This is a genomic window from Pedobacter sp., assembly GCF_040513095.1.
In the GTDB taxonomy this organism is placed as follows: domain Bacteria; phylum Bacteroidota; class Bacteroidia; order Sphingobacteriales; family Sphingobacteriaceae; genus Pedobacter.
This window is the reverse complement of sequence record NZ_JBEVDX010000066.1, coordinates 1-45566: the sequence shown is the minus strand read 5'-3', so window position 1 is coordinate 45566 and position 45566 is coordinate 1. Positions and strand designations below refer to the sequence as shown.

Genomic DNA, 45566 nt, shown 5'->3' with positions numbered 1-45566 from the left:
ACTATGCGGCCGACTGGGGCGAGAAACATAAATGGGGACTGCGTGGGGGAGTAAGCACGCGTAATGGTGATAACCAGGCTTGCGGACAAACCTATATCGATCTGTACAATCTTGATAAACAGCCTGAGCGTATTAAAGATATCAAAGAATCAATGGATCTGATGATGAAATCTGGTAAGATTGACGACTGGACATGGATCGATGCCCTGCAAATGGGAATGCCTGTATTCGCTAAACTCGGCACTTTATATAATGATAACGCCTACTATGAGTACATGTATCAAATGTATATGCATACCAAAACTGCCGAAGGTGGTGGTTTGTACAATGCCAAAGATAAATTATGGTGGCGCGATAAATCTTTCGTACCGCCGTACAAAGAACCAAACGGTGAAGACTGCTACTGGTCCCGCGGGAATGGCTGGGTAATCGCAGCCCTGGTAAGGGTTCTGGATATCATGCCTGAAAATGCCCCTCACCGTGATGAATACTTAAAGACATACAAAGAGATGTTGACTGCATTGCTCCCTGTTCAACGTCCTGATGGATTCTGGAATGCAAGTTTACATGACGCGAACAACTATGGCGGAAAGGAAACTTCCGGAACTGCATTATTCGTGTATGGAATGGCATGGGGCATAAATAATGGCTTTATTGATGCCAAAGTATATAAACCGGTATTGGTAAAAGCCTGGAACGCCATGATCAAAGATGCGGTGAGCAAAGATGGTTCATTGGGTTATGTTCAGGGAACAGGTAAAGAACCAAAGGACGGTCAGCCTGTAACTTTTACGAGCAGACCGGATTTCGAAGATTACGGACTGGGCTGTTTCCTGCTGGCAGGATCTGAAGTTTATAAACTGAAGAAATAAGATGAAAGCAGCTTTCAAAATGAAACTCAGGCCGGGATTTGCGGCAGAATATAAGAAACGGCATGATGAAATCTGGCCGGAAATAGCGGCCCTGCTGAGGGAGAACGGGATCAGTGATTATACGATCTTTCTGGATGAAGAAACGAATACGCTTTTTGCCGTGCAGCAGGTAAGCGGGCAAGGCTCACAGGCACTGGGAGAAAAAGAGATCGTTCAGAAATGGTGGGCTTATATGGCAGACATTATGGAAACAAATCCCGATCATTCGCCTGTTTCGGTGACTTTGAAGGAAGTTTTCCATATGGATTGATAAGAGTAGAATTGATCATCTTAACAGGTGACTATGTTAATCATATATAATGAAGAAATCCCTTTTGATTTTGTCCCTGGTAGCTGGAATGTTCAGTGCAGAAGGGCAAGTAGTAAAACATGCAAACATTCCCTGGCCTCAGGTTAAACAGCAAATGCGCCCATGGACACGCTGGTGGTGGATGGGGAATGCCGTAGATGAAAAAAACCTTGCTACAGCGCTTTCTGCTTACGCAGCAGCCGGGATAGGTGGGGTAGAGATTACTCCGATTTACGGGACAAAAGGTTTTGAAGACCGGTATATCGACTTTCTATCCCCGAAATGGATGGGTATGCTTGATTTCACCGTAAAGAGAGCCGCTGCCCTGGGCATGGGTGTGGACATGAATACAGGTACCGGCTGGCCATTCGGTGGTCCGCAGGTAACCTCTGAATTTGCGGCAGCTAAACTTGTAGTACAGCGTTATGCTATTCCTAAAGGGGAGACACTGAAAGAAGCGATAGTTATTAAGGATGAAAAACAACAGAAAGCCGGTGCTGTGTTACAGGCAGTAACCGCATATGGATCAGACGGTAAGGTTTATAACCTCTTCGATAAAGTGGATGCAAATGGACAATTGAAATGGACTGCAGCGACGTCCGATGCAGAGATTTATGCTTTATTTTCCGGTAGAACGCTGCAGCAGGTAAAAAGAGCAGCGCCCTCAGGAGCCGGGTATACGCTGGACCACCTGGACAAACCTTCAGTTGATGCTTATCTGAAGAGATTTGATCAGGCTTTTGCCGGGCATTCCCCCGGAGTAAGGTCTTTTTTTAATGATAGCTATGAGGTTTATGGAGCCAACTGGACCCCTACATTTCTTACAGAATTTAAGCGGCTGAAGGGATATGACCTGAGCAGCCATATAAAAGAGCTGACCGGGAAGGATTCTACCAGCATGGAAATCGGGAGGTTAAAATCAGACTACAGGGAAACAATGAGCCAGCTCTTGCTGGAAAACTTTACGCAAAACTGGACAAACTGGGCGCACCGGTATAAAAGCATGACTAAAAACCAGTCGCACGGTTCGCCGGGAAACCTGCTTGATCTCTATGCAACGGTAGATATTCCTGAAACGGAGACCTTTGGTTCCAGCCATTTTGATATTCCGGGTGTAAGGCGCGACAAAGCAGATATCCGCAATGTAGACCCTGATCCGATGATGAGCAAATTTGCGAGCTCTGCAGCGCATACTACGGGTAAAACACTTGTGTCTTCAGAAACCTTTACCTGGTTGACAGAACACTTTAAAACCTCGTTTTCACAGGCCAAACCCGAAGCTGAACAGCTGTTCCTGTCGGGCATAAATCATATATTTTACCATGGAACTACCTATTCGCCCGCGGATATACCCTTTCCGGGATGGCTGTTTTATGCTTCCACGAATATGGTACCCTCAAATAGTCTCTGGCAGCATCTGAAAGGAATGGACGATTATTTCAGCCGCTGCCAATCGCTCCTGCAAGCAGGTAAGCCGGATAATGAACTGCTGATTTACTGGCCTGTGTACGATGCATGGGCAAATCCTAAAGGAATGGATATGCCGATGAAGGTGCACGATGTGGATGAATGGTTGTATCCAACTGAATTTTACAAACAGAGCCTGAAACTGGCCAGCCTGGGCTATTCATTTGATTTTGCATCAGACAATATGCTTGCCCATGCAAAAGCCAGCAAAGGACAGTTACTTACATCGCCTTTGGCCAGTCCTTACCAGACACTGATCGTTCCGGCAGCTAAGTTCATGCCTTTGAAAACGCTAAAGGATATTTTTGCACTGGCAAATAGCGGTGCTACCATTATCTTTCAGCAACTACCTGAGGATGTGCCGGGTTTAAGCAACCTTGAGAGAAACAGGACTGAATTTAAGCGCCTCCTTACCGGGCTTGACCTGAAATCTTTGGGCAGTGGAGTAAAAGGTTCTGCCTATGGTTCCGGCCAGATCCTTGTGGCGCAGGATATTCAGAAAGCATTGTCATTCAAACTGATTGAAGGGGAAAAGCTGAGCCAAAGCGGTTTGAAATTTATCCGCCGGAAACTTAATTCCGGTAAATACTATTATTTGGTGAATCATTCTGCTAAAACCATAGACGAATGGATACCGCTGAATGCCAGAGGCACAGCAGTTACGCTGCTGGATCCGCAGAGCGGGGATTACGGACAGGCTCAAACACAAAGCAAAGAGGGGAAAACCTGGGTTAAAGTATATCTGCAACCTGGAGAAACGTTATTCCTGCAAACCGGCAGCCAGAAAGTGGGCAAAATGTGGACTTACCTTGATAAACCCGGAAAAGCTTTGGCTTTAAATGAAGACTGGGACCTGCATTTTACAACAGGCGGTCCTGTTTTGCCTGCAGATAAACATCTGGACAAACTCGTATCATGGACTGCCCTGAACGATTCCTTAACAGTAGCATTCTCCGGAACCGGAGCTTATACACATACTTTTACGATGCCACAGAAAATGCAGGGGGAGTATGTTCTGGATTTAGGTAAGGTTGATGAAAGTGCCCATGTATGGATCAATGGCAAAGATGCCGGGATCATCTGGAGTATTCCCTTTCAGGCAAGAATTGGAAAGTACCTTCATCCGGGTAAAAATACTATCAAAATAGAGGTAGCGAACCTGATGGCGAACCGCATCAGGTACATGGATCAAAAACATATAAGCTGGAGAAACTACCATGAGATCAATTTCGTTAACATTAACTATAAGACTTTTGACGCGTCAGGATGGGAACCAATGCCTTCAGGACTAATAGGCCCCGTTCAAATTTTTGGATATAACTAGGCGAATTAGTTGCTTTACGCAAACGTTTGCGTACTTTGTACAAAGTTTAGGTAAACTGTTTTAGCTAAACTTTGTACTTTGATCCGGCAATTTTAGTTTTATGAAGCTCAATGATTTTTTTACGTATATCCATGTTGACGAATACTCTGCAATACCAAAATACTTACAACTAACAAAATCTGTTTTAGCGGCCATTGAAGAAGGCAAACTAAAAAAGAACGATACGCTTCCTTCCATTAATGAGGTAAGCTATGAACTGGAGATCTCGCGCGATACTGCAGAAAAAGGATACAAACACCTTAAAAACCTGGGTATCCTGGGTTCTATTCCGGGCAAGGGATATTATATTCTGAATGAAGATTACAATCAGCGGTTAAAGATCTGCCTGATGTTTAACAAGCTGAGTAACCACAAAAAAATCATCTATGATGCCTTTGTAGATGCTATTGGTGAAAATGTAGCCATTGATTTTTACATCTATAACAACGACTTTTCTTTGTTCAAGGAACTGCTGACAGCTAAAAATGAGCAGTATTCGCATTATGTGATCATTCCCCATTTTATTGAAGCAAGTGTGGATGAATATGAAATCTTAAATACCATTCCCAAAAGCAAGCTGATCCTGATGGATAAAATGATCCCCGGTATAGAAGGGGAATTTGGCTCTGCCTATGAAAATTTTGAGAAAGATATCTTTCAGGCGCTGGAAAAGGCACTTGAACCGCTAAAAAAATACCATACCATCAAACTCATTTTTCCTGAGCAGAGTTATTTTCCTGAAGAAATTAAGAAAGGTTTCTCCAAATTCTGTGAACAGTATGGATTTGTACAAAAGGTAGTGAACGATGTGCTCAATGAGCCGATCAGCGAAGGCGAGGTTTTTATCAACCTGATGGAAAATGACCTGGTTACTTTGATCGAAAGGATAAAAATGCTGAATTTTAAGATCGGCACACAGGTAGGCCTGATCTCTTACAATGAAACCCCATGGAAAAAGATCATTCTCAACGGGATAACTACCATATCTACAGATTTTCAGCAAATGGGGCGTATTGCAGCTGATCTGATCCTGAGAAATTCGAAGGAACAGGTAGAAGTACCGTTTTATTTAACGCTGCGCGACTCGCTCTGATCTTGTCTTAAACTGCTACCTTTGCAGAAATGGAATATTTCAAAAAGCTTCTTGATCTGTTAAAAACGGAGAAAGAAGAAGACCAGAACGCATACCTGAAACTTACTGAATCCGCAACTGTAGCAGAACGCAGGGCAAATGGTTTAACCTGGTATCCGGTTGCGATCCGGGGCTCTGAAATGAGCAGGGGCGACTATCTTACCGTAGAACTGGAACGTACCTCGCATCAGGATATCAATCATCAGCTCCGCTTTGGTGCAGCTGCCGTTTTATTCTCTAACCATGATTCCAAAACCGACCGTCTTGAAGGTGTAATCTCACACTCTAGTGGCAACAAATTAAAAATAACCCTGCGTACAGATGAGCTGCCCGACTGGTCGCGCGACGGAAAACTGGGTGTAGATGTACTTTTTGATAACAACAGTTATGATGAAATGCAGAACGCCCTCAAAACTGCTGCCGCCCGTCTGGAGCAAAAAGAAGAGGGCCGCCTGGTCAGAATTTTAACCGGCGCATCTTCAGCATCTTTTAATGCTGAGACTTTTACCTATGTGATGCCCGGGCTGAATACGATGCAGCAGCAGGCCGTTGATCAGATCATGTCTGCCAGTGACCTTGCAATTGTTCATGGCCCGCCGGGTACCGGCAAAACAACAACCCTGGTACAGGCCATTAAAGCTTTGATCAAAAGGGATCAGCAGCAGATTCTGGTGGTTGCACCAAGTAATACGGCGGTTGACCTGCTCAGTGAGAAACTTGCTGACGAGGGACTGAACGTGTTACGTGTAGGAAATCCCGCAAGGGTTTCTGAGCGCCTGATGTCGCTCACGCTGGACAGTAAAATGGCCGGTCATCACAGTATGAAGGAGCTGAAGAACCTGAAGAAGCAGGCAAATGAGTACAAAAAGATGGCCCATAAGTACAAGCGTAATTTTGGTAAAGCCGAGCAGGAACAGCGTAAAGCCCTGTTTAATGAAGCTTACAAAATCATGAAGGAAGTGGGCAATACCGAACAATATATCATTGATGATCTGGTAAACAAGGCGCAGGTAATTACTGCAACGCTGGTAGGATCTAATCATTATACAGTGCGGGGCCGTGAATTCCATACTGTAGTGATTGATGAAGCGGGACAGGCATTGGAACCTGCCTGCTGGATACCTCTGCTCAAAGCAAAAAAGGTGGTCTTTGCCGGAGATCACTGCCAGTTATCGCCCACCATAAAATCCACTGTGGCAGCAAGAAACGGCCTGAGCACAACATTACTTGAAAAATGTGTGTCTGCTCATCCGGAGGCTGTAACCCTGCTGGAGGAGCAATACAGGATGAATGAAAAAATCATGGGATACCCCTCAAAGGTTTTTTATGAAGACAAACTGATCGCGCATCCGTCAGTGGCAGAGCGTGTGTTGTTCGCCGGGGATTCGCCACTGGCTTTTATTGATACGGCAGGCTGTGGTTTTGATGAAAAAAACGAAGGTACCAGCAGTACAAATCCCGAAGAGGCGGCCTTCTTGCTGAAACACCTTACACAGCTTGTGCAGCAGCTTGCAGCCCATTATCAGTCAGATGGTTTTCCCAGCATTGCTGTAATTTCGCCCTACAAACAACAGGTTTATATCCTGAAGGATTTACTGCTGAATGCTCCTGACCTGCAGGTTTACGCAGACAAAATCACGGTGAATACTATTGACAGTTTCCAGGGCCAGGAGCGTGACATCGTCTATATCAGTCTGACAAGAAGTAATTCCGAAGGTACAATTGGTTTCCTTTCTGATACCAGGAGAATGAATGTGGCTATGACCCGGGCCAAAAAGAAACTCGTAGTGATAGGCGACAGTGCAACACTTTCCAGATCGCAATTCTATTCGGATTTTATCACCTATGCAGAACAAAGTAATGCCTGGAGCAGCGCATGGGAGTATATTGAAGTCTAACGATAAATTTACTGGTATGCGGTAAAAAGCTTTCCCTTGTTTTGCAGAATTGCCTATATTAGTATTGATGATTTCGAATAAGAGTTTTATAGATAATCTTGTCAGGGTGCTGGCTGCAAATCCTGCAATCGAAAAAGCATACTTCGGTTTGCTTTACAATGATCAGCTGGACAAGGACGACCTTTTTCTTGGTGTAGAGCATGAAGGCGGGGCAGAGGTAATACAAAACATGACAGAAATTGTAAGGCAGACCTTTCTTCCCAACCGGGAGATCTATTTTGCCTCTACCGGAGTGCAGCCTGATTTGTTTGAATTTATAGAAAGTACCAACTTTCCGTTTTATATCAAAAACCGGTCGCTGCCACTCAACATGGCAATTATGAACCAGTGGTTTGACCCTGAGGCCTACAGAACTAATTTTATGTACCAGGTAAGGACTGCAAAAGTGACTTCGCTTTTCAAAGATTTCGATCCCATGAGCAATGTTCTCAATGTTCAGACCTTTGTACGGGACGGCAAAGAGTTTATTCCTTTGTTTTCGGAAAGAGAAATGATCTTTAAAAGCGGCATGACACAAGTGCCTTCTGATCTGACGCCGCTGGAGTTTGACCTGGCCAGGATAGATGAAGCCGGAGACAGAAAGAAGTCGCAGCATTTCTATGTGCTCAACCCCGGTACATCATTTGAGGTCGAATTTAACGCATAAGTGCAAGGCTATTCCTTGACAAAGTGATTACATCCATTCTTTTGAACAAAAAAATAGATCTGTATCTTTAAAAAATCTTAACAGGCCATTTAAAGGGCCATTTTGAATGATAAAGATGAATAAATTCCAACCCTACGCAGATAAATTTACTGTTCAGATTTTAGACCGTCTACCAAACTTCCTTCTGTCTGTATTTTTGCTCCTGGCAGGTATCTGGATCATCAAACGTTTTGTGAGGTTCCTCCGCCGCCACTTTCACAGGAACAGTATAGATATTTCGCTGAGCGAATTTCTGATCAGTATTATCAACGTAGTTTTATATATAGTGCTGATTATCTCCTGCGCATCCATGATTGGGATTCAAACCAGTTCTTTTGTGGCCGTTCTTGGTGCTGCGGGTCTGGCTGTAGGCCTGGCCCTTCAGGGAAGCCTGTCAAACTTTGCCGGTGGTGTACTGATCCTTTTATTTAAGCCTTTCAGGGTGGGCCACAATATCAGCTCCAGTAACAATGTATCCGGACTGGTGCTGAAAATCGATATTTTATATACAACCTTAAAGGCAGGTAACGGCACAACCATTTACGCGCCAAACGGACCATTGGCAAATGCAGTGATCAATAATGTGTCTGATAATGAAACAAGACAGGCAGAGTATAAGTTAAATGTTGCCTATGATACAAATATTGACCACGCCCGTAAAGCTATTTTAGCTATATTGGAGAATGATGAACTGGTATTGAAAGATCCCAAACCAGCCGTACTGGTGGGCTCCCTGGGGGAGACCGGTATTGTACTGATCGTCAGGGCCTGGATTGACAACAGCAACTTCTGGGCAGTGTATTATTCCAATTATCAGAAACTTATTGAGGTACTTGACAGCAGTAACATTAAATTACCCAATACATCACCTCAAATTACTCTGGTTAACCAGCCAGCACTTACAGCACAAAAATGAACGAAGAATTTTACCGCCATATCTTTACCAAACAAAACCAGCTTGAGCAGATTCCTTCCAACAAAGTGATAGCCGACTGGGCGGTGAACCTTTTGAATTTAGTTTACCCTGAGCGCCAGACATGTCCTGAGTTCAGCCTGTTGGAGATTGAGGAAATGTTCAGTGCATCACAGCAGGAGCTGCTGAATATTCTCAATACGACCAAAGCATGCAAGGACTGCAGCAACGAACAGGTTGCAGCTATTTTCTACAAAGAACTTCCGGAATTGTACAGGAAGATGAATACGGATATCACTGCAACATTAAATGGTGATCCTGCAGCACAAAGTGAATTTGAGATTATCAGAAGTTATCCGGGATTTTTAGCTGTATCATTTTACAGGCTGGCCCATCACCTGCTGAAGCTGGGTATTCCCCTGATTCCAAGGATCCTGACTGAATATGCACACTCAGTAACTGGTATAGACATCCATCCCGGGGCGGTAATCGGAGAATTCCTGTTTATTGATCATGGAACTGGCATTGTCATTGGTGAAACAACAGTGATCGGGGATCACGTAAAATTATACCAGGGAGTTACTCTGGGAGCACTGAGTGTAGATAAGTTTATGGCCAATACAAAAAGACATCCGACGATAGGCGATCATGTGATCATTTACTCTGGCGCAACAATTCTGGGCGGCGATACCTTCATCGGGGAAAACAGTGTGATTGGCGGTAACGTATGGCTTACAAAAAGTGTTCTGCCAGATTCAACAGTCTATCACCAGTCGGCCATGAAAGTAATAGAAACTAAAAACAAGAATTAAAATGGGAAACATCATAGACTGCATCGGCAATACCCCATTGGTGGAGATACAGAAGTTAAATCCAAATCCTGAGGTAAAGATTTTCGCAAAGCTGGAAGGAAACAACCCCGGCGGCAGCGTTAAGGACAGGGCTGCATTGAATATGATCCGCAGTGCAATGGAGCGTGGTGAAATCGAGAAAGGATCAAAACTCATCGAAGCTACCAGTGGCAATACAGGAATTGCCCTCGCCATGATTGCTGGTATATACGGACTGGATATTGAACTGGTGATGCCTTCAAATTCTACCAGGGAACGTACCCTGACGATGGAAGCCTATGGAGCAAAAGTAACCCTGCTGGAATCCATCGAAGTCTGCAGGGATTATGCTGAAGACAAAGGAGCACAGCCAGGCTATTTCCTGCTGGACCAGTTTGCCAACAAAGACAACTACCTGGCACACTATAAAACTACAGGCCCCGAAATCTGGAGGGATACCGAACACCGTATTACACATTTTGTAAGCTCTATGGGAACCACCGGAAGCATCATGGGGAATTCCATGTACCTGAAAGAACAGAATCCTGATATTCAGATCGTGGGTTGCCAACCGACTGAAGAATCCTCAATTCCGGGCATAAGGAGATGGCCTGTTGCCTATCTGCCTAAGATATTTGATGCAAAAAGAGTGGACAGAACAATGGATGTTTCCCAGCAGGAGGCCTCGCACTATGCCAGGGAAATGGCCCGGTCCGAAGGGATCTTCGCCGGTATGAGCAGCGGGGGAGCACTGGCATGTTCACTGAAACTTGCCTCTGAGCTATCTTCTGGTCTCATCGTATTTATCGCCTGTGACAGGGGAGACAGGTACCTGAGCAGCGACTTGTTTATCGGATAACATATAATAAAAAGATCCCTGCTGCAGGGATCTTTTTATTATATGTATTACTTCTTGTTCGCAGTAGCAGCGCTGTATAACTGCGCATCAACCACAGCAATGGTAACCATATTCACAATCTCGCGAACCGAGCTGTCCATCTGCAAGACATGCACAGGTTTATCCAGACCAATCAGGATAGGCCCAACCGCTTCTACATTTCCTAACTCCTGCAGAAGTTTATAAGCAATATTACCAGATTCCAGATTTGGGAAGATCAGCGTATTTGCCGGACTGCCCTTCAGTGAAGAAAAGGGGTAGTTTCCCTGTAGCAAATCGGAGTTCATGGCAAAGTTCGCCTGCATCTCGCCATCCACAATCATGTTCGGATATTTTGCTTTCAGCATTGCAGTTGCAATCCTGGTTTTTTCAGGGATAGTCCCGTTATTGGAGCCAAAGTTAGAGTACGATAAAAGCGCAACTCTTGGTGTAACGTTAAAACCTTTAACAGTTTCATGGATCATTGCAGTAATATCGACCATATCCTGTGCTGTAGGATCAGGGTTTACGGTAGTATCACCTAAAAATACAGGGCCTTTTTTGGTCAGCATTAAATACATACCTGCAATTTTCTTTACGCCCGGCTTGGTACCGATCACTTGCAGTGCAGGTTTTAAAGTAGACTTGTAGTTTTTGGTCAGACCAGAAATCAGGGCATCTGCAGAACCAAATTCGATCATGCTTGCTCCGTAGTAGTTGCGGTCGCGCACCAGCTTTCTCGCCTCGTATAACGTGATACCACGTCTCTGGCGGCGCTGGTAAAGATGTTCTGCAAATTTTTCGGAATCATCTGTTCCCTGCCATGGGTCGATAATCTCAATATCGCCCAGTTCAATACCATGTTCAATGATAATCTGCTGGATACGTGTCACACTTCCCAGCAGGATAGGAGTAGCGATACCTTCGTCCTTAACAATCTGGGCGGCTTTTAAAATCTTATAATTATCAGCTTCGGCAAATACAATGCGTTTGGGTGCTGATTTTGCTTTATTGGCAAGGTTTCTCAGGATCTTATCATCAGCACCTAATCTTACGCGCAGTTCTTCCTCATAGGCAGGCCAGTCGGTAATCGTTTTGCGCGCTACACCAGAGTCGATCGCTGCTTTTGCAACAGCAGAAGAAACAATGCTGATCAGTCTGGAGTCAATTGGTTTTGGAATGATATAATCTTTACCGAATTTCAGGTTTTTGGCTTTGTAGGCCAGGTTCACTATTTCGGGTACTGGTAATTTCGTGAGATCGGCAATTGCCTTAACCGCTGCAATCTTCATTTCCTCATTAATAGAAGTAGCACGTACGTCAAGTGCACCGCGGAAGATGTAAGGGAAACCCAGCACGTTATTCACCTGGTTGGGGAAGTCAGAGCGGCCCGTAGCCATAATGATATCCTTACGGCAATTGATTGCAATATCGTAGGCGATTTCAGGATCAGGATTGGCAAGTGCAAAAACAATAGGGTTTTTGGCCATAGACTGCACCATTTCTGCTGAAACTACGTTTGCTGCAGATAAACCGAGGAAAACATCAGCGCCTTTCATAGCCTGTGCGAGCGTTGTCACGTCCTTTCTCGGGGTGGCAAAATCCATGCGGATAGGATCAAGGTCAGTACGGTCAGTATTTACAATACCGTCTTTATCAAAGACCAGCATGTTTTCTTTTTTGACCCCTAATTTCAGATATAATTTGATGCAGGAAACAGCAGCAGCACCCGCGCCGCTAACGACCAGCTTTATTTTTTCAAGTTTTTTGTTCTGCAGTTCGCAGGCGTTCATCAAAGCAGCACTGGTAATGATGGCTGTTCCATGCTGATCATCATGCATTACAGGAATATTCATTTCCTCTTTCAGGCGCCTTTCGATTTCAAAACACATCGGGGCAGCAATATCTTCAAGGTTTACTCCGCCGAATGTTGGCTCCAGTGCTTTCACAACCGTGATGAATTCATCCACACTTGCGGCATTAACTTCAAGGTCAAACACATCGATATCAGCAAATATTTTGAAGAGAAGGCCTTTACCTTCCATGACAGGCTTGCTGGCTGCAGGGCCGATATTTCCTAAACCAAGAACCGCAGTACCATTACTAATTACAGCCACAAGATTTCCCTTAGCAGTGTATTTATATACATCTTCGGGATTTCTGAAGATTTCCATACAGGGTTCTGCAACTCCAGGCGAATAGGCAAGGGCTAAATCTCTTTGTGAATTGGTAGGTTTGGAAGGCACGACCTCGATTTTACCTGGCCTGCCATTCGAGTGATAATCTAATGCGTCCCGCTTGCGGTTTGTTGTGTTACTCATCTTGTATATGGATTCGTGATTTTTGCCCGGAGACCTCTGTCTGAGCAAATTCAAATAAAAGGTCGAAAGTAGGCATATGTTTAAAATAATACTAACATTAAAACCCGATTTTCCGAAATAACATTATATGTATGCAGATTTAATCCAAATTCTAGTAGAAATACGAAAAATACACCGTACTTTACACACTTAAATAATTGCATTTTTATGACATTCCTAAATGTGGTGTTAGATCCTCCTGCCTATGGTTGGTCAGACACAAATGGTAATCTCTCTAAACCCACTCCAAAACAGATCTTTACAGAGTTTTTTAGCAGACTCAATATCTTCAAAAGCAGGAAAAACTGGCTGCCCTTCTACAGCTGGTCTAAGGTCCTTATATCAGTTCCTTTTTTGATGCTTTTCATCTTCCAGTACTTCAGCTGGGGCTTGCTCGCTGTAGCGTTTGTTTACAGTATGATCATTATGGGTACACACGGAACCATCTGGCACCACCGTTACTGTACACATAATTCGTATACGTTCAGAAATAAGTTCTGGCGTTTTTTTACGCAGAATCTTACCATTTCTATGATTCCTGAGGAGATCTATGTGGTATCTCACCACGTGCATCACGAAAAATCTGACATGCCGGGTGATCCGTACAATGCTTCGGGAGGTTTCCTTTACTGTTTCCTTGCCGATGTCAATCATCAGCCAATAGCAAAAGATTTGACTGAGGCTGATTATCAGCGTGCAGTGAAACTGATGGTAAATACGGGTATTACGCCAAATACGTATACCCAGTATTTAAAATGGGGTTCTATTGCCAATCCATACAGAACGATGTTGTCCTGGGTGCTGAACTGGGGCTTCTGGGGAATAGTATTTTTCCTTACAGGAGGTTTCGGATTGGTTTGTGCTGTATTTGGTGCGGCCGGAGTTTGGGCTGTAGGCGTAAGGACTTTTAATTATGAAGGACACGGAAAAGGAAAAGATATGCGCAGGGATAACTATGACTTCAGCCGCGAAGATATGTCCATCAACCAGTTATGGCCTGGATATGTAGCAGGAGAGTGGCATAACAACCACCATTTATATCCTGTAAGTGCAAGAACAGGTTTCCTTCCTCATCAGTTTGACCTGGCCTGGTGTTATATTCGTTTAATGTATGCTTTAGGCCCGGTAAAGAGTTTCAAAGATTCGAAAGTTGAATTTCTGGAAAAGCACTACAACAAAAAATAAGCTGCTATGTATTCTAAGGAACAGGCTTCTAAACTAAAGGAGGCATTCTGGACGAAGTTTGGACAATATATCGCTCCTCATCCATCCGCTGAAGGGTTAAAAATTAACTGGATAAACTACAAGACCGGAATCAGGCACCTGCATTTTAAAATGCAGGCTGATCACCGTTCGGCCTCCATTGCGATAGAACTTTCACATCCGGACCATGGCATTCAGGAACTGATCTTCGAACAGTTTAAATCGTTTGCCAAAATCCTTTCCTCGTATCTGAATGAAGAGTGGGACTGGCAGCTGCACAGCACAGATGAAAATTATAGAACTGTGACCAGGATCGTTAAAACCCTGGAAGGGGTCAGTATTTTTAAGGAAAGCGACTGGCCGGAGATGATCTCCTTCTTTAAGCCCCGGATAATTGCACTTGATGAATTCTGGACTGATGCCAGTCAGAGTTTCGACCTCTTCAGATAAAACTTGTGATAAAGCAGCTATTATCTACCTTTGCAATTCGGCAGCACCTTCAGCTGCTCAATTATAACCAAGGATAGATGTACGATATTTGCTGCATAGGACATATTACATTAGACAGAATAGTGACGAGCACAGCTGAAAAACATATGGCTGGCGGTACTTCATTTTACTTTTCAAACGCACTTCGCCAGATGGACATAGATTATGGTCTGGTTACTCTTATTGCGGATAGTGAAATGCCTTTTGTAACCGAATTACGTAACAACGGTACGGAAGTTATTGTATTCCCGAGTGCCAGAACAGTGTATTTCGAAAATATTTATTCTGCAAACCTTGATCACCGTACACAGCGTGTATTACAGGAATCTGATCCATTTACCATTGAACAGCTGCGTGATATTGATGCTGAGATATTTCACTTGGGTCCTTTACTGGCCAATGATATCCCTGTTGAACTGATCATGGATCTTTCAAAGCGCGGTAAAGTTTCCCTGGACGTGCAGGGATATTTACGTGAAGTAAGCGGGCAGCGTGTTTGCGCGGTTGACTGGACGGAGAAAAGGGAAGCCCTTCAATATGTACATACTGTAAAAGCAGATGATGCTGAACTGGAAGTCCTCACTGGTATCAAAGGAATTGAAGAAGGAGCACGGGAACTTGCAAGCTGGGGCGTTAAGGAAGTTGTGGTTACGCTTGCCAGCCTGGGATCGATCATTTATGCTGATGGCATCTTTTATGATATTCCTGCCTACCAGCCTGCCGTAGAAACTGATGCTACAGGTTGCGGAGATACCTATATAGCCGGCTATCTTTATCAGCGTGTTAAAGGAACAGGCATTCAGGAAGCCGGAGAGTTCGGAGCGGCAATGGCGAGCTTAAAGATAGAATCTTCCGGTCCTTTTGATGGAACTGAAGCGGATGTGAAAAAAAAATTATTGGTGAATAAAGAATAAAATACCGCGATTGTGCTTCATTTAGGCGTGTTTTTCTATTTTTTGATTGCTTTAATTCGTCATGGAAATGTTTTTTTGAAAAAAAATCTATAGTGTAGTTTGTACACTATTAAATAGTTTGTATATTTGTATCAACAACAAAGAGATAAACACTTTCAATCTGTTGCTAAAACATTTTAGTAACATTGAAATTTAAGAGAAAACCCGTTCATACAGGTTTATATTTGGTTAGAATAGGGATGAGTCTGGATGGATCAACCCTTTCTTTTTTTATACCAATCCCATTGTTCTCTTTTCCACACTAATCTTCCTTATTTCTTCCTGTATTTTTAATAATCCCGTTACAACAATTTTATCTGATTGAATTAATACTAACTTTGGTTATACGCTATAAAATTTAGCTGTAATCAATATGAAGAAAACTACGATACTACTATTTTTGCTGTTCGTTTCTACAGCATCATTCTCACAGGGAATGTTAAATCTGTTCGGCCGTGCCAATGACTTTTTTGACCTGATGAGTCAGCAGAAATTTGCAGAAGCCGATTCTCTTTTTGATACCAACCTAAGAACTAAAGTACCTGCAGCAGAGTTGCAGAAACTTTGGACTGAACTGAACAGCCGGTATGGTAAGTTTGAGTCTGCAGCGGCGGTACAGGGAAAGGCCCAGGGCGAATACTTTACTGTAATCGTTGATGCTAAATTTGCAAATGATACCCAGTCGTTTATCATGGGCTTCGATAAATCTGAAAAAGTAGCCGGCTTCTTCCTGAGACCACGATCCACAGCAGCAGCATATCTGAACCCTGCATATGCAGATACAACCCTATACAGTTCCAGGGAGATTTATGTCAAAACTCCGGGACATAACCTGGTTGGTTTACTGACCACGCCCAAGAATGTTGCGAATTACCCTCTTGTAGTGCTTGTACATGGTTCAGGTCCAAGTGATATGGACGAAACAGTAGGGCCGAACAAGCCTTTCAAAGACCTTGCTGCTGGTTTAGCTGCAAAGGGAATAGCCAGCATCCGTTATGTCAAAAGAACGATGATTTACTCAGCTGAGTTTGGCGGCGCTTTTACAGTAAAGGAAGAAACTATTGATGACGCCCTGGCCGCAATTGCCCTTGCCGGTACGCTTCCGGGAGTGGATAAGAAAGAGATTTACCTGTTTGGACATAGCCTGGGCGGTATGCTTGCCCCGAAAATCGCTACCCTGGCCCCTTCATTGAAAGGGCTGATTCTTGCAGAAGCACCTGCCAGAAAATTTACTGATCTGCTGGAGGAGCAAAATAAGTACATGTATGCAATGTCTAAGGACACAACGCAGGCCGGAAGAAAACAGCTGGCAGATGTTCTGAAAGAACTTGACAGAACCAGGATAACCCAGGCAGGAACAATGAAACCGGATTCAAGCCTTCTGGGACTACCTGTATCCTACTGGGTAGACCTGAATAATTACAATCAGGTTGAAACAGCCAGAAAAATAAATAAACGCATCCTGATCTTTCAGGGAGAAAACGACTTCCAGGTTTCTCAGGCGGATTTCGATAGCTGGAACGCTGCTTTGGGCAAAAAAAGTAATGTGACCATGAAATCATATCCGGATCTGAATCACCTTTTGAGCTCACAGCTCGAAAAAGGTTCTGTTGCACAATACCAGCAGCCCGCAAGTGTATCTGAAACATTAATTAATGATATTGTTGCCTGGATTAAACAGAAGTAACAGGCTCAGCTGGTCAGGATTGCTAAAGTTGCCCGCCTGAATCAGCATGGTGTAAAAATCACACGACAAATGAGGGGCAACCCTCATTTTTTTTTACTTTGCAGCGATGACAAAATTTAAAGCACTACTCTTCGATCTTGACGGTACCCTTGTAGATTCAGAACACTTTCATTTCAACACCTGGAACGAGCTCCTGGCAGAATCCAGCATTCAGCTGGAATACTCAGACTTTCTAAAGAATTATGCTGGTATACCCTTACCGGGAAATGCGGCGAGATTAAAGGAGCTTTATGAGATTGAATCGCCACTTGAACTACTTATCTCCAGAAAGGAAGAACTAACGGTAGAGCGCCTGAAAACAAGTGTGATTGATCTGATGCCTCATGTACAGGAAACACTGGACTTTTTCAAAAGTAAGGGGCTGACTATGGCGCTGGTTACTGCAAGTAAAAGACCGGATGTAGATGAAATGTTTAAAAAGAACGGACTGGATAAGTATTTCAGCCTGATGATCACCAGAAGTGATGTGACGAACAGTAAACCAGATCCTGAATCTTACAACCTCGCTGTAGAAAGACTGGGATTGCAGAAAGCAGAGTGCCTGGTGTTTGAAGATACCTTAAATGGCCTGCGTGCTGCTAAAGCAGCCGGTTTAACGTGTTTTGCTATACAGGCCAATACTGATGACCACCTGAAATTATCTGCTGCAGATAAAATATTCCTGGACTTCCAGATTGTAAAAGAGTTTTTAATAACAAACGAACTGATCTGAACGGATCTCCGGCCCGGCAGGAGCTGATTCCGTCAGGAGGGCAAAAAGAAACGGGGATAAGCTTTGACACCTATCCCCGTCATCTAAATTAACGCTCTCCATATAAAGACGCTGATTTGATCAGTTTATTATTCTTCCTGCTTATTATTTTTTAAGTTTTCCAGATAAACTGTAAGTATACTTTTCAGATACAGTTCCGGTTTAGGCATATTGATCACTGTACCAGGCTCTTTGTCCTGCGACTGTTTGATGTAGTTTGCCTTGATTTTTCCCCAGTCCTTAGAATACAGTTCGATAAAGGTCTCTACAAACTGTTTATCGGTATAATCTTTTGGAAGCTTACTGAGCACAACTGCTATCTTCTCTTCTTTTTTATGCAATACTGCCATAATGATTCTTTAATGCTGTAAAGTTACACTAATTTGTTTACCTAAACTTTTATCGGGGCCGATTGTTTATACCACATAGTTTATTGAATTGTTCATTAAGTTCATAATTATGGCGGGTTATCTGAAAGAGGGGGGATTATTCAAATTCTTCGCGGAATGTTTACAGGATTTGTATAATGCAGAGAAGAAATTTGTGAAGTGTGCAGCCGCTTTGTCAATTGCAGCATATACTGAGGAGCTTCAGAATGCGCTGGTGTCTCAGTCTCAGGTATCGGAAACCCATGTAGTCAGGCTGGAACAGGTATTTAAACTGATTGATATCCATCCGGGTGAGGGGAAATGCAAAATTGTAGAGCTCTTAAGTGATAAATCTGCAGATATAGTAAAGACAGTAGAAACAGGAACCGCATTGCGGGATGCAGAAATAATTTATGCGGTACAGCTGATTGCCCATTATAAAATTGCCTGTTATGGAAGCCTGATCTCCCTGCTTGAAGAAATTGAAGAAGACAGTGCAGAGGTACTGCTGGAAAGATGCCTGGCAGAAGAAAAACATGCAGATACCTACCTTACCAGGCTTGCCATTACTGTGATCAATCCCGCGGCTAAAAGGGAATCAGCATAATTAATTTCCCTTTTGCTGTTGCATGCACTGATGATACAGCTCTAACATATGAAAATATTTTTCTTTCCAGTAATCCTTTTCCTCAGCCAGCTCCTCATAGCTGGGTTGCACTGAGCTGGGTTTTTTCTGGTCGGTAATCATTTCAGGAAAGTCTTCTGCAAAATCATGATTGAGAATTTTGCCATATTTTAAGAGGATGCCAAATGACAGATTGGGTTGTTTAATGTGGTTGTAAAAAGTTGACCTGTCAAACCCGGCAGCCTGTGTCAATACTTTAATCTTGATCCCCTTTTTGCGGACCAGCCCGTTCAGAAATTCACCCTTGTGTATCTTAAAATCCTTGTTTTTCACCATAAACAAGGTAAATGTTTAATTTTTGAAAATATTCTACATTAATTTTTATTAATCTACATAAATGTTGATATTTGTGTATAATGTGTAATATTATGTAGATTATTATAATTTAAAACTCTACAGTATTTAAGGAAACTAACCAAATATATGATGCAATAAGATAATGATCCAATCAAAAATTTATATTGTAGCTTCTTCATATTGAGTGATTAAGCTTGACGAACCTCGTAACAGAAATCTGGTAAATTTCAATACCCTACGAGATAAGTCAGGCAGCTGGATCCTATACATAGGGTCGGTTGCTTGCTTATGTTTATTGTAGGGCCATATTTTGAAAAAAATATGAAGGTTTACCAGAACCTCTGTTACATTAAACCCGCAAGTGGCCGGCCCTATATACCCCAATGAATAAATATCAAATTATCGGACGTTTGTATACCATTGCCCAGTCACGTACAGGTATAGAAACAATCAGGAGGATCTGGGTAAACGGCATCGAAATTCTTCCTGAAATGGGCTGCGGCCTCCGGCCCTTTTATGAATGCGGCTTCAGCTGGGGGAAGACCGGAGGTAATCTGTCCTACACTACTGCACTGACTATCTGTTTGTCTATATTCCGCGAAGAAAGGCTCGCAGAAAATTTATTCGTCTGTTTTAAGGAAGACTTTGTGCAGTATTTTCCTGAGGGAAACTTTGATCTGAGTATTGATCTCAGCGCATTCCTTATCAAATACCAGCTGAGGTTACAGCCCGATCTTTACAGCTTCTTCTGCTTTTCCTGCCTTATTAATTCCAGAGAGATCCTGGTCTATAAAAACCCTCTTTCGGGCCAGGTCACAGCAGATCTTTCAGAGAATTATGCGATGCATATCCTGATGATTACTGACGAGAAGACCCGAAAGCTCAATGAGCGCAGGCACCGATTGATATTCAGGTTTTTAAGCAGGGAAAGTTATATAGTCAAAGGTGATGATGTGGATACGGTGCTGCAGAAAGTAGAAAGCATTATGTCTACATTTTTCTGGAAATCCCTGGAAAGGGTACTTCGGGCAAAATATACAGGACGCTGACGGTAACTGTTTGAGGGAATGTACTGTTTTAAAATGTACGACTAAATCAGTAGTCTTTGATTTATTATTTTATATTTGCTGACAGGATATATAGAATAAAGATGCAGGATAATAAAAGCGCAACTCCGGATAAGCTCATAAACGAAGTAAAAGAAAATGATGCCCTCAATCAGCCTGTGAAGGATGAAAAATATTGGCGTGTGATTGCCGGCAGATGTTTATTTGCGCTTGCTTTTATGATTATCGGACACCTTATCGCTTCCTTTTATCCGATGACCAACCTGATCAATGCCTTTAAAGTATTTGGTGATACTTTGGGTTTGGAATCTGCATTTGGCTGGATGTTACTGGCCGGTTTTATCGCTCAGCTGGTGGATGGGGCATTGGGTATGGGTTATGGTGTAATTTCCACTACTGTACTGCTTTCTACCGGATTAAATCCTGCTGCGATAAGTGGTAGTATTCACACTGCCGAAATGTTTTCCAGCGGTGCATCCGGATTTAGTCATTACCGGTTTGGCAATATCAACAGGAAACTTTTCAAAACATTGCTTTTACCAGGCGTACTGGGAGCAATCACAGGTGCCGTACTGCTATGTTATCTGGGCGAAGCTTACGGAAGCTGGCTGAGACCGGTACTATCTGTTTATACTTTATTACTTGGTGCCAGAATCCTGTTAAACGCTTTTAAAAAGAAAAATGAATCCCGAAAGGTAAAACATGCCGGATGGCTTGCAGGTGCCGGAGGTTTTCTGGATTCATTTGGTGGAGGAGGATGGGGGCCGCTGGTAACCAGTACCCTGATTGCCAAAGGTAAAACTCCCCGTTATATCATCGGTACCGTCAGCCTGACTGAATTCTTCGTCACCCTCGGCAGTGCACTAACCTTCTTTATCATCTTAGGCACCAGCCATATTCAGACCATCGCAGGCCTGATCATTGGTGGCGTAATTGCAGCACCAATCGCTGCAAGGCTTGCAGGTAAACTCAATACAAAAACAATTTTGATTGCCGTAGGTACACTGGTGATCGTCTCGAGTGCGCGAACCTTAATCAAAACAGCGGGTTTAATTTAAACATTTTTATAAAGTCTACTAAATATGTAGAACTTATTGTATATTTGACACGAACCAACACATAATGATATGGAAACTGCAACTCGTACAGATCAGGAGCTGCTCGGATTGCTAAGAGAGGATGATAAAGATGCCTTTGATGAACTTTACCATCAGTATGCAAAACGTCTTTACATACAGGCCTTCAAAATGCTGAAAGATGACGTTCAGAGTAAGGACGTTGTTCAGGAGGTTTTCCTGCAGCTCTGGAACAAGCGGGCCAGTCAGCAAATTGAGTCTTTGAATGCCTATCTGTATGCCATCACAAGATTTCAGGTTTTTAAGGTACTACGTTCAGGGAAAAGCCACGCAGACGTTTTTGAGGTGGAACACGAATTGCCTTTATGCAGAAATACAGAGTATGCACTTGCTGAAAGAGAAGTCTCTACAGCTTTTTTTTCAGGCTTGTCGGATTTGCCTGAAAAGTGCAGGACGATATTTACCTTAAGCCGGGTAGAATGTCTTTCCAACCGCGAGATCAGTCTCCGGTTATCCCTTTCTCCAAAAACAGTTGAAAATCAGATTACCATTGCTATCCGCAAACTGCGTATTGGCCTGAGTGATTTTTTGCCTGTACTTTTCCTTATTTTTCTCTGTTGTTGCAAATAAGCTGATGAATTAACATCAGCCCTTTGGGGGCAACGTTCTCATTTCTACACTTACTACCAATGACTAGGCAACAATTTAATAAATTGATGGATAAGCACCTTAATGGATCAGCCAGCCCGGAAGAAGAACAGGAGCTCTTCGAATGGTATGATCGCTTTCAGGAGAAAACCGGTGCCGGGAAAACGCTGAGTTCCGCTGAAAGTGATGCACTGCTTCAGAAAACTAAAGCGCGGATCAGTTCCCGCAGTAGAAACCATTTCATTTGGCCAGGTATAGCGGCATCGCTTGTTTTAATCCTGTTCAGCACATGGCTTATCCGGAAAACAGACAGGCCTGCCAGTCTGGTAAACATTGTTACACAAAAAGATAAAAAACACCATGTTATCCTGCCGGACGGTACCCTGGTTTGGCTGAATGGAAACAGCAGACTGAAATATCCTGTTCAATTCAGCAAACAACGCAGGGAACTTTGGTTAAGCGGTGAAGGTTATTTCGAAGTAAAACACAATTCCAAATGGCCATTTATTGTACACACCCACAATCTGGATGTAAAGGTACTGGGCACAATTTTTAACCTGAAGGCTTATCCTGATGCGAAAACAGAAGCTTCTCTGCTTAGGGGTTCTGTAGAGGTAAAAGTAAATCATGGAGCAGCACAAAAAATAGTCCTCAAGCCTTACCAGAAACTAATCGCTGCAGACCTGGTTAAGGGACGGACAAAAATACAAAGCATCAAAGTTGAAGTTATAGCACATGACGTGGACCAGGCTTTTATCGCCGAAACGGCATGGACACAAAAGGCTTTCAGTTTTACAAATGAAACATTGGGTGCGATCACCGCTAAGCTTGAAAAAGTTTACGGACTGAAAATTATCATACAGCATCCAGCATATAAGGAAGAAAGATTTACAGGCACTTTTGATAATGCCAGCCTAAGCACAGTACTAAATGCACTTCAGTTCAGTAATGAATTTAAGTACAGAAAGGAGGGGGAAGAAACAATAATCATTTACTAACCCTCAAAAAAAAAGGGAAATACCTTACAGTATTCCCCTGATTTCGATCATATATCCGGAGATCAATTGGCGTTGCACCCGGACTAATAATTCACTTAATCTTATTAAATTTATGAAAAAAACCGGAAAGTCCGGTAAGGACCACCATGGCCTGATGCTATCAAAAACTTTTCTCCTGCTCAGGTTAACCACAATATTTACACTTACCTCATTGGTACAGGTTTCAGCAAATGTAACCGCACAGGTGAATAAAATTACCATTGCGCTGAAGAATGCAAGTCCTGATTTTGCACTGAAAGCCATTGAGAAAAAATCAAATTACAGATTTGTGTACAGTAACAATCTTTTTCCTTCAACTGAAAAAATCAGTATTAATATCAAAGATGCTTCTTTAGAAGATGTGCTGAATACAATTCTGCAGCCGCACAGCTTTACGTTCAAAGTAATGGATGGCAATCTGGTGGCCATTTCAAAAACTGCGGCCATTCGTGATATAGCTATCAAAGGAAAAGTTACTGATGAAAAAAATCTTCCTTTACCGGGTGTGAGTATCCGTATCAAAGGCGCCAAACAAGTAGTTTCTACCAATAGTGATGGTGACTTCCAGATCGTTTCGGCCGAAGATAAACCCACACTGGTGTTTACTTACATCGGTTACAAGACTAAAGAAGTAATTTATAACGGGCAGCCCTTAGCCATTACCCTGTCTCCGGATCAAAGTGATCTGAATGAAGTGGTGGTAGTAGGTTATGGTACGCAAAAGAAAGGAAACGTCCTTGGCGCTGTCGCGTCTTTTGATGCTAAAAATGTAGAGGAAAAACCAATAGCCAGGGTAGAACAGGCACTTATTGGCCAGATGGCCGGTGTGCAGGTAAGACAGCAAAGTGGAATGCCCGGAGCAGGATTAAGTATCCAGGTGCGTGGAACAGGTTCGATCACCGCTGGGAACGAACCCCTGTATGTACTGGACGGGTTTCCGCTGGATGTTGCCAGTCAGTCTTCTTCAGGTGCAATCTCCAACAGTCCGCTGGATAACCTAAACCCAAATGATATCGAAAGTGTACAGGTACTCAAAGATGCTGCTGCGGGTGCTATTTACGGATCACGCGCTGCGAATGGCGTAGTATTGATCACCACGAAACGGGGTGTTGCCGGCAAGGCCAAGATCAGTTTTAACGCTAATACGGGTGTGGCCGAAGTTTCCAGAAAAGTAGATTTACTGAGTGCTGATGAGTGGGTTGCGCAAGCTACGGAGCTGGCGAACAATGCCTGGGTAGCTTCTGGTACCGGAAGAACCGCAACGCAAACCAATGCTGAGCGTGCAGCGATCTTAGGAACTCCCGGTGTAATCAATACAACATATATGACAGACCCGAGGTGGGCCGTTCCAGGTCATCCCGGTCTGGATTACGTAGACTGGCAGGATGAAGTTTACCGTGCAGCAGTATATCAGAACTACGAAATGTCTGCCAGTGGCGGTTCGGAAAATGTGCGGTACTTTATCTCCGGAAATTATCTCAACCAAAATGGTACACTTATCAATTCCAATTATAAAAACTACGGCTTAAGGGCCAATATTGAAGCCAATGCCAGCAAAAAGCTGAAGTTTGGAATTAACCTTGCGCCATCGTATTCCATCAACAATTCACCTCCCGCGGAAGGTAAAGACAATCAGCTCCAAAATCTTACACAAATGGTTCCGGTAGTAGAAAGTTCTGCAGGAATCAATACTGGTGCCTACGGTAATCCTACCTATACCTGGTCAAGCCCAAGATTGATTAGTCCTTATGCCTATTTGGAAACAGCAATCAATAAGATTAAAACTTCCAGATTGCTCACTTCTGTATATGCGGACTATGAGATTGCAAAAGGTCTTTCCCTCAAATCAACAGTCAACTATGACAACGTCGACAGGAATACAAAACGTTTCACCTCCGATCAGGTAACAGTAGGTGCTGCAACAGCTATTTTTACCAATCCGGGTCTGTATTCTACCGGGGCGTACCTTGTCAATAAAAAACAGAATTTCCTGAATGAAAATACTTTAAATTACAGCACTACGATTGCCAAAGACCATACCATCTCAGTGGTTGGAGGGGTGTCCTATAACATTGTGCATACCGAGGGCGTAAGTTTAGCTACTGCAGGAGGTTTTGCAAATAACCTGGTAACCACACTGAATAATGCAATTGCAAATGCTGCAGGGGTAACCACAACAGGTACATCTACAGAGACCAACAATACCTTGTTCTCCTATTACAGCAGGGTGCAGTATGCCTTCAAAGACAAATACCTTTTGTCGGGAACTGTAAGACGGGATGCTTCCTCAAAATTTGGCTCAGATAACCGCTGGGGAACATTTCCCTCAGTTTCGGCAGGATGGAAAATATCCCAGGAATCCTTCATGAAGGATATCAAACAGATCAGCGACTTAAAATTGAGACTGAGCTGGGGTAAATCCGGTAACAATAACATCGGGGACTATAACTCTATCCCAACTTTAAGCAGCAACGGATACGTTTTTGGTGGGAATACACCAGTTACTGCGAGCGGACAGGTAGTCTCCGGCTTAGCTAACAGTGCCTTAAAATGGGAAACCTCAAGTACATATGATGCCGGTCTGGACCTGAGTTTATTCGCAAACCGGATCAATTTTACTTTCGACGCTTATCATAAGAAAAACTCAGACCTTTTGTTAAACCTGCCTGTGCTTGCCGCAAGTGGATTTACTACCAGTCTGCAGAATATAGGTGCTGTTGTAAATAAGGGCCTGGAATTCAGTGTGAATACTGTCAATGTAAGAACACCCGATTTCCAATGGTCAATGAACGCTAATATCGCATTCAACAAAAACAACGTGACTGATCTTGGTCCTACGCATGCTGATATTGAGATTGCTTCAGCATACAGTGGCAGTAATGCTCCTTATTTGTTAAGAGAAGGCTTGCCTGCATTTAGTTATTACATTACTAAAGTCAGCGGGATTTTGACGGCAGCAGATATAGCTAATCCGGCAGTGGCCAAACTAGCCAATCAAACTGTGGGTGATGCCAAATACCTGGATGCCAATGGTGACGGTAAAATTACCGCCGCAGACAGGGTGATAGGTGGACAGCCAACGCCGAAATATACCTGGGGCTGGACAAATACTTTCAAATACAAAGACTTTGATCTGGGCGTTCAGTTATATGGTCAGCACGGAGGTTCAATACTTTCTTATTTGGGCAGGGCGATAGATTTTTCAGGAAGTACCACTGCAAATGTGCTGGGTGTATGGAGAGATCGCTGGAGCACGGCGAATCCCGATGCGGATGCCCCAAGGGGGAAATTAGGTGCAACCTATACTTATCCACAGGTAACTTCGGACTGGGTTTACTCTACTGATTTCTTCCGGGTACAAAACATCACACTGGGCTACAACCTGAAGAAATTATTTAAAACCCCATCCATAGGATCTGCGAGAGTGTATATTTCCCTGGAAAACTATTTTTCACATGATAAATACAAGGGTGGTGCCAATCCCGAAGCACAGAATACTAACGTAAGCGGAAATACCAGTTATGCTGTTTCCGGAGATTATGGTTCTATGCCTTTGAGCAAGACAGCTTCTATTGGTGTAAACTTTGGCTTCTAATTTTAATTTTATGAAAACGAATACATACTTATTACTTATCCCTCTGCTTCTCCTTTTGGGTAGCTGCGAGAAACAACTGGATCAAACCCCGGTGTCAAGTGTTGCCACTGAAAACTTCTATACCAATAACAATGACTTTTTGCAGGCTGTAAACGGAGCCTATTCACAACTGAGTACCTATCCAAGTCAGGCCCTCTGGCTGGGCGAAATGAGAAGCGACAATATCAATGCTACATCTGATGGTAACAGAGATTGGGACGGCATCAACAATTTTACGCCGAACATCACCACAGTTGGCTTTGTCACGAATGCCTGGAGGAATAACTTCAATGGTATCTTCAATGCCAATAATGTATTACAGGCCCTGGAAACCAAAGGCAGCGTCATCGGCAATGCTGCTTTGGTGACGAGGTATACTGCAGAATGCAGATTCCTTCGTGCGTTTTATTATTTCCAGCTTGTGCGTTTATATGGAAAGGTGCCATTGATTACTACACCTAAAACTGCTGCTGAAGTGAATAGTATTCCACAAAGCACTGTTCCGGAATTATATGCTGCTATAGAGGGTGACCTTACTTATGCTGCTGCAAATCTGCCTGCCAGTTTTACCGGAGCCGATCTTGGGAGGGCAACTTCCTATTCTGCCAAAGGTATGCTGGGACTCGTTTATCTGACTAAATCAGGACCGACTTATGGTGTGGATGGACCTGGATTAAACAGCAATGAATACAGTAAAGCGGCGGCGCTGTTTGACGAGATTATCACAGGCAGTCCCTACAGTTTTGGTGCCAGTTACAGCTCAATTTTCTCTTATTCCAATGAGAACAACAGCGAAGTCGTGTTTGATGTACAGTTTGCCAGCAGTCTGAACGGGGCAAGTTTCCCTTCGCACCTGGTGCCTGTGGCCTACTGGACAGGGCAGGGTATATCCAATAGTTACGGTAACGGATACGGCGCAAGTACCTTTCCGGTAACTACCAGCCTAAAAAATTCATACACTACCAATACTGTTAGCGGTACGGATGCACGTTATACGTTTAATGTTGCCACTACCTACACAGTGGGACCATTTATCAAAAAATACATTGACATCAGTAAAAAGGGAACTGCCGGTACGGACTGGCCGATCAATTTCATTGTACTCCGCTATACAGATGTGCTGATGATGAAGGCTGAATGTATTCTTCACGGAGCTCCGGGAACTCAGGCAGATGTTGATGCTATTGTAAATAAAGTGCGTACAAGGGCAGGTATAGGATCATTATCCAACGTTACGCTGGCTACACTAATGGCAGAACGCCAGCGTGAATTCCTCGGAGAAGGTCTTCGCTGGAATGACCTGGTTAGGGAAGGACTGGCTGTTACGCAAATGAATGCCTGGCGTACAGCTGATGCAATCACTAAAATCAATGAGATTGTACCTAACTACGTGATCTATCCTGTACCAGCAACCGAATTACAGACAACTCCTGGGTTGTATATCCAGAATCCTGGTTATCAGTAGAACCGAACATCCAATTTCTAAGAACCCCTGAATTTCCAATATGACGATCAGGGGTTTCTTTCTTTCTTTCTGGAAAGACGGACAAATATTGTACATTCGCAGCTGATTATTGGAGCATACGCTCAAATAATCTCAGTTCTTTACTAAAATTTTATCAACCGGTAAGGGTATACATAGCTGTATACTAAAGGGAACCATGTGAAAATCATGGGCTGTCGCGCAACTGTAAATAACTGTAAAGTTATAAGTCAGATACCTGCCCTTACTGAATTGGCAATGCTTTCGCGGTATGAAGCTCAGGTCAGGTTTAACAATTATTATGCGGTCCTCTTGGAAGACTGCGTTCTCTTTTTATATACCTTTCATTTTTCCGACGTTTGCATTTAAAATTGAAGCAGAGCGCTTTTTTTTAATGGTTTTGCTATACAAAAGCACTACGCAAAGCCAAACATACGCGAGAAAAAATACATGAAGAAACACCTACTTATTTTATTCCTGTTCTTACCTTTTACACCACTCTTTGCGCAGCAAAAAGACCTCTCGGGCAAAGTCACCGACAGTGCCTCTCATCTCCCGGTCAATGGCGTAACTGTAGTTCTCTCACCTTCAAATCAGACTGATATTACAGATGAAAACGGAAGGTTCCTTTTTAAAAAGATACCATCTTCGGCAAAAATGATAACTATATCCGGCATAGGTTATCAAAAGATAGTATTACCGCTGCGTACTTTTTTCAATGGACAGGTCTTAACCCTTGTGCCAAAGCAAACCCAGCTTTCTGATGTAGTGATCACCGCCAATTCGACTAATCCTTATAAAATGATAAGTGAATCTGATATCAAAATGAGGAACATCTCAAATTCGCAGGAGGTACTGCGCATTGTGCCCGGATTATTTATCGGCCAGCATCAGGGTGGAGGGAAGGCCGAACAGATATTTCTGCGTGGCTTTGATAATGATCACGGTACTGACATCAGTTTAAATGTGGACGGGATGCCAATTAACCTGGTTTCACATGCCCATGGGCAGGGTTATGCCGACAGCCATTTTATCATTCCGGAAACGATCTCTGGGACCACTTATAAAAAAGGGCCTTATGATGCAGAAAAAGGTGATTTCGCCACGACAGGTTTTGTGGATTTCCACACTTCCAATGCCATAAGTAATAATACCTTCAAAGTTGAAGGAGGGCAGTTTAATACTTACCGGATAATGGGGATGATGAATTTGCTGACGGAGAAAGCAAAAACAAAAGGGCATTCCTGGTATGCTGCATCAGAATACCGCTACAGTGACAGTTATTTTGTAGATCCGCAACATTTCAAGCGCTTCAACTTTTTTACCAAATATCACGGCCAGCTGTCTAAAAATACCTGGCTAACTGCATCTGCTTCTACAATGTACAGTAAATGGGATGCATCAGGACAAATTCCTGAAAGTGCTGTTGATGCCGGTGTAGTACCTTACTATGGAGCTTTAGATCCGAATGAGGGAGGAGTAACATCGCGTACAAATGTGAATGCCCAGTTGTTAACTACACTTGCCAATCATGACATTATAAAAAATCAGTTATACTATTCAAAGTACAAATTCGACCTGCACACCAACTTTACTTTTTTCCTGGTTGATACGCTGAATGGTGATGAAATCAGACAGCGGGAGTCGCGCAATTTATATGGCTACAAGGGCAGCTATCAGCATGAAAGTTACCTGGGAAATATCAAAGTTTCTACAGATTTTGGAATCAACGCCCGTCTTGACCTAACTACTGGTTCAGAACTGTCCCATACCATCAATCGTTATACCTTGCTGAACCCCGTTAAACTGGGAGATGTGAGGGAATTCAGCGCAGGTGCCTATCTCAGCGAAACTTTAAGGTTCAGTGAAAAGTTTACTATAAATGCAGGCCTGCGGTTTGATCAGTTTTATTATCAGTACAATAACAAATTAGAGGGCGACAGCACATTGAATGGAGCAGGAATCTATAAAGCGAATAATAATACCGTAAGTCCGAAGATCAACTTCTACTACCAGGCTTCTGCTAAAACCCAGTTTTATGCGTCGCTGGGCAAGGGTTTCCATTCAAATGATGCTCGTGTAGTGGTAGCAGAAACAGGTTATAAAAAGCTGCCTGCCCTGTATGGCGCTGATCTGGGAACAGTATTTAAGCCGGTGAAAAATCTGATCATCAATGCAGCTGTATGGTACAGTTACCTGCAGAAAGAATATGTGTATTCAGGAGATGGCGGTACAGTGGATTTTAGCGGGCGTACTCAGCGGATTGGCTTCGATCTTTCTACACGTTATCAGCCGTTTAGCAAATTATACTTTGATGTGGATGTGAACTATGCCCACGGCAGGTCAATGGATGATCCAAAGGGCGAAAACTATATTCCACTCGCTCCGGTTTGGAGCAGCACCGGCGGATTGACTTATATCCTGAAGAGCGGATTTAATGGCAGTTTGCGTTACCGTTATTTAGCACACCGACCAGCAAATGAGGACAACAGCCTGGTGGCCAAAGGATATTTTATCAACGACCTGGTGTTCAATTATACAAAGCCAAGGTATGAAGTGGGGCTAACAGTAAGCAACCTGTTCAATGTGAAATGGAAAGAAACGCAGTTTGAGACTACCACACGGCTACGAGGGGAAAGCCCGGTTGACGGGATTGCTTTTACTCCCGGAACTAAATTCGCTTCGCTGTTTCATCTTAGCTATTTCTTTAAGTAGGCTGTTAAAACAGCTGAAGATTATTTGCTGCTGCCTGCTGGCCAGTGCCTGAAACATCCGGCTTGATCAGTAGTTGTGATTTATGTTTACTGATCCAGGCAGTGTAGTTTTCCTTTTGAACAGGGGATTTTAATAATGTGGCAGACAGCTGCAGCAGGTTCATCCTGTTTTCAATAATTGTCCTGTATTTCTGAAAGGAATGCTGTATCTGTTGTTCTGACTTATTCTTTGGCTTGATACGAATGTTTTTATTGACCTGCGTCAACAGCAATGAATTGATCTCTTTCGTAAAATAAGCAACTGCAGATTCAATGCGGGCCTGCAATGCCTCCTGATCCCTGAAACCACTGTCTTTGTGCAGGTTTTTCACCTGGTTCTGGAAGCGCTCTGATACACCCATCAGGTCAGTCACCGATTTTTTGAGCTGAGCCAGCAAAGCCCTGAATTCCGGAAGATTGGTTTTAACGATTTCTGCATTGGCAAGGATCGCATCCAGTCCGATCAGCATCTGGTTGAAAGAAAAATTGTTCAGAACCAGCTGAAGAATAAACTTTTCCTGTTCTGTAACCATAATCTGATCCATATCCTCTTCCCTTGCAGGTTTCATATAAGCAATCACTTCCTGGTTTGATCTCAAACTTTCCGTGTTGATCTTAGATTTGAGGATAAGTCCGTTTAGGGTTCTTACGCGGCTCAATGCCACGTAAACCTGGCCGGCAACAAATGATTTTCCTGCGTCGATTATAGCACTGTCAAATGTTAATCCCTGGCTTTTATGGATTGTTACTGCCCAGGCCAGTTTGATAGGATACTGAGAGAATTCCCCCACCTGCTGCTGAACAATGGTTTGTTCGGGATCTGTTTTGTATTCGAAAGACTGCCATGATGTTTTTTCCAGGAGTAAATCCGGATTATCAGGGAAGGAGATATAGATCTCGCCGTCACGGATAGACTTCACCTTTCCAATCTTGCCGTTATAAAATTTACGGAAATCACCTGTGTCATTCTTAATAAACATGATCTGGGCACCTTCTTTAAGTTTCAGCACCTGTTCTGCCTGCAATCCTGCTTCCCTGAACTCTCCGCTCAATTCGCCATCAAAGGTATATTCTGTACCTGGAAGGGCATCAAGTTTCTCTTTATTTATAGCACTTGCCTCCGCATTATGCGAGGTGATGATGATCGGATTTAATTCTTCTGAGGCCGTAAATTGCGGATTATACCTTTGATTCAACAAATTTAGTGTTGTGTCGTCAATCTGGTTATTTCTGATAGAGTTCAGGATATTGATGAATTCAGGTTCAGTCTGCCGAAAAACGGTAGTCAGTTCTATCTGTAAAAGAGGATATCTGCTGATAACGTGGCTGTCAAAAAAATAAGGCGAAACATAGGCTGTTCTTAAGAATGCCCAGTCTTCTCTTTTGATCACCGGGGGCAACTGGTAAAGATCCCCGATTAAGAGTAACTGTACGCCACCAAAGGGAGCGTTGTTCTTCCTCACAAATCGTAATATGGAATCAATCACATCCATCAGGTCGCAGCGGACCATTGATACCTCATCAATCACCAGCAACTCCAACTCAGTGAAAAGGTTCATCTTTTCCCTGTTGTAGCTCGAATCTGAAACCAAAGATTGAATGGACATAAAACCTGCCTGCAGATTCTGAAGGCTGATGTCTCCGGGGAAGAAAGAGCCGCTAGGCAACTGAAAAAAAGAGTTGATCGTTGTACCTTTGGCATTCATGGCAGCCACTCCGGTAGGAGCGACGATGACCATCTTTTTGGAACTCGTCTCTTTGATTTTTTTCAGTAGCGTGGTTTTTCCTGTTCCTGCCTTTCCTGTGAGAAAAATATTCTGGTTGGTATAGTCAATAAATGAAAGGATCTTATCAAAGATAGTATTGGCAGTACTCATGCTGCAAATTTAACGTTTTTGGCCGTTAAATGCAGAAGTTACGCGCTTTTATTCAACCAAAAGAGCCTGCAGTCACAATGGACACAGGCTCTCTTCAGCAAGTTCAAATGAATCAGGAAATACTAAAATGTATACCCGATACTCGTCATGTAATTTCTCGGCGTTCCGGGGAACAACCTGTTGAAATCATATCCACCGATCCAGTGTGTCTTGTCAAAAATATTATTAAAGTTCACAGCCATTTTGAACTTTTTCACCGAATAGGAAAGTGCTGCGTTCAGCAAAGTATATCCCGGGAGCTGTAATGCCTGATTAAGCGTATTTCTTTTAGTAACGTAGTTGCTTCCTACAGCGATACCTAATCCTTTAACTTCTCTTCCTGTAAATACATATTTGGCCCATATATTGCCCTGTGAGCGTGGTGCATTCGGCATTAGCGTTCCAACTTCTGAGGCTATATCACTTTCCGTGATGATTGCTTTATTGTAGGAGAAATTGGCAAGGATACTCAGATTTGAATTAACAGAACCATAGATATCGGTTTCAATGCCGGTGGAACGCTGCTGACCAACCTGGCGTAACAAATCTGGGTTGTCACCGTCATTAGCATTGATCAGGATATTGTTCTCCTCAATGCGGTAGGCTGCAATGTTAACCGCCAGTCGTTTTTCAAAAAGTTCCATTTTCAACCCACCCTCAATCATTTTGCCTTGCAATGGGTCGAAGGGACCACCATAAATAGCTGCATTACCTACAGTAGAAGCTCCTTGCGGCTGATAACTTTCCGTATAAGTTCCGTAAATGCTCAGGGGCTCTATTGGCGTATAAACTAATCCAAATCTTGGTAGCAGAGCCGATTGTTCCACTTTTTGCTCGTCGGTTTCTCCTGCATTAATCAGGTCAACATAATACTCCTTGCGAAGCGCCAGCAAAAGCTGGAATTTGTTCCACTTGATCTGATCCTGAACATATACTCCATTTACATAGTATTTACTAGGCGTATTTTCATTGATGGTTGCAGTGGTAAAGTAATCGCTCATCAGTGCAAATGAGTAATCCGGGTTTGTAAGATCGAAATGGGGAACATTAGGTACAGGTCTGTTATTGGCGATCAGGTACCTGCTGCTATTTGCCGCGTTATAAGAATTAATTGCCCCGGTATTGGCTGCATTACGGTATCCCCGGGCACTGATCGAAGAATTGTTATCTTTCGGAAAAGCACTCTGGATATAGTCGTATCCAAATAAGACCTTGTGCGTAAGCGGACCAGTTTTTAGGTCGTAAGCACCATATAGCGTCAGGTTATCCGTATTGTTGGTCGTGTATCTTCTTGATGCACGCATCTCCATCAGTGTGGGAATAGGTACACCTGCTGCATCTACCGCATAGTTATTTGATGTCCTGTGCTCCATCAGATCTTCTTTCCAGAAGAATTTCATATAGGAAGCGTTGATACTGAGTTTGTCAGCTATTTTACGCTGGATGGAGATCGTAGAGAACAGATTTGTCTGTTTGAGGAAATCATTGTCTTTTCCTATTGCAAACGAAATAGGTGTACTGTACAGCAGCTCGGCGCCAGAACCTGCTGTTGCTCCAAATATAGGCTGTCCACGATCTAAACGGCCATTGGTTTTAGAATATACAAGTTCAAAATTCACCTTGGTCTTGTCGTCTGGTATAAAGGAGAATGAAGGAGCGATCACAATATCCTCGCTGCCCTGCAGCAAGCGAAACGATCCTGCATTCTGGTAAGCCAGGTTTAGCCTGTAAAGGAATGTTTTAGCGCTGTCCAATGGTCCGGTAAAATCGGTAGTAATCCTGGTAGTATTGTAACTTCCGGTAGAAAGCATCACCGATTTTCTGTCTTCATTCAAGGGCTTTTTTGTGATGATATTCACCGTACCACCCGGATCAGTATTGGCAAATAAGGCAGAGGCAGGGCCTTTGATCACTTCCATTTTTTCTACATAGGGCAGTAGGGAAGAACTCCATCCGTTAGAAATAGTTCTCAATCCGTTGATTAATGAATTCGATGCGCGAAATCCCCTGATAACGATATCATTATCATAAGTTGAAAACGCGTTTACACCACTCATGTTTTTGATCAGGTCGATCTGGCGAAAGGCCTGCTGGTCTTCGATAACCTCTTTTGTGACATAACTGATAGCCTGTGGAATATCCCTCAGGGCTGTTTCGGTTTTCGATCCCGAGAATGTACCAGCTGCCCTGTATGATCTTTCTTTCCTTCCTGTAATTTCAACATTTTGAAGCTGGCCACTGTCTTCTGATAGAAACGTATTAAAATTGTGAAGACTTCCGTTAGTCAGGTCTGCTTTTTTTATGAGGAGCTGATAGCCGATAAAGCTAAACCTGATAGCATATTTACCGGGTTTTAATTTCAATATATAGTGCCCCTGTGCATTTGTAGAAGTGCTGATTTTTAGTTCTTCAACCCTTACTGATACATTCGGAATCGGTTTTCCTTTTTCATCTTCAACCTTGCCTTCAATGACCAGTTCATTCGTCGTCTGTGCCTGTACGTTTTCACTCAGTATGCCCAGGAGAATCCCGGCAATAGTGAGGAGCTTTAGTAAAATTTTTCTCATTCTTGTCCTTATCTTTAATCAGTCTAAATTGAGTCGCAATACTAAATAAAATATATTGGAGTTCAAAGGGTAAATGTTACAACGTTTACTATAGAGATACTAATTGATGAATTTATCCGTTTTTATGATGCTGTTTTCAATAAAATAGTAAAACATGAGCGTGTATAATTTTAATAATAATTAATTTATACACAATATGATAATCTGCCGGTAGCTGCCTGTACAAATCATAATCATGTTGCCAATACATTACTAAATATTAAATTTGCTTTCATTATCCGGAGAAGTCAGACATTTATTACAGAAACTATACATCAGATCAGCATGAAATACACAACATTTATTACAGCAGAAGAAGCTAAAGAAAATCTGGAAAACCCTGATTTTCTGTTTATAGATTGTTCTTATGCATTGGCTGATGGGCAGTGGGGTCTGAAAGAATACAAAAAAAGCCATATCCCGGGTGCAATTTACGCCGATCTGCATGATGATCTTTCCGGAGCAATTGTTCCGGGACAAACTGGTCGTCATCCTCTGCCTGCAAAGGAAGAGCTGATCGCTACCTTGTCACGTTTCGGTATTGAGCCTACCACTCAGGTGGTAGCCTATGACATGCAATCCGGAGCGATGGCAGCAGCCAGATTATGGTGGCTGTTAAAATGGAGTGGACATGAAAATGCAGCGGTCTTATCGGGAGGTAAAAGTTATTGGGAGAAAAGCAGTTTTCCACTAAGCTCAGAAGAGACGGAGCGGCCTGAAACACAATTCTCCGCTAATTTCAACGACGCATTTCTTGTTCAGTCGGATGATGTACTGGGAGAAATTTCAAAGGCTGGCAGCTGTATCATAGACTCCCGTACAAATGACAGGTACCAGGGACAGAATGAAACGATCGATCCGGTTGCAGGTCACATCCCTACAGCAATATCAAAACCTTTCAACAGCTTGCTCAACCCTGAGGGAATGATCGACGACGAGACTAAACTTGATGAGTACTTTAAGGAAATACCTGTGGATGCTGTTTTTTACTGCGGTTCTGGTGTAACTGCGGCATTTAATATCCTTTTGTTTGTGCACTCCCGTCAGGCTTTTCCAAAACTTTATGCAGGATCATGGAGCGAGTGGATCACTGACAAAAAAAGGCCCCTGGCCTGAGGAGCTTTAAACGTTTGAGGGGCTCAGCCCAAAGTACTGCTTAAATGCGAATGAAAAATGTGCGAACGTTTCAAAACCTACTTCGTTGTAAACCTCTGAGGGACGTTTGCCGCTCTCTTTAATCAGGTAAAAGGCCTCTTCAAGTCGTCTTTGCTGAACCCATCGCCTGGGGGATTGATGAAAAGTCCTGTTGAAATCTCTTTTAAAGGAAGCGAGGCTGCGGCCAGTTAGAGAGGCCATTTCTTTGACATTAATATTGAGCCTGAAGTTCTGCTGCATAAATTCTTCAAGATCTGTTTTATTTGTTTGTTTAACTTTTCTATCAGCATGTGCAGGTGTTGCTTTCATAAGCCAGTCTGTCGATGATCTTAAATACATATTTTCAGGGTTTTACAGATAGGATTTCCACATCAAAATCCAGGATCGCATTTGCAGGAATGCGGAGATTGCCAAGTTCATCCCTAAGATCTGTTTGTCCCATAGCAAGGCGTGACGGAATGATCATTCGGATTTTTCCACCTTTTTTTACATGCCCCGGCAATACCTTCCTCCAGCCATTGATCCAGGTTCGGATTCCTCTTGAATCAGGACTAAGGTCAAAAGTAGCATCCTTAACAGTTTCGAAAGCGGTTCCATCCGTGTACCGGCCTGTATATGAAGTCTGGATGGTAGACTGTTCTGTGATAAGAGGGAGCTCACTTCCTTCTGAAGATGCGTAATACCATACACCAGAGGGATCCTTTTTCATATCCTTAAGTCCTTTACTTGTTATAAAATCCCGTATCAGCCTGTCGTCACGCTGCATCTGGGATGTGTCCTGATAAAGGGTAAGTGTGATATCCAGATTTTGATTGGAAGGAATATTACCCGTACCATTTTTCCCGTAACCCAGATAGGAAGGCAGCAGGATCCTTGCAGAGCCGCCTCTCTTCAATTTTAGTATAGTGTTACGTATTGCAGGTATGGATTTGACAGATGCTCTCCACTGTTTTGGTTCCGTATAGATAATATAATAGTGAGCTATCTGATCTGTATAACCAACATGGGTACCTCTGTTAGCGTACGCTGGTAAATCGTAGTAAATATTTTCATTATCCAATCCCTTTATCCGGATATCATAGAGCACAGAATCTGTGTTTTTCAGGAGTTCTCCCGTTCCGGGACTCAATATCTGATAATAATAACCCGTCCGGTCTTCACCTTCAACCATCAGGTTGAGGCTGTTTCCGGAGATATAATCAGTTAGTTTTTTTGAATCCAGATCCTCAACTGACTCATAATCTTTTTTGCACGAGATAGTCAATAGCAGGCTTAGCAAGGCCAGAGTGCATACTGAAAGTTTTTTTAACATGATTTTTTCCTCCCTTTTGTTTTTGCCAGATTAAATAATCATAGCTATTGTACAAAGGTGGATGTTATTTCGCGCCCTTGTTTTCCTGAGAGGCTCAAGTTATTTCTTTAAAGACTTGTTTGTTGTTAAAAATTGTTAAATTCTTCTATCCGTGTGTCGTTGAGGGACTTTAGATTTACCAATCCAGTTTGATCAACGATACTCCCTGTCTTGGCAGGGTGAAATCTAAAATAAGGCTGTTATTGTCTACTTTTAGCTTTTGTGCTCCACTTATCATTTCCAATTGTCCTGCCTTCTCCAGTATTGCAATCTGGGCTTTCGTTGGACTTTGAGGTGATCCCATCTTTTTCCATACTTCATATGAATTGCTGTGTTTGCTGTCGATCCGGTAATGGGTCATGGCGACAGTCTTAGCTGGAATATGATCGACTTTCAAGCTGACAGGTTCTGCAGGGCCTTGTTTGTCCTCGTCATGATAATTCCAGATTATAACAGCTGCAGTTCTGGTATCTTTTGACGCCAAAGCACCTATATCAGTTTGCGGGCCACGAATGCTTGAATCCATGACAGTTTTCAGGGAATACATGCGGTTACTCTGCACTGCTACGCGGTCACCACTCATTTTGCCAAACATTCTGAATACGTTCAGCACAGGCTTATCTACACCATTGGTTGCCAGGTCGCGAAATCCGTAAAACCAGGGCTGGTTTTCAAATTCAAAAGACCAGGAAACTGCACCTAGAAAGTTGATTCCATATTGGTCTTCCAGTTCGTATTTACGGGCGAAAGTTGCAGCCGTATAACTGGAATACATCGTTCCGTTGCGATAAGCGTTCTCCGGATTGGTCGCCATTCCACAGGCTGCACAACCTTCAGGATCAGATTCACCGATGATAATGGGCAGATTTCTGGTCTGAGGGTAGGAGGCTACGATCCTGAAACCGGTGGCGATATCTCTCAGTTGGGGGGCTGGGTCCATCCTTACAATGCCATCAACAAGTTTTGGCTCTCCTTTGGCGTGAAAGCTTACAAGCTCCAGGGGAGAGCCGATTTTGCCCGTAGCGTAATTGGTGCCGCTGATACAGTGTTGTATAAACTCATTCAGATATTCCTGTGATTTTTTACTTTTTGTTCCGGCGACATTCATCCCACCAATTCTGGCAGTAGGCAAAGCCCTTTTCAATCCTGCGGCTGCATAGTCATACAGTTTAAAAAACTCCTGACGGCTACCCTTAAAGTAATAGGCAGGCTCATTCCATACTTCCCAGTACCAGCTTTCAACTTCTGCTTTTCCATAACGTTCTACACTATGTTTTACCCATTGATATACCAGTTCTCCCCATTTATTGTAGTCCTTCGGAGGGTATGCCCAGCCCGTCATGATCAGGTCGTAATTGTCGCCGGGCTTCCAGTAGTGCCTGTAGGGTTCGGGATGTGTAGACAATGCCTGAGGCATAAAACCAATCTGTGCAAAAGGCTTCATCCCGCGTTTTACATAAGTATCAAAAATACTATCTATAATTTTCCAGTTGTAAACCGGATTTCCATGAACGTCTTCAGTATAGGCATTTGTAGATCCCCATTTCAGTGCAGCTACTCCGTCGCCCGTAACCAAAAGGCTGTGGGCACGTACATAGACCGGGCCTTTACTTAATGCAGCGATCTCAGTCAGCAGTTTCTGGCCATCTTTCATGTAAGTATAGTTGGGCTCATCATATCCAAACCATGCCCATACCGGCTTCATAGGTGCTTTTTTCTGTGCAAGATCTACAGCAATCCTTGCGGGTTCAAGGTTTGAAGTTTGAGAATAGCTGTATTGGAAGGAACAGATTATTAAAATAAATGCCAGGGTAAATGCTGTAGCGGGAGACTTCATCTAATTTCTTTAGGGCTGGATGAACAAAATACGTTTACTAATATAATATTGTTTAATGATTGATTATGAAAGGGATAAGGTATTCACCTGTAATTTTGTTGAGACAGTGTAATTCCATTATCTTTGTGGCTTAACTTAATCTCCGCATTTCGTGTTTAATGTAAATAATATCTCCGTTTCCTTTGGTGGAACAACACTGTTTAGTGACGTCACTTTTTCGATCAATGAAAACGATAAAATAGCCCTGATGGGTAAAAATGGTGCCGGTAAATCTACCATGTTAAAAATAATCGCCGGTGCTACGAAGCCTACTTCCGGAAACGTAACAGGTCCAAAGGATGCAGTAATTGCTTATCTGCCACAGCATCTGCTCACTCAGGATGATGTCACCGTTTTTGAAGAAACGTCAAAGGCATTTCAGGACATGCAGCACATGCAAAAAGAACTGGACGAACTGAATGAGCAGCTCACTGTCAGGACTGATTATGACAGCGACGATTACATGAAGCTTATAGAGCGCGTATCAGAACTGAGCGAGACTTTCTATTCAGTGGAAGAGGTCAATTACGATGCTGAAGTTGAGAAAGTGTTAAAGGGGCTGGGTTTTGAACGCAAAGATTTCAACCGTCCAACATCAGAATTCTCTGGTGGATGGCGTATGAGGATCGAGCTGGCCAAGATCCTGCTAAAGAAACCTGATCTTATATTACTGGATGAGCCTACCAACCACATGGATATTGAAAGCATCCAGTGGCTGGAGGAGTTTTTAATGAACTCAGCTAAGGCGGTGATCGTGATTTCCCACGACCGTACTTTTGTGGACAACATCACAAACCGTACAATTGAGGTTACCATGGGCCGGATCTACGATTACAAGGCCAAATATACCCATTACCTGCAGTTACGGGCAGACCGGCGTGTACACCAGTTAAAAGCATACGAGGAGCAGCAGCGCTTTATTGCGGACAATCAGGAATTTATAGATCGCTTCAGAGGTACCTATTCTAAAACCCTCCAGGTGCAGTCCCGGGTCAAGATGCTCGAAAAACTCCCTGTAATTGAGATCGATGAAGTGGATACCTCGGCCTTGCGTCTTAAGTTTCCACCTTCGCCACGTTCAGGTCAATACCCGGTGATCATTGAAGATATGACCAAAGCTTATGGAGATCACGTTGTGTTCGAAAAAGCATCTATGGTGATCGAAAGGGGAGAAAAGGTAGCCTTCGTAGGAAAGAATGGTGAGGGTAAGTCTACCATGATCAAGGCAATTATGGGCGAAATCGATATCCAGGGTGGTTTAAAGGTAGGCCACAATGCCAAAATCGGTTATTTTGCCCAGAACCAGGCAGCTTTGCTGGACGAGAGTTTAACCGTATTTGAAACCATTGATCAGATTCCATTGACCGATGGAAGTATAAAAATCAAAGACCTTCTGGGTGCTTTTATGTTCAGCGGCGACGATACTACTAAAAAAGTAAAAGTGCTTTCAGGTGGTGAGAAAACGCGTTTGGCAATGATCAAACTGCTGTTGGAGCCGGTAAATGTGTTGATTCTTGATGAGCCGACCAACCATCTGGACATGAAGACCAAGGACATCATTAAAGATGCCTTGAAGGATTTTGACGGAACGCTTATTCTTGTATCTCACGACCGTGATTTCCTTGACGGCCTGGCTAAAAAAGTATTTGAGTTTGGGAACAAACGTGTCCGCGAGCATTTCGAAGACATTAAGGGTTTCCTTGCTTACAAGAAAATGAGCAGCCTGAAAGACATTGAACAAGCTTCTGCAGGGAACTAGAATAAAATTGATTATGTCAAAGAGCCTAACTCCGCTTGTTGTTTCCGGCCGGGAGAATCTGCCATTTTTTTTGTCTTAATTTTGGCAATACCTTCACGGGGATGTTCGCCTGCATTAATGCATGAAACTCTGACACAAAGATAAGCACGCATTGTGCGAACCGTATGTGTTTTCTTTAGCGTGGCTTTTATTGGCCGGATTCTTCCGTTATTGTCCGCTATTGTCCGGTATGACCGGCCATTTTTCATTTCATTTTATGAAAAATTGAAGCGGATAAGGAAAAGCAGCACTAAATGGTTAACAGAATTTGCAAGTGCGAAAGCAACCTCTTGGTTAGCCAGGGGAAGGGAACTTTGGAAAAGCCTGCTTTATAGCTTAGTCTATGAAGTAGCGCAGCATTAACGTACTGCTAGCGATGTGATAGCGCTTATTTCAACTAGTTGGTATAAGCGCTATCACATCGCTAGCAGTACGTATACAGTACGCTACTTCCCTGAACAAAATACTTTTAATCTCCTGCTGATCATATATTTTTTTGTTTCCTATCCCTAATCCTCCTATCTTAAACGTCTTATTGACGTATAATAAGTAATATTTAGGGTATGATAAAAAAAATGCTGGTGCTTTTGGCACTGCTGGTGCCAATGTTAGAGCATGCGGCCGCACAGATTGTGTTTAATAGTCCTGACGGGAAGATTGCTGTGAAGCTCTCCGCAAACAAAGGGAAAGTTTTCTATGAGATTTTCAATGGTAAAAATCCTGTTGTACTTCCTTCTGTTTTGGGCTTGAGTACCAGCAAAGGCGATTTTTATGAAAACATGAAAATCGTTTCGACTGCTGTGACTAAAGGAGAAAAAATACAGTATAAACTTACTTCCGGTAAAAAATCCAGCGTCACTTCCATCCAGAATACCGGAACACTGAAACTGGTCAATGCACAACAGCAACCGCTGATCATCACCTTCCGGCTGAGCAATGATGCTGTTGCGTTTAAATACAGTTTGCCGGGCAAAAGCTTGGAAACAATCACCATCAATGAAGAAAAAACAGAATACAGGTTACCTGCGAATACCCTCAGTTGGCTGCAGCCTATGCAGGAAGCGAAATCCGGCTGGGAGCAGAGTAATCCTGCCTATGAAGAACATTACCGCCAGTCAGTGAAGATCGCTGATATACCGGATTCTGTGAAAAGGGGATGGGTATACCCTGCATTGCTGAAAGAAGGAAACAACTGGCTGGCAATTACTGAGGCTGGTATAGACGGAACTTACTGCGCAACACGTTTAATCTCGCATCCGGGAGACAGCAAATTTACCGTAGGCTTTCCCGATCCCCGGGAGATCTACACCGGAAGAGGCTATTTGCCAACAGGAAAAATGCCTTTTTCTTCTCCATGGCGGGTTATTGCCCTGGGAAGTTTAAAAACTGTAATGGAATCAACTGCCGGTACAGATTTTTCTCCAAAGGTGGCTGTTTCCAATACAGCATTCATCAAACCGGGAAAGGCATCCTGGAGCTGGATCATGTCTAAAGACGATTACATTGTTTATGATGAACAAAAGAAATATATAGATTTTGCCGCTGCTATGCACTGGGAGTATTGCCTGATTGATGCAGACTGGGACCGCAAGATCGGGTATGAGAAAATTAAGGAACTGGCCGATTATGCCAGGTCGAAGAATGTAGGCATTTTGTTATGGTATAATTCTGCCGGTGATTGGAATACGGTGAAATACACTCCGAAAAATCTGCTGTTGACAAAGGAGAGCCGTAGAAAAGAATTTTCAAGAATTCATGATATGGGCATCAAAGGAGTGAAAATCGACTTCTTTGGCGGCGATGGGCAATCTGTGATGCAATATTATGTTGATATCCTGCAAGACGCAGCAAAGTATGAGCTGATGGTAAATTTCCATGGCGCTACGCTTCCACGTGGATGGGCACGTACTTATCCGCATCTGATGACTACAGAGGCAGTACGTGGTTTCGAAAATGTGAGTTTCCAGCAGGCTGAAGCCGATCGTGAAGCGGAGATTTGTGCTACAGTACCTTTTGCGCGCAATCTTTTCGATCCGATGGATTATACCCCAATGAACCTGTATAAGATCAACAACAAGATCAAAAGGAAAACCACCAGTGCATTTGAACTGGCGCTCTCCGTAGTTTTTCTCAGTGGTATCCAGCATTATGCTGAGTCGCCGGAGGGTATGTCTCATGTACCCGAAAATGTACAGCAGTTTCTTAGAGTTCTGCCTGCAAAATGGGATGATGTTAAGTTTATCGATGGCTATCCCGGAAAGTATCTGGTACTTGCCCGTAAGTCTGGCAACAAATGGTACATTGCCGGTATCAACAGTGACAGCGCAGAAAAGACTGTTCAGTTCAGTACACTTCCTTTTGGAAAGAAAAGTACAGTGATTGCTAATGGGGATGGTCAGCTGGGCTTCCATACAGAAACTGGAAAAACAAGCGGAGTGCAGAAGATAGTTATGCCACAGCAGGGTGGCTTTGTAATGGTAATAGAATAATAATAATCAACCGATAACAACCAAAAATAATATACCATGTTAAAAAATGAATGGCTGAAAGGGATTTTTTGTCTCTTTCTTGTTTTGTGCTCACTGAATATGGCGAATGCACAGGCTATACGTAATTCTGAAAAAAGTAAAACTTCTGCATACCTGTTCACCTACTTCATTGGCGGTAAAGGCGGGGAGGCTATCCGTTTTGCATTGAGCAATGACGGCTATCATTACAGGGCCTTGAATCAGAATAAGCCGGTTTTAGATCCTGCAAAAATGAGTGCTACCGGAGGCGTGCGTGATCCGCACATTTTACGTGGGGCAGACGGTAAAACCTTTTATATGGTTGCTACCGATATGAATACAGAAAAATATGGCTGGGATACACCAGATTCAGGAATGGTACTTTTAAAGTCGAAAGACCTGATTAACTGGGAATCTCATGTTGTTAATGTTCCAGCGCTTTTTAAAGAATTTGCTGCTGTTAACAGGGTTTGGGCACCACAGACTATTTGGGATCCACAGGCTAAAAAATATATGATCTATTGGTCCATGCGCACCGGAAAAGATCCTGATAAAATTTATTATGCTTATGCCAACAAGGATTTCACGGGATTAGAGACGACTCCTAAACAACTTTTTTACAAGGAAGATCACGGTGCATGCATAGATGGTGATATTGTAGCTAAAGACGGCAAGTATTATATGTTTTTTAAAACTGAGGGTTCAGGAGCAGGGATTAAGATTGCAGTTTCAAATGAGCTAACGAAAGGTTATGTTTTGATAGACCGCTATGTACAGCAAACCAAGTCGCCGGTTGAAGGTTCAGGAACTTTTAAATTAAATAACAGCGACGATTATATCCTGATGTATGACAGGTATACAGAAGGGAAATATCAGTTTACAAGAAGTAAAGACCTGGAACACTTTACTGCGATAGATGACGAAATTGCGATGAACTTCCGTCCCAGACATGGTACGGTAATGCCTATAACAGCAGCAGAAGCAAAAACTCTGGCAACCCACTGGATGAACGCAGATGATATGATCCTTGCTGCACAGGCCAAAGAGGTCAAAAAAATTAATATATTCTTCGATACTGCTGGCAAAAAGGCGTACATACCAGTTATGCCGGGGACAAAATTAACTGCCTTCAATCCTCAATTTACTACTTTTCCGGGCATCACAATCAGCCCTGCAACAGCACAGGATTTCAGCCATGGGCCGGTAAATTATACCGTAGATATCAATGGTAAAAAACAAAATTATGAGGTGATCGTGCAGGAAAATCACAACGCTGCAATACCTGGTTACTATGCAGATCCGGATATTTTGTATGCCGAAAAAACAGGTAAATTTTATATCTACCCTACCAGTGACGGTT

The 45566-nt window shown here is 43.1% G+C and carries 34 protein-coding genes and 1 riboswitch; of the genes, 26 read left to right on the top strand and 8 right to left on the bottom strand.

Features of this window, described 5'->3' with window-relative positions; genetic code table 11:
• The 9 genes from ABWY16_RS08845 to cysM form a co-directional block, all read left to right on the top strand.
• The coding region (locus ABWY16_RS08845) for a glycoside hydrolase family 88 protein (RefSeq protein WP_353904283.1) at window positions 1-872 on the top strand (872 nt) is incomplete at its 5' end.
• A 1-nt stretch (window position 873) separates the two neighbouring features.
• Window positions 874-1182, top strand: coding sequence for an L-rhamnose mutarotase (rhaM, locus tag ABWY16_RS08840; RefSeq protein ID WP_353904282.1), 309 nt, complete (start codon window positions 874-876; stop codon window positions 1180-1182).
• 49 nt (window positions 1183-1231) lie between these two features.
• Complete coding sequence (locus ABWY16_RS08835) at window positions 1232-4012, top strand: glycosyl hydrolase (RefSeq protein WP_353904281.1); 2781 nt, start codon at window positions 1232-1234, stop codon at window positions 4010-4012.
• 100 nt (window positions 4013-4112) lie between these two features.
• Window positions 4113-5144 (top strand): GntR family transcriptional regulator, encoded by a 1032-nt coding sequence (locus ABWY16_RS08830; RefSeq protein ID WP_353904280.1) that lies wholly within the window; start codon window positions 4113-4115, stop codon window positions 5142-5144.
• A 29-nt stretch (window positions 5145-5173) separates the two neighbouring features.
• Window positions 5174-7081, top strand: coding sequence for an AAA domain-containing protein (locus ABWY16_RS08825; RefSeq protein WP_353904279.1), 1908 nt, complete (start codon window positions 5174-5176; stop codon window positions 7079-7081).
• Between the two features lie 67 nt (window positions 7082-7148).
• Window positions 7149-7787 (top strand): enhanced serine sensitivity protein SseB C-terminal domain-containing protein, encoded by a 639-nt coding sequence (locus ABWY16_RS08820; RefSeq protein ID WP_353904278.1) that lies wholly within the window; start codon window positions 7149-7151, stop codon window positions 7785-7787.
• A 115-nt stretch (window positions 7788-7902) separates the two neighbouring features.
• Window positions 7903-8742 carry a mechanosensitive ion channel family protein gene (locus tag ABWY16_RS08815; RefSeq protein ID WP_353904277.1) on the top strand — a complete coding sequence of 280 codons (840 nt, stop codon included), beginning with the start codon at window positions 7903-7905 and terminating at the stop codon, window positions 8740-8742.
• On the top strand, window positions 8739-9551 hold the full coding sequence (gene epsC / locus ABWY16_RS08810; protein ID WP_353904276.1) for a serine O-acetyltransferase EpsC: 813 nt from the start codon (window positions 8739-8741) through the stop codon (window positions 9549-9551). Before ABWY16_RS08815 ends, epsC begins: the two co-directional genes overlap by 4 nt.
• A gap of 1 nt (window position 9552) precedes the next feature.
• Window positions 9553-10428, top strand: a complete 876-nt coding sequence (gene cysM / locus ABWY16_RS08805; protein ID WP_353904275.1) for a cysteine synthase CysM — start codon at window positions 9553-9555, stop codon at window positions 10426-10428.
• A 47-nt stretch (window positions 10429-10475) separates the two neighbouring features.
• On the opposite strand, the gene ABWY16_RS08800 is transcribed toward cysM, so the two are convergent.
• Complete coding sequence (locus ABWY16_RS08800; protein WP_353904274.1) at window positions 10476-12767, bottom strand: NADP-dependent malic enzyme; 2292 nt, start codon at window positions 12765-12767, stop codon at window positions 10476-10478.
• A 207-nt stretch (window positions 12768-12974) separates the two neighbouring features.
• Here ABWY16_RS08800 and ABWY16_RS08795 point away from each other — a divergent pair, with 207 nt between their 5' ends.
• The 5 genes from ABWY16_RS08795 (at window position 12975) to ABWY16_RS08775 (ending at window position 17910) form a co-directional block, all read left to right on the top strand.
• Window positions 12975-13991 (top strand): fatty acid desaturase family protein, encoded by a 1017-nt coding sequence (locus ABWY16_RS08795; RefSeq protein WP_353904273.1) that lies wholly within the window; start codon window positions 12975-12977, stop codon window positions 13989-13991.
• A 6-nt stretch (window positions 13992-13997) separates the two neighbouring features.
• Window positions 13998-14459, top strand: coding sequence for a DUF4268 domain-containing protein (locus tag ABWY16_RS08790; RefSeq protein ID WP_353904272.1), 462 nt, complete (start codon window positions 13998-14000; stop codon window positions 14457-14459).
• Between the two features lie 77 nt (window positions 14460-14536).
• Window positions 14537-15412 carry a PfkB family carbohydrate kinase gene (locus ABWY16_RS08785; protein ID WP_353904271.1) on the top strand — a complete coding sequence of 292 codons (876 nt, stop codon included), beginning with the start codon at window positions 14537-14539 and terminating at the stop codon, window positions 15410-15412.
• Window positions 15413-15824: 412 nt separating this feature from the next.
• Window positions 15825-17138, top strand: a complete 1314-nt coding sequence (locus ABWY16_RS08780; protein WP_353904270.1) for a DUF3887 domain-containing protein — start codon at window positions 15825-15827, stop codon at window positions 17136-17138.
• A 106-nt stretch (window positions 17139-17244) separates the two neighbouring features.
• Window positions 17245-17910 (top strand): HAD family hydrolase, encoded by a 666-nt coding sequence (locus ABWY16_RS08775; RefSeq protein ID WP_353904269.1) that lies wholly within the window; start codon window positions 17245-17247, stop codon window positions 17908-17910.
• Between the two features lie 128 nt (window positions 17911-18038).
• Here the strand turns inward: ABWY16_RS08775 and ABWY16_RS08770 are convergent, their stop codons facing one another.
• The gene (locus ABWY16_RS08770) at window positions 18039-18299 is read right to left on the bottom strand and encodes a hypothetical protein (protein ID WP_353904268.1); all 261 of its coding nucleotides are present in this window, start codon (window positions 18297-18299) and stop codon (window positions 18039-18041) included.
• Window positions 18300-18408: 109 nt separating this feature from the next.
• On the opposite strand from ABWY16_RS08770, the gene ABWY16_RS08765 reads away from it, so the two are divergent.
• Window positions 18409-18924, top strand: a complete 516-nt coding sequence (locus tag ABWY16_RS08765) for a DUF892 family protein (protein WP_353904267.1) — start codon at window positions 18409-18411, stop codon at window positions 18922-18924.
• Here ABWY16_RS08765 and ABWY16_RS08760 read toward each other — a convergent pair whose 3' ends face one another.
• Window positions 18925-19278: a hypothetical protein gene (locus ABWY16_RS08760; RefSeq protein ID WP_353904266.1), complete on the bottom strand. Its 354-nt coding sequence runs from the start codon at window positions 19276-19278 to the stop codon at window positions 18925-18927. It abuts the gene before it with no gap.
• 404 nt (window positions 19279-19682) lie between these two features.
• Between ABWY16_RS08760 and ABWY16_RS08755 the strand changes: the two genes are divergently transcribed.
• The 7 genes from ABWY16_RS08755 (at window position 19683) to ABWY16_RS08725 (ending at window position 30959) form a co-directional block, all read left to right on the top strand.
• Complete coding sequence (locus tag ABWY16_RS08755; RefSeq protein WP_353904265.1) at window positions 19683-20348, top strand: hypothetical protein; 666 nt, start codon at window positions 19683-19685, stop codon at window positions 20346-20348.
• 101 nt (window positions 20349-20449) lie between these two features.
• A complete protein-coding gene (locus ABWY16_RS08750) occupies window positions 20450-21424 on the top strand; it encodes a sulfite exporter TauE/SafE family protein (RefSeq protein WP_353904264.1) in 975 nt (324 codons plus the stop codon).
• 69 nt (window positions 21425-21493) lie between these two features.
• The gene (locus ABWY16_RS08745) at window positions 21494-22072 is read left to right on the top strand and encodes an RNA polymerase sigma factor (RefSeq protein ID WP_353904263.1); all 579 of its coding nucleotides are present in this window, start codon (window positions 21494-21496) and stop codon (window positions 22070-22072) included.
• Between the two features lie 86 nt (window positions 22073-22158).
• Window positions 22159-23088 carry a FecR family protein gene (locus ABWY16_RS08740; RefSeq protein ID WP_353904262.1) on the top strand — a complete coding sequence of 310 codons (930 nt, stop codon included), beginning with the start codon at window positions 22159-22161 and terminating at the stop codon, window positions 23086-23088.
• Between the two features lie 112 nt (window positions 23089-23200).
• Window positions 23201-26722 carry a TonB-dependent receptor gene (locus tag ABWY16_RS08735; protein WP_353904261.1) on the top strand — a complete coding sequence of 1174 codons (3522 nt, stop codon included), beginning with the start codon at window positions 23201-23203 and terminating at the stop codon, window positions 26720-26722.
• A 10-nt stretch (window positions 26723-26732) separates the two neighbouring features.
• Complete coding sequence (locus ABWY16_RS08730) at window positions 26733-28226, top strand: RagB/SusD family nutrient uptake outer membrane protein (protein WP_353904260.1); 1494 nt, start codon at window positions 26733-26735, stop codon at window positions 28224-28226.
• Window positions 28227-28374: 148 nt separating this feature from the next.
• A riboswitch (cobalamin riboswitch) is annotated at window positions 28375-28504 on the top strand.
• Window positions 28505-28694: 190 nt separating this feature from the next.
• On the top strand, window positions 28695-30959 hold the full coding sequence (locus ABWY16_RS08725) for a TonB-dependent receptor (RefSeq protein WP_353904259.1): 2265 nt from the start codon (window positions 28695-28697) through the stop codon (window positions 30957-30959).
• Between the two features lie 4 nt (window positions 30960-30963).
• On the opposite strand, the gene ABWY16_RS08720 is transcribed toward ABWY16_RS08725, so the two are convergent.
• Both ABWY16_RS08720 and ABWY16_RS08715 read right to left on the bottom strand, forming a co-directional pair.
• Window positions 30964-32874, bottom strand: coding sequence for an ATP-dependent DNA helicase (locus ABWY16_RS08720; protein WP_353904258.1), 1911 nt, complete (start codon window positions 32872-32874; stop codon window positions 30964-30966).
• 122 nt (window positions 32875-32996) lie between these two features.
• Window positions 32997-35480 (bottom strand): TonB-dependent siderophore receptor, encoded by a 2484-nt coding sequence (locus ABWY16_RS08715; RefSeq protein ID WP_353904257.1) that lies wholly within the window; start codon window positions 35478-35480, stop codon window positions 32997-32999.
• A gap of 324 nt (window positions 35481-35804) precedes the next feature.
• Here ABWY16_RS08715 and ABWY16_RS08710 point away from each other — a divergent pair, with 324 nt between their 5' ends.
• Complete coding sequence (locus ABWY16_RS08710; protein ID WP_353904256.1) at window positions 35805-36635, top strand: sulfurtransferase; 831 nt, start codon at window positions 35805-35807, stop codon at window positions 36633-36635.
• A gap of 6 nt (window positions 36636-36641) precedes the next feature.
• Here ABWY16_RS08710 and ABWY16_RS08705 read toward each other — a convergent pair whose 3' ends face one another.
• The 3 genes from ABWY16_RS08705 to ABWY16_RS08695 form a co-directional block, all read right to left on the bottom strand.
• Complete coding sequence (locus ABWY16_RS08705; protein ID WP_353904255.1) at window positions 36642-37013, bottom strand: helix-turn-helix domain-containing protein; 372 nt, start codon at window positions 37011-37013, stop codon at window positions 36642-36644.
• A 4-nt stretch (window positions 37014-37017) separates the two neighbouring features.
• Complete coding sequence (locus ABWY16_RS08700; RefSeq protein WP_353904254.1) at window positions 37018-37986, bottom strand: FKBP-type peptidyl-prolyl cis-trans isomerase; 969 nt, start codon at window positions 37984-37986, stop codon at window positions 37018-37020.
• Between the two features lie 175 nt (window positions 37987-38161).
• On the bottom strand, window positions 38162-39862 hold the full coding sequence (locus ABWY16_RS08695; protein WP_353904253.1) for a GH39 family glycosyl hydrolase: 1701 nt from the start codon (window positions 39860-39862) through the stop codon (window positions 38162-38164).
• A 151-nt stretch (window positions 39863-40013) separates the two neighbouring features.
• Here ABWY16_RS08695 and ABWY16_RS08690 point away from each other — a divergent pair, with 151 nt between their 5' ends.
• The 3 genes from ABWY16_RS08690 to ABWY16_RS08680 form a co-directional block, all read left to right on the top strand.
• On the top strand, window positions 40014-41660 hold the full coding sequence (locus ABWY16_RS08690; protein ID WP_353904252.1) for an ABC-F family ATP-binding cassette domain-containing protein: 1647 nt from the start codon (window positions 40014-40016) through the stop codon (window positions 41658-41660).
• 602 nt (window positions 41661-42262) lie between these two features.
• Window positions 42263-44188, top strand: a complete 1926-nt coding sequence (locus tag ABWY16_RS08685) for a glycoside hydrolase family 97 protein (RefSeq protein WP_353904251.1) — start codon at window positions 42263-42265, stop codon at window positions 44186-44188.
• A gap of 36 nt (window positions 44189-44224) precedes the next feature.
• On the top strand, window positions 44225-45566 hold a 1342-nt coding region (locus ABWY16_RS08680), incomplete at its 3' end, for a glycoside hydrolase family 43 protein (RefSeq protein ID WP_353904250.1).

Excerpts from the sequence above, each read along its gene's own strand:
- rhaM (WP_353904282.1), top strand. The coding sequence starts at position 874 with ATGAAAGCAGCTTTCAAAATGAAACTCAGGCCGGGATTTGCGGCAGAA.
- ABWY16_RS08835 (WP_353904281.1), top strand. The coding sequence starts at position 1,232 with ATGAAGAAATCCCTTTTGATTTTGTCCCTGGTAGCTGGAATGTTCAGT.
- ABWY16_RS08830 (WP_353904280.1), top strand. The coding sequence starts at position 4,113 with ATGAAGCTCAATGATTTTTTTACGTATATCCATGTTGACGAATACTCT.
- ABWY16_RS08825 (WP_353904279.1), top strand. The coding sequence starts at position 5,174 with ATGGAATATTTCAAAAAGCTTCTTGATCTGTTAAAAACGGAGAAAGAA.
- ABWY16_RS08820 (WP_353904278.1), top strand. The coding sequence starts at position 7,149 with ATGATTTCGAATAAGAGTTTTATAGATAATCTTGTCAGGGTGCTGGCT.
- ABWY16_RS08815 (WP_353904277.1), top strand. The coding sequence starts at position 7,903 with ATGAATAAATTCCAACCCTACGCAGATAAATTTACTGTTCAGATTTTA.
- epsC (WP_353904276.1), top strand. The coding sequence starts at position 8,739 with ATGAACGAAGAATTTTACCGCCATATCTTTACCAAACAAAACCAGCTT.
- cysM (WP_353904275.1), top strand. The coding sequence starts at position 9,553 with ATGGGAAACATCATAGACTGCATCGGCAATACCCCATTGGTGGAGATA.
- ABWY16_RS08800 (WP_353904274.1), bottom strand. The coding sequence starts at position 12,767 with ATGAGTAACACAACAAACCGCAAGCGGGACGCATTAGATTATCACTCG.
- ABWY16_RS08795 (WP_353904273.1), top strand. The coding sequence starts at position 12,975 with ATGACATTCCTAAATGTGGTGTTAGATCCTCCTGCCTATGGTTGGTCA.
- ABWY16_RS08790 (WP_353904272.1), top strand. The coding sequence starts at position 13,998 with ATGTATTCTAAGGAACAGGCTTCTAAACTAAAGGAGGCATTCTGGACG.
- ABWY16_RS08785 (WP_353904271.1), top strand. The coding sequence starts at position 14,537 with ATGTACGATATTTGCTGCATAGGACATATTACATTAGACAGAATAGTG.
- ABWY16_RS08780 (WP_353904270.1), top strand. The coding sequence starts at position 15,825 with ATGAAGAAAACTACGATACTACTATTTTTGCTGTTCGTTTCTACAGCA.
- ABWY16_RS08775 (WP_353904269.1), top strand. The coding sequence starts at position 17,245 with ATGACAAAATTTAAAGCACTACTCTTCGATCTTGACGGTACCCTTGTA.
- ABWY16_RS08770 (WP_353904268.1), bottom strand. The coding sequence starts at position 18,299 with ATGGCAGTATTGCATAAAAAAGAAGAGAAGATAGCAGTTGTGCTCAGT.
- ABWY16_RS08765 (WP_353904267.1), top strand. The coding sequence starts at position 18,409 with ATGGCGGGTTATCTGAAAGAGGGGGGATTATTCAAATTCTTCGCGGAA.
- ABWY16_RS08760 (WP_353904266.1), bottom strand. The coding sequence starts at position 19,278 with ATGGTGAAAAACAAGGATTTTAAGATACACAAGGGTGAATTTCTGAAC.
- ABWY16_RS08755 (WP_353904265.1), top strand. The coding sequence starts at position 19,683 with ATGAATAAATATCAAATTATCGGACGTTTGTATACCATTGCCCAGTCA.
- ABWY16_RS08750 (WP_353904264.1), top strand. The coding sequence starts at position 20,450 with ATGCAGGATAATAAAAGCGCAACTCCGGATAAGCTCATAAACGAAGTA.
- ABWY16_RS08745 (WP_353904263.1), top strand. The coding sequence starts at position 21,494 with ATGGAAACTGCAACTCGTACAGATCAGGAGCTGCTCGGATTGCTAAGA.
- ABWY16_RS08740 (WP_353904262.1), top strand. The coding sequence starts at position 22,159 with ATGGATAAGCACCTTAATGGATCAGCCAGCCCGGAAGAAGAACAGGAG.
- ABWY16_RS08735 (WP_353904261.1), top strand. The coding sequence starts at position 23,201 with ATGAAAAAAACCGGAAAGTCCGGTAAGGACCACCATGGCCTGATGCTA.
- ABWY16_RS08730 (WP_353904260.1), top strand. The coding sequence starts at position 26,733 with ATGAAAACGAATACATACTTATTACTTATCCCTCTGCTTCTCCTTTTG.
- ABWY16_RS08725 (WP_353904259.1), top strand. The coding sequence starts at position 28,695 with ATGAAGAAACACCTACTTATTTTATTCCTGTTCTTACCTTTTACACCA.
- ABWY16_RS08720 (WP_353904258.1), bottom strand. The coding sequence starts at position 32,874 with ATGAGTACTGCCAATACTATCTTTGATAAGATCCTTTCATTTATTGAC.
- ABWY16_RS08715 (WP_353904257.1), bottom strand. The coding sequence starts at position 35,480 with ATGAGAAAAATTTTACTAAAGCTCCTCACTATTGCCGGGATTCTCCTG.
- ABWY16_RS08710 (WP_353904256.1), top strand. The coding sequence starts at position 35,805 with ATGAAATACACAACATTTATTACAGCAGAAGAAGCTAAAGAAAATCTG.
- ABWY16_RS08705 (WP_353904255.1), bottom strand. The coding sequence starts at position 37,013 with ATGTATTTAAGATCATCGACAGACTGGCTTATGAAAGCAACACCTGCA.
- ABWY16_RS08700 (WP_353904254.1), bottom strand. The coding sequence starts at position 37,986 with ATGTTAAAAAAACTTTCAGTATGCACTCTGGCCTTGCTAAGCCTGCTA.
- ABWY16_RS08695 (WP_353904253.1), bottom strand. The coding sequence starts at position 39,862 with ATGAAGTCTCCCGCTACAGCATTTACCCTGGCATTTATTTTAATAATC.
- ABWY16_RS08685 (WP_353904251.1), top strand. The coding sequence starts at position 42,263 with ATGATAAAAAAAATGCTGGTGCTTTTGGCACTGCTGGTGCCAATGTTA.